At 62.7% G+C, this 49,005-nt stretch carries 44 protein-coding genes and 1 pseudogene (1 of these 45 running past the window's edge); 17 read left to right on the top strand and 28 right to left on the bottom strand.

Annotated elements, in window-relative coordinates; translation table 11 throughout:
- Positions 1 to 2: 2 nt before the first annotated feature.
- Complete coding sequence (locus tag EN990_RS35700) at positions 3 to 1,616, bottom strand: hypothetical protein (RefSeq protein ID WP_127385603.1); 1,614 nt, start codon at positions 1,614 to 1,616, stop codon at positions 3 to 5.
- A 413-nt stretch (positions 1,617 to 2,029) separates the two neighbouring features.
- Here EN990_RS35700 and EN990_RS00500 point away from each other — a divergent pair.
- A pseudogene (locus EN990_RS00500) lies at positions 2,030 to 2,152 on the top strand (IS1595 family transposase); the annotation flags it as partial.
- Positions 2,153 to 2,200: 48 nt separating this feature from the next.
- Here the strand turns inward: EN990_RS00500 and EN990_RS00495 are convergent.
- The 5 genes from EN990_RS00495 to EN990_RS00470 form a co-directional block, all read right to left on the bottom strand.
- Entirely contained in the window at positions 2,201 to 3,277 is a 1,077-nt protein-coding gene (locus EN990_RS00495) for a helix-turn-helix transcriptional regulator (protein ID WP_127388225.1), read from the bottom strand.
- A gap of 246 nt (positions 3,278 to 3,523) precedes the next feature.
- Positions 3,524 to 5,086, bottom strand: coding sequence for a glutamine-hydrolyzing GMP synthase (gene guaA, locus EN990_RS00490; RefSeq protein ID WP_024502342.1), 1,563 nt, complete (start codon positions 5,084 to 5,086; stop codon positions 3,524 to 3,526).
- 48 nt (positions 5,087 to 5,134) lie between these two features.
- A complete protein-coding gene (locus EN990_RS00485) occupies positions 5,135 to 5,803 on the bottom strand; it encodes a 5'-methylthioadenosine/S-adenosylhomocysteine nucleosidase (protein ID WP_064994667.1) in 669 nt (222 codons plus the stop codon).
- A 141-nt stretch (positions 5,804 to 5,944) separates the two neighbouring features.
- Positions 5,945 to 6,403, bottom strand: coding sequence for a PaaI family thioesterase (locus tag EN990_RS00480; protein ID WP_013530371.1), 459 nt, complete (start codon positions 6,401 to 6,403; stop codon positions 5,945 to 5,947).
- A gap of 140 nt (positions 6,404 to 6,543) precedes the next feature.
- Positions 6,544 to 7,833, bottom strand: coding sequence for an RsmB/NOP family class I SAM-dependent RNA methyltransferase (locus tag EN990_RS00470; RefSeq protein WP_063170136.1), 1,290 nt, complete (start codon positions 7,831 to 7,833; stop codon positions 6,544 to 6,546).
- Positions 7,834 to 8,014: 181 nt separating this feature from the next.
- Between EN990_RS00470 and EN990_RS00465 the strand changes: the two genes are divergently transcribed.
- The 3 genes from EN990_RS00465 to EN990_RS00460 all read left to right on the top strand — a co-directional run bounded on the left by EN990_RS00465 (position 8,015) and on the right by EN990_RS00460 (position 12,666).
- Complete coding sequence (locus EN990_RS00465) at positions 8,015 to 8,692, top strand: MIP family channel protein (RefSeq protein WP_127369362.1); 678 nt, start codon at positions 8,015 to 8,017, stop codon at positions 8,690 to 8,692.
- Positions 8,693 to 9,025: 333 nt separating this feature from the next.
- Entirely contained in the window at positions 9,026 to 9,382 is a 357-nt protein-coding gene (locus tag EN990_RS36765; RefSeq protein WP_348629873.1) for a hypothetical protein, read from the top strand.
- Positions 9,379 to 12,666, top strand: coding sequence for an ATP-binding protein (locus EN990_RS00460; protein WP_245461016.1), 3,288 nt, complete (start codon positions 9,379 to 9,381; stop codon positions 12,664 to 12,666). Before EN990_RS36765 ends, EN990_RS00460 begins: the two co-directional genes overlap by 4 nt.
- A 436-nt stretch (positions 12,667 to 13,102) precedes the next feature.
- Here EN990_RS00460 and EN990_RS00455 read toward each other — a convergent pair whose 3' ends face one another.
- From EN990_RS00455 to hisS, 5 genes are all read right to left on the bottom strand, one after another.
- Positions 13,103 to 14,206 carry a calcium:proton antiporter gene (locus EN990_RS00455; RefSeq protein WP_127366006.1) on the bottom strand — a complete coding sequence of 368 codons (1,104 nt, stop codon included), beginning with the start codon at positions 14,204 to 14,206 and terminating at the stop codon, positions 13,103 to 13,105.
- Positions 14,207 to 14,275: 69 nt separating this feature from the next.
- Complete coding sequence (locus EN990_RS00450) at positions 14,276 to 16,048, bottom strand: AMP-binding protein (protein WP_127369796.1); 1,773 nt, start codon at positions 16,046 to 16,048, stop codon at positions 14,276 to 14,278.
- A gap of 332 nt (positions 16,049 to 16,380) precedes the next feature.
- The gene (hisG, locus tag EN990_RS00445; RefSeq protein ID WP_127369795.1) at positions 16,381 to 17,079 is read right to left on the bottom strand and encodes an ATP phosphoribosyltransferase; all 699 of its coding nucleotides are present in this window, start codon (positions 17,077 to 17,079) and stop codon (positions 16,381 to 16,383) included.
- On the bottom strand, positions 17,076 to 18,197 hold the full coding sequence (locus tag EN990_RS00440) for an ATP phosphoribosyltransferase regulatory subunit (RefSeq protein WP_127385347.1): 1,122 nt from the start codon (positions 18,195 to 18,197) through the stop codon (positions 17,076 to 17,078). The genes hisG and EN990_RS00440 overlap by 4 nt, the downstream gene beginning before the upstream one ends.
- Before the next feature lie 60 nt (positions 18,198 to 18,257).
- The gene (gene hisS, locus EN990_RS00435) at positions 18,258 to 19,760 is read right to left on the bottom strand and encodes a histidine--tRNA ligase (protein ID WP_127370257.1); all 1,503 of its coding nucleotides are present in this window, start codon (positions 19,758 to 19,760) and stop codon (positions 18,258 to 18,260) included.
- Positions 19,761 to 20,007: 247 nt separating this feature from the next.
- On the opposite strand from hisS, the gene EN990_RS00430 reads away from it, so the two are divergent.
- Positions 20,008 to 20,259 (top strand): hypothetical protein, encoded by a 252-nt coding sequence (locus tag EN990_RS00430; RefSeq protein ID WP_024502332.1) that lies wholly within the window; start codon positions 20,008 to 20,010, stop codon positions 20,257 to 20,259.
- Positions 20,260 to 20,261: 2 nt separating this feature from the next.
- On the opposite strand, the gene EN990_RS00425 is transcribed toward EN990_RS00430, so the two are convergent.
- A complete protein-coding gene (locus tag EN990_RS00425; protein WP_127385346.1) occupies positions 20,262 to 20,900 on the bottom strand; it encodes a DNA-3-methyladenine glycosylase I in 639 nt (212 codons plus the stop codon).
- Positions 20,901 to 21,114: 214 nt separating this feature from the next.
- Here EN990_RS00425 and EN990_RS00420 point away from each other — a divergent pair, with 214 nt between their 5' ends.
- Positions 21,115 to 21,852 carry a L,D-transpeptidase gene (locus EN990_RS00420; protein ID WP_013530354.1) on the top strand — a complete coding sequence of 246 codons (738 nt, stop codon included), beginning with the start codon at positions 21,115 to 21,117 and terminating at the stop codon, positions 21,850 to 21,852.
- A gap of 260 nt (positions 21,853 to 22,112) precedes the next feature.
- A complete protein-coding gene (locus EN990_RS00415; RefSeq protein WP_027160988.1) occupies positions 22,113 to 23,033 on the top strand; it encodes a bifunctional 5,10-methylenetetrahydrofolate dehydrogenase/5,10-methenyltetrahydrofolate cyclohydrolase in 921 nt (306 codons plus the stop codon).
- Positions 23,034 to 23,051: 18 nt separating this feature from the next.
- On the opposite strand, the gene glcF is transcribed toward EN990_RS00415, so the two are convergent.
- From glcF to EN990_RS00390, 4 genes are all read right to left on the bottom strand, one after another.
- The gene (gene glcF / locus EN990_RS00410) at positions 23,052 to 24,377 is read right to left on the bottom strand and encodes a glycolate oxidase subunit GlcF (protein ID WP_127369271.1); all 1,326 of its coding nucleotides are present in this window, start codon (positions 24,375 to 24,377) and stop codon (positions 23,052 to 23,054) included.
- A gap of 10 nt (positions 24,378 to 24,387) precedes the next feature.
- A complete protein-coding gene (locus EN990_RS00405) occupies positions 24,388 to 25,593 on the bottom strand; it encodes an FAD-binding protein (protein ID WP_013530351.1) in 1,206 nt (401 codons plus the stop codon).
- A gap of 223 nt (positions 25,594 to 25,816) precedes the next feature.
- On the bottom strand, positions 25,817 to 27,313 hold the full coding sequence (locus EN990_RS00395; RefSeq protein ID WP_064994790.1) for an FAD-linked oxidase C-terminal domain-containing protein: 1,497 nt from the start codon (positions 27,311 to 27,313) through the stop codon (positions 25,817 to 25,819).
- A gap of 128 nt (positions 27,314 to 27,441) precedes the next feature.
- Positions 27,442 to 28,764, bottom strand: coding sequence for a DUF3422 family protein (locus EN990_RS00390; RefSeq protein ID WP_127388224.1), 1,323 nt, complete (start codon positions 28,762 to 28,764; stop codon positions 27,442 to 27,444).
- A gap of 206 nt (positions 28,765 to 28,970) precedes the next feature.
- Between EN990_RS00390 and EN990_RS00385 the strand changes: the two genes are divergently transcribed.
- Genes EN990_RS00385 through EN990_RS00375 form a run of 3 tightly spaced genes read left to right on the top strand, consistent with a single transcriptional unit; the run spans position 28,971 to position 31,740 of the window.
- Entirely contained in the window at positions 28,971 to 29,774 is an 804-nt protein-coding gene (locus EN990_RS00385) for an FCD domain-containing protein (protein WP_127369935.1), read from the top strand.
- A gap of 19 nt (positions 29,775 to 29,793) precedes the next feature.
- Positions 29,794 to 30,939: an alpha-hydroxy acid oxidase gene (locus tag EN990_RS00380; protein WP_013530347.1), complete on the top strand. Its 1,146-nt coding sequence runs from the start codon at positions 29,794 to 29,796 to the stop codon at positions 30,937 to 30,939.
- 27 nt (positions 30,940 to 30,966) lie between these two features.
- Entirely contained in the window at positions 30,967 to 31,740 is a 774-nt protein-coding gene (locus EN990_RS00375) for a metallophosphoesterase (protein ID WP_063172771.1), read from the top strand.
- Between the two features lie 38 nt (positions 31,741 to 31,778).
- Here EN990_RS00375 and EN990_RS36550 read toward each other — a convergent pair whose 3' ends face one another.
- The gene (locus EN990_RS36550) at positions 31,779 to 31,910 is read right to left on the bottom strand and encodes a hypothetical protein (RefSeq protein ID WP_013893872.1); all 132 of its coding nucleotides are present in this window, start codon (positions 31,908 to 31,910) and stop codon (positions 31,779 to 31,781) included.
- A 293-nt stretch (positions 31,911 to 32,203) separates the two neighbouring features.
- Positions 32,204 to 32,902 carry a type 1 glutamine amidotransferase gene (locus EN990_RS00365; RefSeq protein WP_027162214.1) on the bottom strand — a complete coding sequence of 233 codons (699 nt, stop codon included), beginning with the start codon at positions 32,900 to 32,902 and terminating at the stop codon, positions 32,204 to 32,206.
- Between the two features lie 88 nt (positions 32,903 to 32,990).
- Between EN990_RS00365 and EN990_RS00360 the strand changes: the two genes are divergently transcribed.
- From EN990_RS00360 to EN990_RS00345, 4 genes are all read left to right on the top strand, one after another.
- Positions 32,991 to 33,638: a hypothetical protein gene (locus EN990_RS00360; RefSeq protein WP_127370155.1), complete on the top strand. Its 648-nt coding sequence runs from the start codon at positions 32,991 to 32,993 to the stop codon at positions 33,636 to 33,638.
- Positions 33,639 to 33,669: 31 nt separating this feature from the next.
- Positions 33,670 to 34,404 (top strand): 16S rRNA (uracil(1498)-N(3))-methyltransferase, encoded by a 735-nt coding sequence (locus EN990_RS00355; protein WP_127370156.1) that lies wholly within the window; start codon positions 33,670 to 33,672, stop codon positions 34,402 to 34,404.
- A gap of 244 nt (positions 34,405 to 34,648) precedes the next feature.
- On the top strand, positions 34,649 to 36,022 hold the full coding sequence (locus EN990_RS00350) for a glutamate--cysteine ligase (RefSeq protein ID WP_013530341.1): 1,374 nt from the start codon (positions 34,649 to 34,651) through the stop codon (positions 36,020 to 36,022).
- A gap of 100 nt (positions 36,023 to 36,122) precedes the next feature.
- Positions 36,123 to 37,169 (top strand): DUF937 domain-containing protein, encoded by a 1,047-nt coding sequence (locus EN990_RS00345; protein WP_024502320.1) that lies wholly within the window; start codon positions 36,123 to 36,125, stop codon positions 37,167 to 37,169.
- A gap of 160 nt (positions 37,170 to 37,329) precedes the next feature.
- Here the strand turns inward: EN990_RS00345 and EN990_RS00340 are convergent, their stop codons facing one another.
- The gene (locus EN990_RS00340) at positions 37,330 to 37,620 is read right to left on the bottom strand and encodes a DUF1127 domain-containing protein (RefSeq protein ID WP_127369365.1); all 291 of its coding nucleotides are present in this window, start codon (positions 37,618 to 37,620) and stop codon (positions 37,330 to 37,332) included.
- A 178-nt stretch (positions 37,621 to 37,798) separates the two neighbouring features.
- On the opposite strand from EN990_RS00340, the gene EN990_RS00335 reads away from it, so the two are divergent.
- The 3 genes from EN990_RS00335 (at position 37,799) to EN990_RS00325 (ending at position 41,593) form a co-directional block, all read left to right on the top strand.
- The gene (locus EN990_RS00335; RefSeq protein WP_013530338.1) at positions 37,799 to 38,755 is read left to right on the top strand and encodes a LysR substrate-binding domain-containing protein; all 957 of its coding nucleotides are present in this window, start codon (positions 37,799 to 37,801) and stop codon (positions 38,753 to 38,755) included.
- Positions 38,756 to 38,838: 83 nt separating this feature from the next.
- Positions 38,839 to 40,470 carry an exodeoxyribonuclease VII large subunit gene (gene xseA, locus EN990_RS00330; RefSeq protein WP_127367109.1) on the top strand — a complete coding sequence of 544 codons (1,632 nt, stop codon included), beginning with the start codon at positions 38,839 to 38,841 and terminating at the stop codon, positions 40,468 to 40,470.
- A gap of 4 nt (positions 40,471 to 40,474) precedes the next feature.
- A complete protein-coding gene (locus tag EN990_RS00325) occupies positions 40,475 to 41,593 on the top strand; it encodes a P1 family peptidase (protein ID WP_127367110.1) in 1,119 nt (372 codons plus the stop codon).
- A 70-nt stretch (positions 41,594 to 41,663) separates the two neighbouring features.
- On the opposite strand, the gene EN990_RS00320 is transcribed toward EN990_RS00325, so the two are convergent.
- The 9 genes from EN990_RS00320 to ehuB all read right to left on the bottom strand — a co-directional run.
- Entirely contained in the window at positions 41,664 to 41,918 is a 255-nt protein-coding gene (locus EN990_RS00320; RefSeq protein ID WP_127369275.1) for a DUF768 domain-containing protein, read from the bottom strand.
- Between the two features lie 471 nt (positions 41,919 to 42,389).
- Complete coding sequence (doeB, locus tag EN990_RS00315) at positions 42,390 to 43,388, bottom strand: N(2)-acetyl-L-2,4-diaminobutanoate deacetylase DoeB (protein WP_024502317.1); 999 nt, start codon at positions 43,386 to 43,388, stop codon at positions 42,390 to 42,392.
- Between the two features lie 5 nt (positions 43,389 to 43,393).
- The gene (gene doeA / locus EN990_RS00310) at positions 43,394 to 44,572 is read right to left on the bottom strand and encodes an ectoine hydrolase DoeA (RefSeq protein WP_063172777.1); all 1,179 of its coding nucleotides are present in this window, start codon (positions 44,570 to 44,572) and stop codon (positions 43,394 to 43,396) included.
- Positions 44,573 to 44,701: 129 nt separating this feature from the next.
- On the bottom strand, positions 44,702 to 45,694 hold the full coding sequence (eutC, locus tag EN990_RS00305) for an ectoine utilization protein EutC (protein ID WP_127369274.1): 993 nt from the start codon (positions 45,692 to 45,694) through the stop codon (positions 44,702 to 44,704).
- On the bottom strand, positions 45,691 to 46,689 hold the full coding sequence (eutB, locus tag EN990_RS00300; RefSeq protein ID WP_127367171.1) for a hydroxyectoine utilization dehydratase EutB: 999 nt from the start codon (positions 46,687 to 46,689) through the stop codon (positions 45,691 to 45,693). The genes eutC and eutB overlap by 4 nt, the downstream gene beginning before the upstream one ends.
- Before the next feature lie 3 nt (positions 46,690 to 46,692).
- Positions 46,693 to 47,469: an ectoine utilization protein EutA gene (gene eutA, locus EN990_RS00295; RefSeq protein ID WP_127367172.1), complete on the bottom strand. Its 777-nt coding sequence runs from the start codon at positions 47,467 to 47,469 to the stop codon at positions 46,693 to 46,695.
- 3 nt (positions 47,470 to 47,472) lie between these two features.
- Positions 47,473 to 48,132 carry an ectoine/hydroxyectoine ABC transporter permease subunit EhuD gene (gene ehuD, locus EN990_RS00290; RefSeq protein ID WP_024502312.1) on the bottom strand — a complete coding sequence of 220 codons (660 nt, stop codon included), beginning with the start codon at positions 48,130 to 48,132 and terminating at the stop codon, positions 47,473 to 47,475.
- Positions 48,133 to 48,166: 34 nt separating this feature from the next.
- On the bottom strand, positions 48,167 to 48,826 hold the full coding sequence (gene ehuC, locus EN990_RS00285; protein WP_013530328.1) for an ectoine/hydroxyectoine ABC transporter permease subunit EhuC: 660 nt from the start codon (positions 48,824 to 48,826) through the stop codon (positions 48,167 to 48,169).
- Positions 48,827 to 48,983: 157 nt separating this feature from the next.
- Positions 48,984 to 49,005, bottom strand: the 3' portion of a protein-coding gene (gene ehuB, locus EN990_RS00280) for an ectoine/hydroxyectoine ABC transporter substrate-binding protein EhuB (RefSeq protein WP_013530327.1). It continues 830 nt past the right edge of the window; the window shows 22 of its 852 coding nt (coding positions 831-852); the start codon falls outside the window, past its right edge; its stop codon occupies positions 48,984 to 48,986.

Genomic DNA, 49,005 nt, shown 5'->3' with positions numbered 1-49,005 from the left:
GCTCATTGCTGGAATGGATGTGCCGATTTCAAAAGCGCAACAAGCTGGCTTTGTTGATTCGTTCCCGTCTTGCGAAAGATACGGTTCAAATAAGTGCGCACGGTCGAGAATTGCAGGCCGGCTTCAGCCGCCGCCGCCTGCAGATTAAGGCCCTTGGCCAGCGCGGTGGCAAGCCGCACTTCCGCCGCCGTCAGGTCGAACAGGCCGGTCAATATGGTCGGCGAGGGCACCAGAGTGCTGGCACTGATCGCGGTGGCGACAATGAGCAGATCGCAGCCGCCAAAGAGGTCATGCGCGTCCGCGTCCTGCTTGAGCGGCAGGACATGCACCACGACCGGCGGAGGCAAGGCGCTGCGCAGCGGAATGGAGCGCGAAACGGGTTCGCCGTCGCGAGCCTGCACGGCCATCTGGAACAAACGGTTGCTTTCCGGATTGGCAAGGGCGATACCGCCGAACGCCGTCGCCACGAAGAGCGTCTTTTCCTGATCGAACAGCGTGTTCGTTGCCCTGACGCGACCATTGCTGGCGAGGACGGCCGCCGGAAGTCCGATCGTGGCCAAGGCATTCACCGTGCCGCGGGCGCGCTCCAGGCCCAGGCGCGTGGCCGCGAGGCTGGCGCGCGCCATGTCGGGTCGCAGGCGGTCGAGCAACGCAAAATGCTCCGGTTCGTGGGCGCCGTCTTCCAGGCCGTGAACATGCATTTCGAAGCCGTCGGGAATGCGGCAGGCAACCTCTGTCATCATGATCATCGCGCAGCGCTCGGATGCCAGGCTGTAGGCGCGGGCATCGACGAAAGACGCCACCGACAGCACCAGCCGTGCCAAGTCGGATCGTTGGCGATCCGATGGCACTAGCAGCGTCCCGCCGGTTCCCCGCATGACACCGTCCACCAACGAGCAAGCATCCACGACCAGCCGCTGCAGCTCCTGCGTATCCTGCACACCAGTGGCGACAATCGTGCCGTCCTTGAGAGTCAACGGACTATCCTGCCGTGCCAGTATCGCTTCGGCGGCCTCGTTCATCTGCGCGATCTGGCAGTGACCGTTGACCAGAAGGACGCCGAAGGGCAGACGCGCGAACGCCGATGCCAGCGCCGAGGTGTTTTCAAGCCGCCGGCCGATCTGCCCGGCGCGCAGGACATGCGGCACGATCTTCTGCAACAGCTCGATGTCTTCCTTGCCAAACGCGTCCTGCCTCGGACCGCGATCGACACTCAAAATCCAGTGCGACCCGTTGGCGGCGATCAGGTTGCAGGCGAGCCCCTTATAGATGTCACGCGGCCTTAGCCAGTCCTGCCAGAGTTCGCTGCGGCGGAACGCCGGCTCATCAGGTGGCGGCGGCCAACGATAGACTTTGCCGACGGGCAAGGCCGCCGACGCCGCTGTCAGAGGATCGCGCATCAACGTGTCGATGGCCTTTTGCGAACTTAATTCCGGGTCGAGGTCGGATGCGACCGCATTGGCCGTCCGCGGGCTGACGTGCAGGATGCAGGCGCGCGAACCGCCGAACAGGTCACGCAGGCTGGTGACCGCGTCGAACCATCGTTCCTGGTCGTAGGCGGCTTCGTAGACCCTGCCAACAACGGCGGATACCGCTTCGGTGGTGACGTCAGCCATGGGGCCCTTCGATCCTTCGAATGCTCACGTTTTCGTGAAGAAGCCTAACACATGGAAGCTCTCGCGCAAGTTGCACTGGTGCTGAGCCTGGGATGCCGCCCTCGTTTCCGGCCCATCGTCAATTAGCAAAAATGAAGGTGCCCCCCGGCTCTGGCCTTAGGGGTTCCCATTGACGCTTGCCGGCTTTTGCCGACGTGGATGGAAGCTTGGGCGGAGGCGCTGGCGTGACGGGCTTTGCGGGCTTTTCTTCCTGACCGCTTGGCGCTGGCGGCACGCTCTGCTCACGTTCACCGAAAGCCCATAGATCTTCCATTCGCCGTCTTCCGGCGCAAACAGGGGTGGTGTGTGGATGTTCTCCGCATTGCAATCTGTGCTTTTTATGCGGTTCTTGGGGCGTGGAAAAGGAGAGCTTGATGTCTGAAATGCTGCTGGCAACGCTTTCCAACATTCGGACGGTTGAGGAAATGATCGTCGCCTTCCGGGATGAAGAGCATTGCCGGCGGCTCCTGGAAGGTGTGGTGTGCCCGCCTCCGGGCCGCGCCGTGCAAGTCGGACATCACGTGCAATCGCCTAGATCCGATAACTCATTGCTGGAATGGATGTGCCGATTTCAAAAGCGCAACAAGCTGGCTTTGTTGATTCGTTCCCGTCTTGCGAAAGATACGGTTCAAATAAGTGCGCACGGTCGAGAATTGCAGGCCGGCTTCAGCCGCCGCCACCTGCAGGTTAAGGCCCTTGGCCAGCGCGGTGGCGAGCCGAACTTCCGCCGCCGTCAGGTCGAACAGGCCGGTCAATATGGTCGGCGAAGGCACCAGCGCGCTGGCGCTGATCGCGGTGGCGACAATGAGCAGATCGCAGCCGCCAAAGAGATCATGCGCGTCCCGCTTGAGCGGCAGGACATGCACCACGACCGGCGGAGGCAAGGCGCTGCGCAGCGGAATGGAGCGCGAAACGGGTTCGCCGTCGCGAGCCTGCACGGCCATCTGGAACAAACGGTTGCTTTCCGGATTGGCAAGGGCGATACCGCCGAACGCCGTCGCCACGAAGAACGTCTTTTCCTGATCGAACAGGGTGTTCGTTGCCCTGACGCGACCATTGCCGGCGAGGACGGCCGCCGGAAGTCCGATCGTGGCCAAGGCATTCACCGTGCCGCGGGCGCGCTCCAGGCCAAGGCGCGTGGCGGCAAGGCTGGCGCGCGCCATGTCGGGCCGCAAGCGGTCGAGCAATCCAAGATGCTCCGGTGCATAGGCGCCATCTTCCAGACCGCGCTGGAATACGAACATAACGAGCTCGCCGCTAGGCATCGGGATCGCCGCGCAGGTATTTGCCCCGAGCCCCAGTGTGCGCAACCGGATACGCACTGGATCGTCCCGAATTTCCTGTGGGGTCATGAAGCTGTCGACATCGATGAAGCTTGCCGGCCGCAGTTCGCTCATGCGCGTGGCGGCGGTGGAAAGCCGCAACGTCTCGTCTGCCGTGACTTCCTTCATCAGGCCCTGCAGGGACGGAACCGCCTTGCCACGGACAGGCAATCCATCGGCGAAAACAAAGAGTGCCCCACCCTTCGACGCCGCAGCACCGGTGACCCCCTCGAGAACGGCGGGCCATTTTTCTGAAATGAACGCTGCTTCATAAAGCGAGTCGACAATTTCCGTGAGCATGTGCCATATCTTCAGGCAGCGTATGTCTTGTGCTACATTGCACTTACACTAACATGAATCCAGCCAAATTTGAAGTCTCCGGCAGCGAAACTTGCAGATTTGGAACACATCTGGCTCCATCCGGATCATAAGCTGCTGCCTTGAAGTAGTTTCGCATTCGGCTTGGGAGAATCCGCCTGATGATCGAACCGACGGCATCCTATAGGGCGAGGCCAGCCGAAACCACGTTGTTGCCGCCTAATCCCCCTACTCCCACTCGATTGTTCCAGGCGGCTTCGACGTCACGTCGTAGACGACGCGGTTGATGCCGCGGACTTCGTTGATGATGCGGGTGGCAGCAGCCCCCAGGAAGGCCATGTCGTAGTGGTAGAAATCCGCCGTCATGCCGTCGACCGAGGTGACGGCGCGCAGCGCGCAGACGAACTCGTAGGTGCGGCCGTCGCCCATCACGCCGACCGTCTGCACCGGCAGCAGCACGGCGAATGCCTGCCAGATGGCATCGTAGAGGCCGGCTTTGCGGATCTCGTCAAGATAGATGGCGTCGGCTTCGCGCAGGATCTCCAGCTTTTCGCGGGTGATGCCGCCGGGGCAGCGGATGGCGAGGCCCGGGCCGGGGAATGGATGGCGTCCGATGAAACTCTCGGGCAGGCCAAGCTCCTTGCCCAGCGCCCTGACCTCGTCCTTGAACAGCTCGCGCAGCGGCTCGACCAGCTGCATGTTCATGCGCGCCGGCAGGCCGCCGACATTGTGGTGCGACTTGATCGTCACCGACGGGCCGCCGGTGAAGGAGACACTTTCGATCACGTCGGGATAGAGCGTGCCTTGCGCCAGGAATTCGGCGCCGCCGAGTTTCTTGGCCTCTTCCTCGAACACCTCGATGAACAGCCGGCCTATGGTCTTGCGTTTTTTCTCCGGATCCGACTCGCCCTCGAGGGCGTCGATGAAACGGTCCGACGCGTTGACCAGAATGAGCGGCAAATTGTAGTGCTCACGGAACATCGCCACCACGCCCGCGGCCTCGTCCTTGCGCATCAGGCCGTGGTCGACAAGGATGCAGGTCAGTTGGTCGCCGACCGCTTCGTGGATCAACAGCGCGGCAACGGAGGAATCGACGCCGCCCGACAGCGCGCAGATGACCTTGCCCTTGCCGACCTGCTTGCGGATCGCCTCGACCGCGTGCTCGCGGTAGGCGCGCATGGTCCAGTCGCCCTCGATGCCGGCGATGTTGTGGACGAAGTTCCTGAGCAGCCGGGCACCGTCGGGCGTATGCACCACCTCGGGGTGGAACATGATGCCGTACATCTTGCGCTCGATGTTGCCGAAGATGGCGAAGGGCGAGCCCTCCGATTTGCCGAACACCTCGAAGCCGTTGGGCAAGGAGATGACGCGGTCGCCATGGCTCATCCACACCTGGTGGCGCTGGCCGGGCGCCCACAGGCCCTCAAACAGCGGGCTGTCCTTCTGGATCTCGACGAAGGCGCGGCCGAATTCGCGATGGTCGGAGCTTTCGGCGACGCCGCCCATCTGCACGCACATGGCCATCTGGCCGTAACAGATGCCGAGCACCGGCACGCCGGCGTCGAAGACGATCTGCGGCGCGCGCGGACTGCCTATATCGCCGGTCGAAGCCGGGCCGCCGGACAGGATCACGGCTTTCGGATTGATGCGCTTGAATGCCGCTTCGGCCGACTGGAACGGCACGATCTCGGAAAACACGCCGGCCTCGCGGATGCGGCGGGCGATGAGCTGGGTGAACTGGCTGCCGAAATCGACAATCAGGACGGTATCGGGATGATTGGCTGTTTTCATGGCGAGCGTTTAGAGAAAGAAATGAGTCGACGCAATGGGTTGCGAGTTTCAGAGCGGTCTGGCGTCTTCATGCGGCGAATCTTTCAGAAGCGTGCCCAAACCGATGGCCTGTTCGAGCCGCATGACGGCCTCCGCCAGCTTCTCATCGATGACTTCAAGATATTCGGTCCAGTCGCCGACATGCCTGAGATCCGCCGCCCCGTCGGAAATGCCGCGCAGCCCGATCAGCGGAATGTCGAACAACTGGCAGGCGCGCAGGCAGGCGAAGGTCTCCATGTCGACCATGTCGGCGTTAACAGCATCATAGGCCGCACCGGTGATGATCGCGCCGCCGGTCGATAGCGTCGCCTGCTTGATATCAGGTATCTTGAAGGGCAATGGCACGATCACCGGCAGTTCGAGGAAGGGTGTGGCACCCTTCTCGAAGCCGAGCGGCGAAGCGTCGATGTCACGGTAGCTGACCGAAACCGCCTGGTAGATTCCCGTCTGCTCCAGCGTCCGGCTGCCGGCTGAGCCGAGCGACACGACGAGGTCGGGCAGGGTTTTTTGCGACTTCAGCCAGGAGAGTTCAGCGCCTAGCCTGACGCCGGCCTCGACCGGACCGACACCTGTCATCAATGGCGTGAACAGCTGCTTGAGATGCGGACCGTATTCGGCCTGCGCCGCCATGACGAAGAGGACGTCCTTGCCCGACAGGCGGCGAATTTTATCGGTCATGATGATTTGCTCCTCTCCGCCCGATCACCTGCTTATCTGCGCCGCCGCTCGCCGGGACCCGCTGCCTCCGGCAGCTCCCGGCGTCCGTGGCCTTTCATCGTGCCACCGGCACGATGAATTCGCCTGCGGCGAACCGGCCACTCACCCTTCTATGCCATCACGCCCGACCACCGTCATCATCGTTCCGGTCATGGTGGCGATCAGCTTGGCCTCGCCGTCGGCGGCAAAGGCGTAGGCCTGGCCGTCGGCAACGATGATGGTGCGGCCTGGCTTGGTCACCGAGCCGCGGAACAGGAAGCGCTCGCCCCTGCCCGGCGCCAGCAGGTTGACCTTGAACTCGATGGTCAGCACGCCGGAATTTTCCGGCATCAGCGAAAAGGCGGCATAGCCGCAGGCCGAGTCCAGCGCCGTCGAAATGACGCCGGCATGGAGGAAGCCGTGCTGTTGGGTGAGTGCCGCCGAATAAGGCATCTCGATCTCGATGATGCCGGGCGTCACCAGCGTCAGTTCGGCGCCGATCGTGGCCATCGCCTTCTGGCGCGCGAAGGAGGTCCTGACGCGATCCTCATAGTCGGGGGCGGGTACGATCTTTGCTGCCATGGCCGCTGCCTTCCTTTATGCGGATAAGCTTATTGCAGAGGCATGGACGGCAGGCAAATGCTTTTGCTGCACTGCACAATCGGCCTGGCCTGCCGGCTGGCGCCACGCATCCGCGAGGAATTGGCGACATCCGATCGGATTCAGGCCGACCTGCGCAATGCACAGAAGTAAAACCCGTCGGTGCCGCTCAGCGCCGGCGACAGCGAGATGTCGCCTTTGGCGCCGATGCGCGCGGCTGCCGGATGGCCGGGAAAACGGCTGTCCCAGAGCTGGCGGTGGTCGACGGGAACAAAGCCGCTGTTACGGTCCCGAAAGGCCGCGATCTGCTCGCCATTCTCCTCATCAAACACCGAGCAGGTGATGTAGACCAGCAGGCCGCCCGGTTTGACATAGGCTTTGGCCGCATCGAGGATCGCCGACTGTTCGCCCTTGCGGGTATCGAGCTGCCTCTGCGTCAGCCGCCATTTGGCGTCGGGGCGGCGCCGCCACGTGCCGCTGCCGGTGCAGGGCGCGTCGACCAGCACGATGTCCATGTGGTTGCCGAGCGGCGCGAGTTCCGTGGGCTTGGTGACCACCTGCACATTGCGGTTTTCCGAACGACGGATGCGGTCGAAGATCGGCGCCAGCCGTGCTTTCTCCGCATCATGGGCAAAGATCTGGCCACGATTTTCCATCGAAGCCGACAGTGCCAGCGTCTTGCCACCGGCGCCGGCGCAGAAATCCAGCACCTGCATGCCGGCTTCGGCCCCGGCAAGGGCGGCCGCGATCTGCGAGCCTTCGTCCTGGACCTCGAACCAGCCCTTCTGGAAGGCCGGTTCGGCCTGCACATTCGGGTGCCGGCCATCGCCGTCGATCGGTGGAATGCGGATGCCGTGCGGGGCGATTGCCGCGGGTTTGGCGCCGGTTCCCGTCAGTTCGGCCAGCACCTTGTCGCGGTTGGCCTGCAAGGTGTTGACCCTGAGGTCGAGCGGCGGGCGCGTCGCCAGTGCAGCGCCCTCGTCGGCCCAACTCGGGCCGAAGGCTCGCTCGAAAAGCGGCGCGCACCAGTCGGGAACGTCCGCCCGCACCGCGTCCGGCGCATCGGCGAGCCGACCGTCGGCGATGGCCTGAAGCTCGGCGGCGGTCAGCAGCGGCGGTGCGAACTTGTCACCATCCAGCGCCTCGTTGAGCGACTGGGCCGTCTGCCCCCATTCGAGCAGCAGGGCGCCGAAGCCAATGGCGCGCGGCGTGTCCTGCCCCAGCAGCCAGCCCGCGGAACGCTTGTGGCGCAAGGCGTCATAGACGATGTTGCCGATGGCCGCACGGTCGCCGCCGCCGGCGAAGCGATGCGACAGGCCCCAATCCTTCAGCGCGTCCGCCACCGGCCGGTGGCGCCGGCCGATGTCTTCCAGCACTTCGATGGCCGCAGCCAGCCTTCCGCCCAGTCGCATTGTCTTGTTCCGTCACGCAGAAAATTATTCCGGCCCTGCTCTAGAGCGCGCAACCGGCGCGCACAAGCAGGTCGGCCGGCACAACCGCTCTGCTTTCCAACTTTTCTGGTTGCGAATACTCTTCCGATTGTGATTCGCGGCGCGAAAAGGTGAACCGGCGGATCGACACGAGGAGAGGGCAATGAAGACTTATCTGGCGGAAGTTCTAGGCACATTTCTATTGGTGTTCATCGGTACGGCTTCTGTGGTGACGGGCGGCTTCGGCGGCGCGCTGCCGCTTGGCCAGGAAGGCATCGGTCTGGCGTTCGGCATCGGCCTCATCGCCGCGGCCTATGCGATCGGCCCCATTTCGGGCGCGCATCTCAACCCGGCGGTGACGCTCGGCGTCTTCCTTGCCGGCCGGCTGCCGGCCAAGGACGTCATCCCCTACTGGATCGCGCAGGTCATCGGCGGCGTCCTTGCTTCACTGGCGTTGTGGATCATCGTCTCCGGCCAGGTTGGCGGACACACCACCGGCTTCGGCGCCAATGGCTGGGATATGACGAAATGGGGTGTCAGTTCGGCCTTCCTGTGGGAAGTGATCGGCACCTTCACCTTCGTCACCGTGATCCTTGGCGTCACGGCCGAAAAGCACTCGACGGCGTTCGCCGGACTGGTCATCGGCCTGACGCTGGCAGGGCTGCACTTCGCCATCATCCCGGTGACCGGCACGTCGCTCAACCCGGCCCGCTCGATCGGTCCGGCGCTGTTTTCGGGAACTGCGGCGATCGGCCAGCTCTGGCTGTTCATCGTGGCACCGCTGATCGGCGGCGCCATTGCCGGTGTCGTCGCCAAGGCGCGCATCTTCGAGAAGGACTGAGCTCTTTGGAAGGCTGAATATGCGAAGGCGCGGGCCATGGCCCGCGCCTGAGCGACTGGCACGAGCCGTCAAGTCTTGTCCCCAATGACGACTTAATAGCTCGGCCTTAGATGCCAGCTTTGCGCCCAATCTCGGTCGTTGCGGCTGATACCGTGAGCGCCCGAAAGCTGCCAATCATCGAGGCTATTGTCTATGGCTACTTCCCGCTATGATTGCGGGCGGCGGGACTTTACTGATCGATTCCCAAATGCGGAGTTCTTGGAGATGAAAAGTAGGTGTTTTCCGGCTCCTCAGTGATATTTGTCGCTTGGACCAGTGATATTTAGGTTACTTATGGCTAAACGAATTCCAACATTAACAAATTCGCTGGGTAGCTGGTTCACTAGTTTCGGGGCCCTCTTGGAAGGTATTGGTCGACCCGCCGTCACAAAAGCAAAATTTGTAAATCTCGCACCGACCGACCAAGCTGACAAGGCCGGTGTATATTCCGAAGCTTTGCTCTTCGCGACGACAGACCCGAAGGTGAACAATATAGCGCTGACGGGGCCTTATGGTTCAGGAAAAAGCAGCATCATCCAATCGTTCCTGAAAAGATACCGAAGACCTTCACTTCACATATCTCTCGCGGCGTTCGTGAAAGAGGCCAGCCACCAGGCGACAAAGAAGCTAGCACCCCAAGTCTCAAAGTGAGCCGGCAGGAGATTGAAAGAAGCATACTGCAGCAAATGCTGTATGGTGCAGATGCCAACAAACTTCCACTGTCGCGCTTTAAGCGAATTCAATCCCCTGGCGTCCTGTCGATCTTCAGATCGCTGTACATTATGTTCGGCTTACTTTCGATTTGGTACGTATTCACAAAGCGGGAAGCGATAGTCAGCGGCACCTTTTTCGATCCACTCGAATTCAGCAATTGGCCTAATTTCACAATATTCGGGTTCTCGTTGCTTTTTTTGTGGGTTGCGCTGCACAAATTTTATGTCGCCAGCTTTGGGCTGTCACTCAAAAGCATCTCTCTAAAAGACATAGAAATAAGGCCCGCATCAGACAATCTCGATTCAATACTTAACCGTCATTTGGATGAAATTATCTACTTCTTTCAGGCAACGGAATATGATCTCGTAATCATTGAGGATCTGGACCGATTCGAAGATGCAGAAATATTCGTGACGTTGCGTGAAATCAACGGCTTGGTGAATGCGAACGCGGGAGTCAGGCGAACTATTAGATTTCTTTACGCTCTGCGCGACGACGTATTTGTTAATACAGACCGGACCAAATTCTTCGAATTCGTCATTCCTGTTATTCCCATCATAAACGCTTCGAACTCGATTGATATGGTCCTGGAGCAGGGAAAGAGGCTTGAACTCGACGGTCGTCTTGATCGACAGTTCCTTCGAGAGGTCTCACGGTATCTAGACGACTTGAGACTTATTCAGAATATATTCAATGAATACGCCATCTACGTCGCCAATTTGGAGACCGACGACGAAAATACTCTCAACGCCAACAAGCTTCTTGCGGTCCTGATTTATAAGAACGTCTACCCCAGGGATTTCGAACAACTGCACCGAGGCGAAGGCAATCTCGCTGACATTCTGGGCCGCCACGATGAACTCGTTGCGCACGAGGAGGTGGCCTGTAAGGCAGAGATAGCGGAAATCGAACGAAAGATTGACATTGCCGTAAGGCAGACACCCTCTGACCTGAAAGAATTGCGCCAAATCTACGCAATGACGCTCGTTCAGATGCTTCCTGCGAACGTCAATAGCATCAGCCTTGACGGGCAGTCTTGGATCGCACTTCACTCGCTCGTTGGGCACGACGCGTTTGAACAGTTAATCGCACTTCCTCAGATTACCTTCCGCGATGTCTATAATAGGGGACAGCGGATTGATATCTCGGCCTTGCAGAACGAAGTGGATAGCGAGAAAACCTACTTTCAGCGGAAGGCGGAAATTGAAAGCAAATCTGAGGCCAACAAGAGCGAGAGCTTGCAACGGATTCGCGAGCTTAGAGCGAAGATCGCGACGCTTCGAACAGCCAAGTTCAATGAACTCGTGCGTTCAAGCGCCGACCCTGTGACTGACCTTTTCGACGGCTTCGGCGAGAAGGGCGAGTTGGCTCGCTTCTTGATTCTAGAAGGCCATCTCGACGATACGTACTATCAATATACGTCACTGTTCCATTCTGGCCGGCTGTCGCCTAATGACAACAAGTTTCTGATCCAGATACGGGCGTTCTTTACCCCCGACCCCGACTTTCAGATTGACAACCCAAATGAGGTCATCGCAGCTATGCGCGAAGCGGACTTCGGGCAAAGCTATGTTCTTAACGTCAAATTGGTTGACTGCCTTCTAAACGAGGCGAGCCGGTACAGCGATCAGACTTGTAAGTTTTTCGAGTTCATCGCGTCCCAGTTCGAAGGCTGCGAAGATTTCTTAGAGGCCTACTACGCCACGGGACGCGCCGTCCCCAAGTTGCTTTCCCGCCTGGCTGACGAATGGAGGCAGTTCGTTCCGACGGCAATCGCCAGCAAGCGCAGTCTTTCCCATATCACACAGTTGGTAACCAATCTGCCGGAAAGGGCGCTAGAAACACTAGCACGCGATGGCGACGAGTTCCCTGATTTCGTCGCGGCGAAGCTCCCTGAAATTCTGGCACTTGCACCTGACTTGGCACCCGAACGCCTCGAGCGCATTGGCTTCGAGGTTCGAGACCTTCCGGCAATAGGAAAGTTCACCGGCATCGTGCGCTTCATGGTAAGACGTGGCCTTTTTAAACTCTCGATTGCCAATGTGGAACACATCTATCGCGAGGTCATGGGCGAGACCAATCTCATGGCGTTTCGCGAGCGCAATTACACTACGCTGCGTTCGCTCACAGATCCTGCCTTGATCACCAGGGTCGAACGCGATCTTGATATCTATCTTAGCGACGTGCTCCTTGAGCTTCACGACAATTCTGAAGAAGATGCGGCAGCCATAACCGATCTCCTAGGTCGTGAGGAACTTGACGAAGACAATCTTCGTGAATTTCTCGGTCGACAGACGGCTCTCCTGCCAGCGCTGGAGGGTGTTCCGGAGAAATTGCACGCCTCGGTATTTGAGCTGCGACGTATCGCGCCGACATGGGACAATTGTATCTCGTTCATGGGAGGCAGTGGCTTCGCAGCGGAAACTCTGGTGGCCTATCTTGATCGGAAAGATGTGCGCGCGGTAATTCTGAAGCACAGTCTGCGTAACGGTCCCGAGACACTGCCGCTACGCCAATTCCTTGTTATCGCGAATGCACTGAGCGATGACAGTTACCGGGAATATGTCCGAGCGTTGCCCAATACGTTTAAGAATTTTCCCAAAAGCCTCGATTCTTCGAAGCTTACTATTCTCATAGAGGAGCGCAAGATCACCTTTTCAAAGGAGACCCTTGAAAGCCTAGATGTCAATACAGACTTGCCGGTCCTTTTCATGGCAGAAAACATCGAAGCTTATCTCACCGATCCCGAAATGTTCGGTCTCGACGACGTCTTCCGAGAAGGGCTTCTTCAAGCCGACATAACAGATGACGATAAGCGCGCGATAATCGACCTGATGGATTTGAATACGCTAACGGAACTGCCCAAACGAGCGGCGCTCATAGGCCCGATTCTTGACCGCACCAACGTTCGTATATCCGGCATTGATGCGGCTAAAGCGCGGTCACTGATCCTGAATTCAAGGCCCGTTGAGACGCAGATTTCCCTGTTCAACAAGTTTCACTCGACTATCGCGGTCGACGAAGCGCGCGAGGTGCTTGCGGCGCTTCCAGATCCGTTCTCTGAGATCACGACAGGATATCACACTCCAAGATTGCCAAGATCAGATGAAAATCGTGCATTGGTCCAATGGCTTGAGACTCGCGGAATCATCTCTTCGTGGAGCGAGGGAGGTGGTTGGTTCCTGGGTGATGAGATACGCGTAAATCTCAAGAGGCGATGAAAAACTGGTAGTGATACAGTCTTCTAATAGACGGCAGGTTTCAATGAGATGCCATTAGATTGGTGGTTTGGAATTCCTACCGGCGGCTAACCAGGTTGTTGGTTCTCCCAAAAATCAGTTCACCAGACGCCAATTCGCTAAACCTGACAGTCTGCTTGCGGCCCCATTTGAGGCGCGCCGCGCGTCAGCAGTTGGCACAAGGCAGCCAGCCCGCAAGCCGTTCCTTCCGCCACCGGCCCCAGTTCCTCCACCATCGCCTCGTCAAACTTCTCCGGCGGTCACCGTCACCGGCAATTCGGCGCGGAAGCGGAAACGTCATCTCAAGCAAAGGTCGGTCGTCTGCAGCTCGCTGTCGGCTTCCAGACTGATGAACCCAAGCAGTCCGTTGACGGGCGGTCTCATCGCCTCACCCAAGCGCCTGCCCGAGCCAAATCTTTCATGGCACAAATATAAGAAATATATATGTAAGAAATACCACGATATGGACAGCGCCCGTCAAGAATGTTGTTCTTTCAGTACTAAAGCTCACATTGCATATGAAGAGCGCTAAAATCAAAAGCACTGTGTCAGTCGCTGGAAGCCCCAGGGTTAACCCTCTGCCCGTCAGCAGGCTGGCGGCTGCGACCGCCGGTATTGTCAAACCGATTGTGGCGCAAGCGGAACCCATCGCGACATTCAAACCGCGTTGCAGCTCATTGTTGAGTGAAGCGCGAACCGCCGAAATGGCCTCCGGCATCAACACCAGCCCGGCGATCATTGCCCCCACAATGCTGTCAGCCTGGGTCACTTGGTAGGCAACGAGCGTATCTTCGACGCTTGCCGCGACCTGCTCGGCGAGCATGACAATGCCGATCAGGCCGATCAAAAGCAGCAATGCGCCGGCAAAGACGCTTTCGTGAGGGGCAGTCCGCAGCGAAACGCCGTGGGCCTGCCCTTCGACAAAGTCTTCCCGGTGGCGGACGGTCTGCGCGAACACAAAACTTGCATAAAGCAGCACCGAAAGCACGCTCACAAAGCCAAGTTGAGCTGCCGAAAATGTGCCCGGCCCCGTAGCTTGTGTGTAGGTTGGCAGAATAAGCGTCATGATGGTCAGCGCGATCAGAACCGCCAAATATGCGCTGGTCCCTTGTCGAACAATTGCCTGCTTGCGATGGCGCCAGCCGCCAAGCGCAAGACACGTGCCGACGACGCCGGTGGATGCAATCATCACCGTTGAAAAGACGGACTCACGTGCAAGCGTAGGGTTGTTCTCTCCATGCAGCATCATGGAAACGATGATCGACACCTCGATTGCCGTCACGGCAAAAGTCAGCACCAATGTGCCGTAGGGCTCTCCTACACGCCGAGCCACAGCCTCGGCGTGGTCGAGCACCACGAAAATGGTGGTGAACATGATCGCACTCGAAAGCGCTCCGACGAGTATCCTGACGCCCAGCGAACCTTCGTCCGCCGACAGCCCGCCTGCCCTGACGGCGACAGCCATGACCAAGGCGGCCAGCGGCATCGCATATGAAGTCACCGAACGTCCGAAACCGCTCATGCAAGCCCCTGCGCGCTGCTGCGAACCGTGGCTGCATTCGCGCACCGACAGATCGAAGCGTTCACCCGTTCACGCCGTCTTCTGCGCCACCAAGCCCAGCTCCTCCACCATCGCCTCGCGCATCAGGAACTTCTGCGGCTTGCCGGTCACCGTCATCGGCAATTCGGTGCGGAAGCGGATGTGGCGGGGGATCTTGTAATGGGCGATCTGGCCGGCGCAGAAGTTTCTGACCTCCTGCTCGGTGGCGATCTGGCCGGGCTTGAGCACGATCCAGGCGCACAGCTCCTCGCCATATTTGGCGTCGGGAATGCCGAACACCTGCACCTCCTTGACCTTTGGATGGCGGTAGAGGAATTCCTCGACCTCCCTGGGATAGACGTTCTCGCCGCCGCGGATGACCATGTCCTTGACCCGGCCGACGATGTTGCAATAGCCCTCGGCGTCGATGGTGGCGAGGTCGCCGGTGTGCATCCAGCCGTCGGCGTCGATCGCCTCGCGGGTCTTGTCGTCGTCGTCCCAGTAACCCTTCATCACCGAATAGCCGCGCGTGCAAAGCTCGCCCGGTACGCCGACCGCAACTGTAGCGCCATCGGCATCGACCGCCTTGACCTCGACATGGGGGTGGATCCGCCCGACGGTCGAGACGCGCTTTTCCAAGGGGTCGTCGACGCCGCTCTGGAACGACACCGGGCTGGTCTCGGTCATGCCGTAGGCGATGGTCACCTGTTCCATATGCATCAGCGACACCACCTTTTTCATCACCTCGATCGGGCATGGCGAACCGGCCATGATGCCGGTGCGCAGGCTGGAGAGATCGAAGGCGGAAAAATCCGGATGATCCAGCAGAGCAACGAACATGGTCGGTACGCCATAGAGCCCGGTGCAGCGTTCCTGAGCCATCGCCTTCAGCGTGGCGCCGGCGTCGAACCCTTCTCCCGGGAAAACCATGGTGGCGCCTTTCGAGACGCAACCCATCGTGCCCATCGACATGCCGAAGCAGTGGTAGAGCGGCACTGGTATGCAGAGCCGGTCGTCGGCGGTCAGCTTGATCGCCGAAGTGACGAAGTTGCCGTTGTTAACGATGTTGCCGTGGGTCAGCGTCGCGCCCTTGGGGGCTCCCGTGGTGCCTGAGGTGAACTGGATGTTGATGGCTTCGCCCGGCTTCAGCTTCTCAGAGATGCGGTCGAGGCTGTCATGCTCGTCACGCCCGGCCATGGCCAGCACATCACCGAAATTGAACATGCCGGGCGAGTTCTCGTCACCCATGCGGATGACGATCTTCAACGCCGGCAGTTTTTGTGCCTTGAGCTTGCCCGGCGTGGCCTTGGCGATCTCGGGTGCCAGCGTCTCGATCATGCCGAGATAATCTGACGTCTTGAACCTGGCAGCGGTGACCAGCGCCTTGCAGCCGACCTTGTTCAGCGCATAGTCGAGCTCGGTCAACCGGTAGGCCGGGTTGATGTTGACCAGGATCAGGCCGATGCGGGCGGTGGCGAACTGCGTCACCAGCCATTCCCAGCGGTTGGGCGACCAGATGCCGACGCGATCGCCTTTTGCCAGGCCCAGTGCCAGGAAGCCGGCGGCCAGCGCATCCACCGTGTCCGAAAGTTCACTCCAGGTGAAGCGCTTGTCCTGGTCGACGAAGACGGCGGCGTCGAGCGTGCCGTATTTGCTGACCGTGTCGGAAAACAGCGCGGGGATGGTCTTGTCGAGCAGCGGCACGCTGCGTTCGCCAGAGACATGCGCCCTACCATCGACGGGTGCGACGAAGACACCGCCCGCTCGCGCTCCGCGTCCGCGCAGATTGCTGGCATTCTTCAGCTCGTCGAGATTGACCGGCATCGCTCTCTCCTCCCGGGATTGGCCGAGCCTATCAGCCTGAGGGGGTGGTGAAAATCCCGCCGATAGTCGTGGCAGGGCAACGATCCGGCCCACGACGCTTCGGGGCCTCCGTTGGTTGATGAACATCAAACGCAAAAACCCGCCTGGGCGGCGGTCACTGGCGCAAATCAGCACCATGGGCAAAAATGTAGCGTAGCTGCCCTCACCAGTCAAGGAAATAATTCCTATACAGGAAAACCCCGGCGCAAGGCTACCGACACCGCGGGACGGCCGCCGTCAGGGTTTTCAAGCAGGGTTCGAAGCCCTGAGGGGCAGCGGGCGAAGGCCCGCCGCTATCCGACCGCAGCCGCCATCTTCGCCGCGATGTCGCGCAGGACCGCTTCATCGGCCGCCGCGCGTGTCTTCTTCGACGCCACCAGGCAGGCCTGCGAGCGCAGGACGAGGCCATCGCCCAGCACCTTGAGATGATTGGCGCGCAGCGTCGAGCCGGTGGTTGTGATGTCGACGATGACATCGGCCAGACCCGCCGCCGGCGCACCTTCGGTGGCCCCCAGGCTCTCGACGATGCGGTAGACCTGGATGCCGTGCTTCTGCGAGAAGAATTGCTGGGTCAGCCGCCAGTATTTGGTGGCGATGCGCAGCCGCCGGCCATGGCGCTGGCGAAAATCGGCAGCGACGTCGTCGAGGTCGGCCATGGTGTCGACGTCGAGCCAGATGTCCGGCACGGCCACCACGACATCGGCATGGCCAAAACCGAGACGGGCGACGATTTCGGCGCGGCTCTCCCAGTCGGCAAGGTTTTCACGCACCAGGTCCTCGCCGGTGATGCCGAGATCGACGGCACCCTGGCCGATCTCGCCTGATATTTCGGAAGCCGACAGGAACACCACTTCGACATCGTCCAGGCCCTCGACGCGGGCGTGGTATTTGCGCTCGTCGCCGGGCAGGCTGACGGCTAACCCGGCTTTGGCCAGCACGTCCAGCGCCTGCTCTTTCAGGCGGCCTTTGGATGGGATCGCCAGCGTGATCATGGCGCCGTGTCCCGCAACGCCTCGATGCGGTCGAGCCAGACGGAAAAGCCGACGCCGGGGATCGGCGTCTTGGCGCCAAGCAAGGTCAGCAGCCGGTCATAGCGGCCGCCGCCGACCAGCGGCCGGTCGCCATTGTCCGCCGCGATTTCGAAAACCAGGCCGGTGTAGTAGTCGAGCGGGCGGCCGAACGCGGCGTCGTAGCGGATTTTATCGGCCGGCAAGCCATGCGCTTCGATCGCCTTGGCGCGGGCAGCGAACTTTTCCAGCGCGACATCGAGCGACAGCCCTGCGCCGGTGGCGAAGGTCTCCAGTGCCTGGGCCGCACCATCAAGCGGAACGTCGATCGCCAGAAAATCCTTCAGCGCGGAAAACGCCTCGCTCGACAGCCGAACGCTGCGCAATTCGGCTTTCTCGATCAGCCGCCGGGCAATGTCGGATGGCGAGCGTCCGGCGGACGCCGACAGGCCGGCCTCTTCCATGCCGCTGGCGATATGGGCGGAAAGACCGTCCAGATCACCGTCGAGGACCAGAGCGGCGACCGGACCTGAGAGCTGGCTGTTGCGCGGCGGGTTGGCGAGATCGGCGAGTGCCGCCTCAAGCATCGGCGCCGAGCCGAATGCGCGGGCAAGACGCATGCGCCAGCCGCGCGGCAGGCCAAGGGCGGCCAGCACCGCCTCGAAAATGGTCTGGTCGCCAAGCGTGATCGCCAATGCCTGGCCGGGCAGCACCAGCGATAGCAGCGCATGCGCGTCGGCCACCGAGCGGGCATCGGCTCCAGCGGTATCGCGGTCACCGAGATCCTCGATGCCGGCCTGGAAGAACTCGTTGCCGCCTTCGCGGCGCTGGCGAAACACCTCGCCCAGATAGGAATAACGGCGCGGCGTGCCGGCCTGCGAGCTGATGTGGTCGAGACAGACCGGGATGGTGAATTCCGGCCGCAGGCACAATGTCTGGCCGGTCTCGCTTTCGGTCAGGAAAATCCGGCGGCGCAGATCCTCGCCGGCCATGTCGAGGAAGGGGTCCGCCGGCTGCAATATGGCGACCTCGACGGCGTGCGTGTTGCGCGTGGCGAAGAGGTTGGTGATGTCGGTGGAGATGGCGGGGGTGCGGGAGGTCAACTTGCTGACCTCAGTGCTGCACGACCCTCTGGTCCCAAACCAGAGGCGCCAACGCGACCTCTACTTGCCACGTGCCCTCTCCTCGGCCTGCGCCGCCAAAATCTTCCTCACCTCGGCGACCAGCTCGCCCTCCGCCACGGTCACCTGCGCCGGGCGCGCCGCGCGCCATTCGGCGTTGTCTGATATTTCGGCCGACATGCGCGCGCCTTCGATCAAATCCTTGATCTGCAGCTCGCCCTTGGCGCGCTCGTCGCCGCCCTGGATGATGGCGACCGGACAGCCGCGGCGGTCGGCATATTTGAGCTGCGCCTTCATGCCGGCGCCGCCGAGATACATTTCGGACCGAATGCCGGCGGCGCGCAGCTCCGCCACCATCTTCTGGTAGCGGCCGAGGCTGTCGGTGTCCTTGTCCATCACCAGCACGACGACCGGCGCAATCACGTCCGAGGCATCGAGCTTGCCGAGGTTCTTCAGCGCGGTCATCAGCCTGGAGACGCCGATGGAAAAACCGGTCGCCGGCACCGGCTCGCCGCGAAAGCGCGAGACGAGGCCATCGTAGCGCCCGCCGCCACCGACCGAACCGAAGCGCACGATCTGGCCGTCTTCGTTGGGGATTTCGGCCAGAAGCTCGGCCTCGAAGACAGGGCCGGTGTAGTATTCGAGGCCGCGCACGACCGAGCGGTCCATGGCAATCCGGTCTTCGCCATATCCGGCCGCCCTGACCAGCGCTTCAATCGTGGCGAGTTCGCCGACGCCTTCCTGGTAGATCGCGTTCGAACTGACCATGGAATCCTGGCCGGCCTGTATAGTCCTCGCAGTCGCGAGAAGAACCGCCTCGGCTTGCCCATTGTTCAACCCGGCGCCCTTGGCGAAGTCGCCTTCGCCCTCCTTGCCGCCGTCCCAGCGGCCCGGGCCAAGCAAAAGCTTCACGCCTTCCGGCCCGAGCTTGTCGAGCTTGTCGATCGCACGCAACACCGTCAGCCGGCGGCCGGCATTCTCCTCGCCGCCAAGGCCGATCGCCTCCAGCACGCCATCCAGCACCTTGCGGTTGTTGACGCGGATGACGTAGTCGCCGCGCTTGATGCCCAGCGCTTCCATGACGTCGGCCATCATCATGGCCATTTCGGCGTCGGCGGCCACACCCGGCGTGCCGATCGTGTCGGCATCGAACTGCATGAACTGGCGGAAGCGGCCGGGGCCGGGCTTCTCGTTGCGGAACACCCAGCCTGAGCGATAGCTGCGGTAAGGTTTTGGCAGCCGCTCGTAATTCTCGGCGACATAACGCGCCGTCGGCGCGGTCAGGTCGTAGCGCAGCGACAGCCACTGGTCGTCGTCATCCTGGAAGGAGAACACGCCTTCGTTCGGCCGGTCCTGGTCGGGGAGGAATTTTCCCAGCGCATCGGTGTATTCGATCAGCGGCTGGTCGGCCGGTTCGAAACCGTAAAGCTCATAGACCGAGCGGATCGTCGCCATCATCTTCTCGACGGCGCGGATGTCCTCGGCGCTGCGGTCGGCAAAGCCGCGCGGCAGTCGCGCTTTCGTCTTTTCCGATTTATCGGCCATGGGGTGTTTGCTCGGCGTTTTATGATGCTTGCAGGTCGGCAATGTTGCGATTTTCGCAACGCGGGTGTCCTAACCGAAGAGGTCGGATGCGGCAAGGGTCAGACCTCTGGCGCTGCCGATGAGAGAAGGCGATGCCGCACCTCCTTGAAACCAATCCGGACCGCAAATGAAACAATCCCGCCATGCGTGCGGCATCGTGCCGACACAATCGCCGCCGATAAAGCGCGGGAAATGAGGGTTCGCGGCCATGACCAGCACAGCAAGATTCCATGCCATCGACAGCGACGCCGGATTGTCCGCACGCCTGCGCCCGGCCGACATCAACGTCCCGAAAATGGTCAGCCAGGCTGCCGGACCGTTCGAAGTACCCGCCGACACCGGCAAGGGACCATCCATGCGCGACGCGTTGATGACCGGCCTGCTGGTGATCTATCCGACCCTGGCCACGGTGGTGGCGATCGTCGCCGGCCTGGTGCTGGCCAGCGCCAACGGCACCTGAGCCTATTTCGGCCGCCTGAAAGCCTTCCGCTGCTTCTCGACCTCTTGGCGGCAGGCGCAGCCCTCGAGGTGGTCGTTGACCAGGCCCATGGCCTGCATGAAAGCGTAGACCGTGGTCGGGCCGACAAAGCTCCAGCCGCGCTTCTTCAGCTCCTTCGAGATCCGCACCGAGACGGCCGTTGTCGGGTTCGCGCGCAGATGGGCGAGGTCGACGATTTGCGGCCGCTCGTCCTTGCCGGGTTCGAACTTCCAGAACCAGGCGGCCAGTGAGCCGAATTCGTCCACCATTTCGCGGGCGCGCCTGGCGTTGTTGATGGTCGAGACGATCTTGCCGCGATGGCGGATGATGCCGGCATTGCCGAGCAGGCGCTCGACATCCTTGTCGGTGAAGCTTGCTACCTTGTCGAATTCGAAATTGGCGAAGGCTTCGCGAAAATTCTCCCGCTTGCGCAGTATGGTCAGCCACGACAGGCCCGACTGAAAGCCTTCCAGGCAGATCTTTTCGAACAGCCTGCGGTCGTCGGCCACAGGCCGGCCCCATTCATGATCGTGGTAGTGCAGATAGTCGGGCAGATTGCCGTGCCAGAAGCAGCGCGCGACACCGTCGGGGCCAGCGAGCAGGCCGGTGTTTTCCTTGTCCATAGGCCAAAATCCGTTCGTTAACGCGCTTTTGCGCGGCATTTACTGCGGCTTTACCAGATTCCTGAACCCGGCGGTAACCACACCAAAAGGTTTACTGACAAAGCCGCATTTTACGCATTCCGATTCATGTTTCGGTTGCTGCTTGCGCGCCAATGATCGCCGAACCGGGAGGACGTTTCCACCCGTTTGTATCAGACGATCAAGGTGCGTTACGATGAAGACAGTGTTGTTTCCCGTGCTCGGCGCCGTGGCTGTGTTTGCCGCCGGCGTCACACCCTCAATCGCCGGCGACCGCTATGCCGACAGGCCGCCGGTGATGGTGAGCCCCGACCTTTCCGCACCCTGGGTGCTGCAGCTTGGCCATGCGCCCGGCATCGTGCGCCAGAACCGGCAGGTGGTGCAGCAGCAGCGACGCCTGCGCCCGGCGCAGCCCGACCGGGTGCAGACGGCGGCGGTGCAGCCGCCGGCCAAGCGCATGGTCGCGCGTCCTCAGATCAACCCGATCTACCTGCCGCAGGAAGTCGACTATGACGGAGGCCAGAAGCCGGGCACGATCGTCATCGACACCACGCAGAATTTCCTCTTCCTGGTCGAGAAGAACGGCAAGGCAAGGCGCTATGGCGTCGGCACCGGCAAGCCGGGCTTCGAATGGTCGGGTACGCACAAGATCACCAACAAGCGCGAGTGGCCGGACTGGCGCCCGCCGGCGCAGATGATCAAGCGCGAAGCCGCCAAGGGCCGCTATTTGCCGACCTATCTTGCCGGCGGCATGGAGAACCCGCTTGGTGCCCGTGCGCTCTACCTCGGCACCACCGAATACCGCATCCATGGCACCAACCAGCCGTGGACGATCGGCGGCGCGGTGTCATCGGGCTGCATCCGCATGCGCAACGAGGACGTCGTCGATCTCTATGAGCGGGTCAATGTCGGAACCACGGTCGAGGTGATATAATAGTCCTTGCGAATCACCTGGCCGGCAAAGCAGTCCGCTTTTCGAGGCCAGTTTAGGGATACGGGGGACGGGCCGTATGGGGATGCGGCCGGTCAGGAAGGGCAGCACGGGAAACCGCGCTGCCCTTTCCGTTTTGAGCAGAAATCGAGGGCAAAAGGTCACCCACGCGTCGCGCAACGGGCATAGCGGTTCGCTTTCATGCTGCCCTTTGCCGCATTCTTTTGCTATCTGGGTGGCAAGTTCCACAAAAGAGTTCACCCATGCCTCTGTCCGAAGACAGCCGTTATCTCAAGGGCGGCCCGGTCGCCCAGCGCATCATCGCCGCCGTTGCCGAGGACGCAGCGATCGCCAAAGCCGAGGGTTTTCCGCCCAAGCTGATCTCGATCACCGTCGGCGACACCGATGCGGTGGACGTCTATGTGCGCAACCAGCGCGCCAAGGCTGAGCTCGCCGGCATCGATTTCGAGGAACGGCGCTTTCCCGCCACCATCACAGCAGGCGAGTTGGAAGCTGCGATCCACGGCCTGAATGCCGATCCGCGCGTTACCGGCATCATCATCCAGCGGCCCGTGCCAGCGCATATCCCCATCAAGACGCTGCAAGCGGCGGTGCATCCGCTGAAGGATGTCGAAGGCATGCATCCGGCCTCAATCGGCAACATCGTCTACAACCAGCTCGATCTCGCGCCTTGCACGGCGGCCGCCTCGGTCGAGCTGCTGAAGGAAACCGGCCTCGACCTCAAGGGACTGGAAGTCGTCATCGTCGGCCATTCGGAAATCGTCGGCAAGCCGATCGCCTTCCTGTTGATGAGCGAGGGCGCGACGGTGACGGTCTGCCATCACATGACGCGATCGGTCGCCGCCCATGCGCGGCGTGCCGATGCGCTGTTCGTCGCCGTCGGCAAGCCGCGGCTGATCAAGGCCGACATGGTCAAGCCGGGCGCTGCCGTCATCGACATCGGCATCAATTCCGAAATCGCCCCCGACGGCTCCAGCCGCATCGTCGGCGACGTCGACACTGAAAGCGTGCGCGAGGTCGCCTCCTGGATCACCCCGGTGCCGGGCGGCGTCGGTCCGATCACGGTCGCCATCCTGCTGCGCAACACCATGGTCGCGCTCAGCCGCCAGCGCGCGCTCTACGAGGCGACTTACGGCACGGCGGACAGGCTCGCGGCGGAGTAAGCGCCCGCCAAGGTCGTCCTATTCCGCCGCGATCAGGGTCTCTTCCAGAACACCTTCCGGCCTCGGCCCGCCATAAGCCCAGTCGAGCAGCTTGATCGTGTGCACCACCGGCATCTTCGCGGCGGAAGCAATTTGCGTGATGCAGCCGATGTTGCCGGTGGCGACGATCGAGGCCCCCGTCGCCTCGATGTTTTTCACCTTGCGGTCGCGCAGTTTGGCCGAGATCTCGGGCTGCAGGATGTTGTAGGTGCCGGCAGAGCCGCAGCAGAGATGCCCTTCGCGCGGCTCGCGCACGATGAAGCCGGCCTTGGCCAGCAGTTCTTTCGGCTGGCGGGTGATCTTCTGGCCGTGCTGCATCGAGCAGGCCGAGTGATAGGCAACGACAGTGCCCGACTTGCGAACCGGTTCGGGCAGGTGGAGGGTCGAGAGATATTCGGTAACGTCCTTGGCCAGTGCCGAGACGCGCGCGGCCTTGTCGGCATAGGCCGGGTCGAGCCGCAGCATGAAACCGTAGTCCTTGATCGTCGTGCCGCAGCCCGAGGCGGTGATGACGATGGCATCGAGCCCGCCCTGGTCGAGGGCGCGTGTCCAGGCGTCGACATTTTGCCTCGCCGAGGCAAGCGCGGCCTGTTCGCGCCCCATATGATGGACCAGCGCACCGCAACAGCCTTCGCCCGGCGGCACCAAGACCTCGACGCCGAGCCGTGTCAGCAGCGAAATCGTCGCCTCGTTGATGGCGGGATCGAGCACCGATTGCGCGCAGCCGGTGAGGATGGTGACGCGGCCCCTTTTGGTCCCCTGCCCGGCATGGATGCCCGGCGAGCCCATCGGCGACGCTGCCGGGATCGACGCCGGCGCGAGCTTGAGCATCGCACTGAGCGGCTTCAGCGCCGGAACCTTGTCGAACAGGCCGATGAACGGTTTGCCCAGCTTCGCTAGCTTGAGCGCGGCGCGAAAGCGCTGGGGATAGGGCAGCACGAAGGCCAGCATGGCGCGGGTCAGGCGGTCGAGCAGTGGCCGCTTGTAGGTCTCCTGGATATGGGCGCGGGCATGGTCGACCAGATGCATGTAGTTGACGCCCGACGGGCAGGTGGTCATGCAGGCAAGGCACGACAGGCAGCGATCGATATGGGTGACGATCTGCTTGTCGGCCGGACGGCCGTTTTCCAGCATGTCCTTGATCAGATAGATGCGCCCGCGCGGTGAATCGAGCTCGTTGCCGAGTGTCACATAGGTCGGGCACGTCGCGGTGCAGAAGCCGCAATGCACGCATTTGCGCAGGATCTTTTCCGATTCCGCGACATGCGGATCGGCAAGCTGGGCAAGCGAAAAATTGGTCTGCATCGCTGATGTCCTAGGCCATGCGGCCGGGATTGAAGATATTCTTGGGGTCAAATTCCTGTTTCAGGCGGACCGATAGTGCAGCAAGAGCGGGCGGCTGCGGCTCGAACACCGGTAGAGCGGCGCGATGCGAGGGTGCGGCGCGCACCAGCGTCGCATGGCCGCCGCCATGTTTCCTCAACAGCCCGCGCAGCAGAGCGGCTTCCGGATCGCCCTGTTCCATGCGCAGCCAAACCAGTCCGCCCTGCCAGTCATAAAAGGCGCTGACGGCGGCCTGCATGCGCAGCGTCAGGACCATCTGGTGGCTTTGAGAAGGCGTCATCGAGATGCGCCAGACCGGCTTCTCGCTGCCGTCGGCGAAAGGCCTGCAATCGCGAACGTCGCGCCAGATCAGCCGTGAAACCTCGCCGCCAATCTCCTCCAGCGGGCCGGCATTGCCGAGCAGCGTTTTCAGCGCGGCGATGCGGTAGGCGACCGACGGGCCGAAACCCTCGACGCGCAGCAGCGTGGCGGCCTCGCTGCCGAGACTGCCGCTGGCGACGCGCGCGGCGATCCGCTCCGGCAGGTGGGCGGCACTCGACACTTCAGCACTCGAGCCAAGCGCCAGGGCCATGGCGGCGGCCGCGGCATCGTCGAGCAGGCTACGGATGGCGAGCGTGACTTCGGTCTCGGCTGCCGGCAGCACCTTGAAGGTGACGTCGGTGAAGACGGCCAGCGTGCCCCAGCTGTTGGCCATCAGCTTCGACATGTCATAGCCGGTGACGTTCTTGACCACGCGACCGCCCGACTTGAAGGCCTCGCCACGACCGGACACCACATTGATGCCCAGGACATGGTCGCGCGCGGCCCCCGCCTTGAGCCGGCGCGGACCGGAGAGGTTAGCGCCGAGCACACCGCCGATCGTGCCTTTGCCCGGTTCGCCACCAAGCAGCGGGCCGTAATCCATCGGCTCGAAAGCGAGCTGCTGGCCGTTTTCCGCCAGCAGTTTCTCGATCCCGGCCAACGGTGTGCCTGCCTTGGCCGACAGCACCAGTTCAGCCGGTTCATAGAGCGTGACGTCAGATAATTTCGACAGGTCGAGCGTGTGTTCGGTTTGCAGCGGCCGGCCGATGCCACGCTTGGAGCCATGGCCAAGGATTTCCAGCGGCGAGCCTTCCGCTACAGCCCAGGCGACGGTGGACAGGACTTCGGATGGGGTGGTCGGGGTGAAGGTGGTCATGAAGAGACCGCGCCAGATGCGAGTTCGGATATGCCGAGTTCCCTGGCGCCCCCCTCTGTCCTGCCGGACATCTCCCCCTCAAGGGGGGAGATCAGATGTCGCATATGGCTTCGCCAATCTTCAATGATGACGGAAGGGCAAGGCGTCGAAACTGCCAATCTTCCCCCTTGAGGGGGAGATGTCCGGCAGGACAGAGGGGGGTGTTCACGCGCCGTCATCACCCTCAAAACCTCGGAATGTCCGGAAACGCCACCTGCCCGCGGTGCACATGCATCCGCCCAAGCTCGGCGCATCGCCGCAGCTGCGGAAATACTTTTCCCGGGTTGAGCAGATGGTTGGGATCGAAGGCGCATTTGACGCGCATCTGCTGGTCGAGATCGATCTGGGTGAACATCTCCGGCATTAGATCGCGTTTTTCCACGCCCACACCGTGTTCGCCGGTCAAGACGCCGCCGACCTTGACGCAGAGCCGCAATATATCGGCGCCGAAGCTTTCGGCCTTGTCGAGTTCGCCCGGTACGTTGGCATCGTAGAGGATCAGCGGATGCAGATTGCCGTCACCGGCATGAAAGACATTGGCGACGCCGAGACCGTATTTTTCCGACAGCTCGCGCATGCCGGCGAGCACGCGCGGCAGCTCCTTGCGCGGGATGGTGCCGTCCATGCAGTAGTAGTCGGGCGAGATGCGGCCGACGGCCGGAAACGCCGCCTTGCGGCCGGCCCAGAAGCTCAGCCGTTCCTGTTCGGACTGCGAAATGCGGCAGGTGGTCGAGCCGTTCTTGTAGGCGATCGCCTCGACAAGGCCGATCAGATGATCGACCTCGACGCCCGGCCCGTCGAGCTCGACGATCAGCAGCGCCTCGACATCAAGGGGATAGCCGGCATGAACGAAATCTTCCGCCGCATGGATCGCCGGCCGGTCCATCATCTCCATGCCGCCCGGGATGATGCCGGCGCCGATGATGTCGGCAACGCACTGGCCGCCCTGCTCGCTGGTCGGGAAGCCGATCAGCAGTGCACGTGCCGTCTCCGGCTTCTTCAGGATGCGCACGGTGACCTCGGTGACGACGCCGAGCAGCCCTTCGGACCCGGTCATGACGCCGAGCAGGTCGTAGCCTTCCGCATCGAGGTGACTGCCGCCCAGCCGCACCACCTCGCCATTCATCAGCACCATCTCGATGCCGAGCACATTGTTGGCTGTGAGGCCGTATTTCAGGCAGTGCACGCCGCCGGAATTCTCCGCGACATTGCCGCCGATCGAGCAGGCGATCTGGGAGGATGGATCGGGGGCGTAGTAAAAGCCCTCCTGCTCGACGGCGGTGGTGATGCCGAGATTGGTGACGCCCGGCTGGGCAACGACGACGCGATTGGGAAAATCGATCCCGAGGATACGGTTGAAACGGCTCATGACCAGCAGCACCGCGTCCTCGAGCGGCAGCGCCCCGCCCGACAGCGAGGTGCCGGAGCCGCGCGGCACGACGCGGATGTTGCGGTCGTTGCAGTATCTCAGCACGCGCGAAACCTGCGCCACCGTTTGCGGCAGCACGACAACCAGCGGCAGCTGCCGATAGGCGGTCAGGCCGTCGCTCTCGAAAGCGCGCATGGAATTGGCGGCGTCGACAACGCCCTCACCCGGCACGATGATGCGCATGTCGGCGACGATCTCGTCGCGCCGGCGCATCGTGGCATCGTCTGGTTTCGGCATGGCCAGGCCGGACATCAGCAGCCTCATTTCGCTTGACTGGTCAAAATCTTTTACCAGTGAAGCGCGTTGGGTGCAAATCCTGTAATGGCGGCGAATCCAACTTCAAGGCGGAGACAGGCTTACGCAGCGGCAATCTGCCGCTGCTATTCGCCGGGCGGCTTGCCGGGTTCGGAGTGCATCCGGCGCACGCGGCGCACGCCCCACCAGACCAGCAGGATGGCGACAGGCACCGAAGCAGCGGTAATGATCTCCGGCGCGAAGGCATGGCCGAAGATCGAGGCGCCCTTGGCGACATAGCCGACAAGGCCGACCACATAATAGGAGACGGCGGCGACCGAGAGCCCCTCGACGGTCTGCTGCAGGCGCAATTGCAGGCGGGCCCGGTTGTTCATCGAGGCAAGCAGGTCGCGGTTCTGCTTCTCGACCTCGACATCGACCCAGGTGCGCAGCAGCGTCGTGGCGCGGGTCAGTTTTCGCGATAGATTTTCCTGCCGCTCCTCGACCGAGCGGCAGGTGCGCATTGCGGGCGCCACACGGCGCTGCAGGAACCCGCGCCATGTGTCATAGCCGGGCACAGCCTCTTCCTCGAGTGCGTCCAGCCGTTCGCCGACGATGCCGTCATAGGCGCGGCTGGCGCCGAAACGGTAAAGGCTCGACGCCGCGTCCGCCTCCAGCTCCGCCGCAAGTTCGGTCAGATCGGCCAGCAAGGTCTGGCTGTCCCGTGTCCCGGCGACCTTCATCTCCAGCGTGGTCTGCGCCAGCCGGTCTTCGATGCGGCGGGCGCGGCCGGACAAGGTCAACGCCAGCGGCAGGCCGAGCATGGCCAGCGTCCGATAGGTCTCGATGTCGATAAGCCGCTGCGACAACGCGCCGGTGCGCGCCGGGGTCAAGCCGCGATCGAGCAGCAGCATGCGCGTCAGGCCATCGCCATCCTGGCGAAAATCGGTGACGATGGCGGCGTTTCCGCGCTCGACCAGCGAGTAGCACAGGCTGGTCGGATCGAAACCGGCTATCAGTTGCTCGGTTGCTTGCGTCCATTTGCGGATTTCGAGCCTGATGCCGGAGATGCAGGTTCCCGGCGGGGAAAACCCGTTGCCGAAGGGTGAGTCCTCCTGCGTCCTGCCGCTTTCGGAAAGCGGCCCTTCCCACAAATAGGTCGAGAATTCGGTGTGCCGCTCCCAACGCAGCGAGCCCTTGCCCCATTTCATGGCATGGTGGCGGGCCTGGCGGTCGGGCGCGGCGATGCCGAGGCGCCGCGACAGTTCGGAAAGCACCGCGTGGTCGACGCCGGAGCCGCCCTCCGTCATGAAGGCGAGTTGCATCAGGACGCGTGGCTTTTCGATCAGCGGATGCGGCCGGGCATGAACCTCGCCGAGTGCGCCGGGCCGGCCCTCATGCGCGGGAAAGCCCATGACGCTGCCCTTGGCGCGCGGCTGGAATTCGAGATCGGACGGGTCGTCTGACACGGCTTGTTCCCCGGGGGTTTCCTTGAACCCGCTTGCACTCGCGTCCCTCTAGTGCCAATGGCCTGACGACGCAAACGGCAAAGTTAGCCGAAGATCACGGGATCGGGCGGGAAATCGGCCAGCTTTTTGTCAATTGGATAAATAATTTGACCAGTTGGCGAGGCAGGCTCTATTCTGCGGCACCGGTTCACCTTCCAGGCATTCTGTTGAGCGACATTTTTTCCAGGATCGAGCATTCGCGCACCGCCGACGAGGTGGTGCAGCAGATCGAGAGCCTCATCCTCGAAGGCGTGCTGCGCACCGGCGACCGGCTGCCGGGCGAGCGCGAGCTTGCACGCCAGTTCGACGTATCGCGGCCGATCCTGCGTGACGCCCTGAAGGCACTGGAAGGACGCGGCCTTTTGACGACAAGGCCCGGCGGCGGCACGCATGTCGCCGATGTCATCGGCCAGCTCTTCACCAAACCGGTGACGGACCTGATCTCGATGCACCGCAAGGCAGTGACCGACTATCTGGAATACCGCCGCGAGATCGAAGGGGTTGCGGCTGAATATGCGGCACGGCGCGCCACCCCAGACGACATGGCGCTGCTCGACAAGATCATGGCACGCATGGACGATGCGCACCGGACCGGCGACTTCGACGACGAGGCCGAGATCGACGTCGAGTTCCACCACGCGATCTGCGAATGCGCACACAACATCATCCTTTTGCACACGCTGCGCTCCTGTTATCGGCTGCTGTCGGAGGGCGTGTTCCAGAACCGGCTGCTGGTGTTCACCGTACCCGGCGCGCGCGACGCCCTGCTCGCGCAGCACCGGGCGATCCATGCGGCGGTGAAGGCCGGCGACCCGGCCGCCGCCCGCCAGGCGGCGATGGACCACATCACCTATGTCGAACGGTCGATGGCGGAGGCCGAGCGCAGCGGCGACTGGCAGCGCGTCTCGCGGCTGAGGTTGAAACAGCGCGTTGACGCCACCGATACAGAACCAGCACGCAAACGCTCCTAGCTATCGAAACGGGAAGCCCATGAGCCAGATCCTGACCATCGCCGACCTCAAGGACCTCGCACGCCGGCGTGTGCCGAAGATGTTCTTCGACTATGCCGATTCCGGTTCGTGGACCGAAAGCACGTATCGGGCCAACGAGGAGGATTTCCAGAAGATCAAGTTCCGCCAGCGCGTCCTCGTCGACATGGACAACCGTTCGCTGGCATCGACGATGATCGGCGAAAAAGTGTCTATGCCGGTGGCATTGGCGCCAACCGGCATGACCGGCATGCAGCACGCCAATGGCGAGATGCTGGCGGCGCAGGCGGCGGAGGAATTCGGCGTGCCGTTTACCTTGTCGACGATGAGCATCTGCTCGATCGAGGATGTCGCCTCGGTTACCACGAAGCCGTTCTGGTTTCAGCTCTATGTGCTGCGTGACAAGGATTTCGTGCTCAACCTGATCGACAGGGCAAAGGCGGCGAAATGCTCGGCGCTCGTGCTGACGCTCGACCTGCAGATTCTCGGTCAGCGCCACAAGGACATCCGCAACGGGCTTTCGGCGCCACCCAAGCTGACGCTGACGAACATCGTCGACATGGCCATCCGCCCGCGCTGGTGCGCCGCCATGGCCGGCACCAAGCGGCGGACCTTCCGCAACATTGTCGGCCACGCCAAGGGCGTCGGCAACATGGCCTCGCTGGCATCGTGGACGACGGAGCAGTTCGACCTGCATCTGTCGTGGAAGGACGTCGCCTGGATCAAGGAGCGCTGGGGCGGCAAGCTGATCCTCAAGGGCATTCTCGACAAGGAGGACGCGCTGATGGCGGCCAAGACCGGCGCCGACGCGATCATCGTTTCCAACCATGGCGGGCGCCAGCTCGATGGTGCGTCGTCGTCGATCGGCGTGCTGGAAGAGATTGCCGACGCGGTCGGTGACACGATCGAAGTGCATATGGATGGCGGCATCCGCTCCGGCCAGGATGTCCTGAAGGCGCTTTGCCTCGGTGCCAAGGGAACCTATATCGGCCGGCCGTTTCTTTACGGCCTGGGGGCGCTTGGCAAGGAAGGGGTTACCAAGGCGTTGGAAATCATCCGCAAGGAGATGGACATCACGCTGGCGCTGTGCGGAAAGCGTCTTGTCACCGACATGGGCAAGGACCAGCTCCGGCGCCAGGTCCCGTGACCGCCTGACCACGGAGACACCGAAAAGTTGGCAGAATCCGGCATCCATTTTCTCGACGCGCATGGGCCGGACGGCATCCGTCTCTATGCGATCGGCGACGTCCACGGCCGGCTCGACCTGCTGGCGGCCATGCATCTGCGCATCAGGGCCGAGATCGAGCAGGAGGCGCCTGCCGACTGGCGCGTCATCCATCTTGGCGACTATGTCGACCGCGGGCCGGACTCGAAGGGCGTCATCGATTTCCTGATCGAAGCGCAAGAGCGAGACCCTCGTCACCTGATGCTGGCCGGCAACCACGACATCGGCTTTCTCGATTTTCTCAAGACCCCTGACCCGGAAGGGCTTTTCATCCGGTTCGGCGGCATCCAGACGGCACAGTCTTACGGCGTAACGATCAGTGAAGGCACAAGCGTGTGGTTCGGCAAGGCCGAATCGGCCGTGCGCAGAGGACATCAGGCACTGGTCGAGGCCGTGCCGCAAAGCCACATCGACTTCCTGCGATCGCTGCCGTTTTCCGTGACTTTCGGGGACTTCTTCTTCTGCCATGCCGGCATCAGGCCGGGCATTCCTCTGGAGAAGCAAAACCCGCAGGATCTGATCTGGATCCGCGACGTCTTCCACAACCACCCCGACCTCTATCCGAAGATCGTGGTGCACGGCCACACGCCGGTGCCGGAGGCGGAAGTGATGGCAAATCGCGTCAATGTCGACACGCTTGCCTGGCAATCAGGCATGCTGAGCGCGCTCGTCGTCGACGGCGCGGACAAACGCATCCTGACAATGACGATCAAGGAAGCTTGAGCGCCGCGCGTCGGAGGATGCGAAAGACGCTTCCCGCTTTAGCGCAGCGAGGCGGTGACGCCGTAACCGTCGACGGCGTTGTGGTTGTTGGCTGCGTCGGCGGCATAGATGCCGAGACCGCACAGCACGATGGCGGACAACATGGCAAAGGACAGAAGCGCTGCTTTCACGGAGGTCATCTCTTGTTGAGCTTTCTGCATCTGTGCACCAGGCGGTTACCAATGCGTTGAAACGGAGAATTCGCTTCAAAGTTTCGACGATTTTGCGCTTCTAGGCATGTTCTGTATCAACGGTGTGTCGCGCGGGTCACACAAAAGGTTCATAGCCGTTGCACAGAAGATGCAGAGCGCGCGCCTTCTAGGATGGCGGGCGGACACAAGCCAAGAATGAAACCGTTTTCCCCAGGCGGTTTCACCGCCGCGTGCCAATTATGTCACGCTGGAGGGTACGGAGAGACCAACGCTCAGATGGTCGCTACCCAGGCCCGGGCAATGGCGAGGCCAGCGGCATCCGCATCGGGCCCGTTGCGGGCCATTTCGCCATCGAGCTTGCCGGCCCAGTCGGGATGGCGCGCAGCGATGGTCGGGGCAAAGGACGCGCTCCAGTCCTTGACCATCGGCCGGTCGGCCTCGAAGTGAAACTGGAAACCGTACACGGCGCGGCCGACGCGAAATGCCTGGTTCTCGGCGACATCGTTGCCGGCAAGCCGCACGGCGTTTTCGGGCAACACGAAGGTGTCGTCGTGCCATTGGAAGATCGGGAACTTTGCCGGCAGAGCGCCCAGCACCGGATCGGCCTTGGCGTCAGGCGTCAGCGACACGCCGTGCCAACCGAACTCATTGGCGCCGCCGATACGGTTCTCGCCACCAAAGGCACGAGCGACGAGCTGGCTGCCTAGGCAGATGCCGAGCACGGCGCGATCCTTGTCGGCAAAGTCGCGGGTCAGTTCGAGCAGTGCCGGGAAATAGGGGTACTCATCGTCGGCCAGCGCATTCTGGCCCCCGCCGAGCACCACCATGGCATCATGCCCGGCCGCGTCATCCGGCAGGGGATCGCCCCTGTAAGGGAGACGCAGGTCGAGATCGGCGCCCGCTTCCGCAAGTGCTGCGCCGACCTGGCCGAGGCCGGTATTGTCGTAGTTCTGGACCACCAGCACCCGCATCGCAAAACCCTGCTGACATGAAAAAGCTGCGACGAGCGATATCATGCCGCTCGCATTGCAGCCAAGATGCGTGTCCGGAGAGAAAACTATGCCACTGCAGAACCGGGTCGATCCGTTCGGTATCATCCACGCGGTGCCCGATCGCGGCATGTTCACCGGCAATCGCGGCATCATCCACGACCCCGAGACGAAGACGCTCAAGAAAAAGCGCTGGGCGCTTCAAGCCTGGATCATCTGCGTCTGCCAATTCCGAAATGTGCGGCGCGAACCGATGGGCCGCAACCGGAAGGGCGGTAAAGCGGGCTGGACCGAGCTGTTCTTCCTCGACGAGGTGACCGCACTGGCGGCCGGGCATCGCCCCTGCTTCTTTTGCCAGCGCGAACGGGCCAGGGATTTCGTCGGCCGCTTCGGCGAAGCCTTCGGCATCGCCGAACCGCGCGCGCCGATGGTCGACAAGCGGCTGCACAAGGAGCGGCTGGCGTCAGGCGGCAAGCCGCCGGTGATTGCGGTTGAAGACCTTGCCGGCCTGCCGGACGGCGTCGTGGTTGCGGATGGCGGCACTGTTTATGCCCTGCGTAGCGGCAAGGCACTGCGCTGGTCCTTTGCGGGATATCAGCACCCCAACGATTTCGACATGCTCAAAAGCAAGACACTCTCGCTACTGACGCCGGCCACGACGCTCTGCGTGCTGCGGCACGGCTTTCGGCCGGTGTGGCATCCGACCGCCGAGGCTTGACGCCGGCGGCCGGCTCGCTCATTCCTCGGCGATGCGCGCCAATTACAAAATGCAACGTCTGTTCGTGATCGACGATCTCGCGCCGGACATCGAATTCGAGGCCGGCCAACAGCAGAGCCACTATCTCCTGCATGTGCTGCGGCTTGGCGAAGGCGCCGAAATCCTGGTGTTCAATGGCCGCGACGGCGAGTGGTCGGCGGCCATATCGGCGAAGACGAAAAGGGCGGTGCGGCTGAAGGTGTCGGCGCTGCAGCGGCCGCAGCCGCCTCTGCCCGATCTCGTCTACTGCTTTGCGCCGCTGAAGCAGGGGCGGCTCGATTATCTCGTGCAGAAGGCGGTCGAGATGGGCGCCGGCATCCTGCAGCCGGTCATTACCCAGCACACGCAAGTGGCCAAGCCGTCGATCGATCGCCTGCGCGCCAATGTCGTCGAAGCCGCCGAGCAATGCGGCATCCTGGCGGTGCCTCAGGTGCGCGAAGCCGAAAAATTCGACCGCCTGTTGACCGGCTGGGACACAGAGCGACGGCTGATCTTCTGCGACGAGGATGCTTCGACCAACAATCCGCTGGCCGCGCTGCAGGCGGTCAAGGAAAAGAAGCTTGGGCTGCTGGTCGGGCCGGAGGGTGGCTTTTCCGACGATGAGCGCAAGATGCTGCGCGCCCTGCCCTTCGTCACCGCCATTCCGCTCGGCCCGCGTATCCTGCGCGCCGACACCGCGGCGGTGGCCGCGCTCGCGGTCATGCAGGCGACAGTCGGAGACTGGTGAGACGTCATCCCTTGCAAGGGACGGAGAGCGGAGTAACGTTCAATTCCTGTTGACCTGTGGCTCAGGATTTTTCGCTTGATCGTCTGCTGACATTTCGTCCATTTAGCGCCGGCGATCGTCCGATCGTCCTACAGCGCCCGCCTCCTTTCGGACGTGCAAAGGACACTGTAGCATTCCATTGGGGCACATGATCCCGGCGAAAGTCGAAAGCCGATTTTCGGGGTCATGTGCAGAGGGTTCATAAATGGCGCGCGATACGACCGATTTCCGCCCGATCGAAGGTGTCGACGAACTTGTCGAGCACCTGGCCGAAGGCAACAAGCCGCGCGACAAATGGCGCATCGGCACCGAGCACGAGAAATTCCCCTTCTATGTCGACGGCAATGCACCGGTCCCCTATGGCGGCGAGCGTGGCATCCGCGCCATCCTCGAAGGCATGCAGGAAAAGCTCGGCTGGGATCCGATCGTCGATGACGGCCGCATCATCGGCCTGGTCGAACCGACCGGCCAGGGTGCGATTTCGCTGGAACCCGGCGGCCAGTTCGAGCTTTCCGGCGCACCGCTGGAGACGATCCACCAGACCTGCCGCGAGGGCAATGCCCATCTGGCGCAGGTGCGCGAGATCGCCGAACCGATGGGCATCCGCTTCCTCGGCCTCGGCGGCAGCCCGAAATGGTCGCTTGCCGAGACGCCGAAAATGCCGAAATCGCGCTACGAGATCATGACGCGCTACATGCCCAAGGTCGGCACCAAGGGCCTCGACATGATGTACCGCACCTGCACGATCCAGGTGAATCTCGACTTCGAGAGCGAGGCCGACATGCGCCGCAAGATGCAGGTGTCGTTGAAGCTGCAGCCGCTGTCGACGGCCTTGTTCGCCAATTCGCCTTTCACCGAAAGCCACCCGAACGGCTTGCAGAGCTGGCGCGGCGACATATGGCGTGACACCGACAACCAGCGCTCGGGCCTGCTCGAATTCTGCTTCTCGCCCGATTTCGGTTTCGCCGACTATGTCGAATGGGCGCTCGACGTACCGATGTATTTCGTCATCCGCGACGACCGCTATCACGACATGACCCACATCACCTTCCGCCAGTTCATGGCCGGGGCCGCGCGCAATGAAGTGCCGGACGGGCTGCCGACAATGGGCGACTGGGCGAACCATCTGTCAACGCTGTTCCCGGATGTGCGGCTGAAGCGCTTCCTCGAGATGCGCGGCGCCGATGGCGGGCCGTGGCGGCGCATCTGCGCGCTGCCGGCCTTCTGGGTCGGATTGCTTTATGATGAGGCCGCACTCGATGCCGCCGAGGCGCTGACCTCGAGCTGGACGTATGAAGAAACGCTGGCGATGCGCAATGCCGTGCCGGAACAAGGCATCTCCGCACCGTTCCGCAACACCACGCTGCGCGAGATCGCGCGTGACGTGATGGTCATTTCCCGCATGGGACTGAAGAACCGTGGCAAGAAGAACCGCGACGGCTACGACGAGACCTCCTTCCTCAACACGTTGGACGAAGTGGTGGCGCGGGGCACCACCAGCGCCGAGGAGATGCTGTCGGCCTATCACACGCGCTGGGGCGGCTCGATCGAGCCGGTTTTCATGGAATACGCCTATTAACCCTCGGATTTGGCAAAGCTGACCGGCCGGCAAAAGTCGCTTCAATCGGAAGTGGAAACAAACTAGGCTTCTTCGGCGAGGATTTCCGGAGGAGACGCCGATGCCCACCTTGTTCGACATGCTGACGCAGGCCCAGAACGGCAATGGCATGCAGGCCCTTGCCCAGCAATACGGGCTTTCGATGCAGCAGACGCAAGCCGCGGTCGCTGCATTGCTGCCGGCCTTTTCGCAGGGGCTGCAACGCAACACCGCCGACCCCTATGGGCTCGGCGCCTTCATGACGGCGATGGCCAGCGGCCAGCACGCCAAGTATTTCGAGGACGCAACCCGGGCCTTCTCGCCGCAAGGCGTCGATGAGGGCAACGGCATTCTCGGGCACCTGTTCGGTTCGAAGGATCTGTCTCGCGCCGTGGCCAGCCAGGCGGCGCAAGCCAGCGGCGTCAATCAGCAGATCCTGCAGCAGATGCTGCCGGCGATCGCCTCGATGGTCATGGGCGGGCTGTTCAAGCAGACGGCAAACCAGATGCAGGCCGCCGGTGGTTTTGGCGGCGGCGGCAACAATCCGCTCGGCGAGATCATCGAGCAGATGATGCGGCAAGGCGGCGGCATGCAGGCCCCGGCGCCGCAGCCGCGCCAGGCGCCGCCGCCCCAGAACCCGATGGACAACCCGCTCGGCAAGGTGTTGCAGGACATGTTCGGCGGCGGCGCGGCTCAGCCACAGCCGCAAAGCCAGACGCAGCCGGCACCCAATCCCTACGGCGACAATCCGCTCGGCAAGGTGCTGCAGGACATGTTCGGCGGTGGCGCGCCTCAGCCGCAGCCGCAGGGGCGGGCGCAGCCGCAGCCCCAGCAGACGCAAAGCCCCTACGGAGACAATCCGCTGGGGAAAATCTTCGAGGAGATGCTGCGGCAAGGTGGCGGTGGCTTAGGCGGCATCCCCGGCGGACAGCCGGCGCCGCAACAGCCTCAAGCGCCCCCGCAACGTCAGGCACCGCAGCCACAGGCCAATCCGAGCGGCCGTCCGAAAAACCCGTTCGACGACCTGTTCGGCAAGATGTTCGAAACCGGCGCCCAGCAGCGTGATGACTACCAGAAGGGCGTGGAGACAATCTTCGACCAGTTTAAGCGGGACATGGACCGGCGGTAGGCGGTCTTCGCTGAGGTAGAAAGAGAAAAGCCCGGTCCTGGGAGGACCGGGCAGAGTGCAGGCGGGCCGGGGGGATCCGGCAGGGAGTGGGAGCCTGCATACTCGTCAGTCGCGTCGAACCCTGAAAAGGTTCACGGCAACCTAAACAACAAGCATCCGATCAGGCCACCTTGCGAACGAAATCCTCGATCGTTTCGATGCGATCGCTGGCGATCTCGCGCAGCATCGCCGTCGGGTCGCGGCCAAACGGCACGTCGATAGCGACATGCAGGTCGGCGCGCGTCAGGCCGATATCGGCGAGTTCGGCGTCCGACATCTCGCCAAGGCGATAGAAGGCGCGGCGGTTTTTCCAGGCGCGGTAGATGTTGGAGACGGTGTTGGCCACGCGCGTCGCAACGGCCGGACGCGAGGTGATGCGCGAGGTCTCGGTGGCGAAATCGAACGTGGTCATTGTCGGTCTCCTTCAGACTCGAACGGGCAAAGCCTTGCGATCGGCGCTGGCGACAGCGGCCGTTCCGGCTTCGATTCACATGCCTTCATGTGGACAATGCCAATTTGCCATCGGCCGATTGATTAATCCAACGAATGTTTCTAATCTTTACCATCAACACCAGTGATGGATCATATCGATGAAATCGCCGCTCGATCTCGATCAATTGCAGACCTTCATCTCGATCGCCGATACCGGCAGCTTCACGCGAGCAGCCGAAGAGGTGCACCGGACCCAGTCAGCGGTGTCGATGCAGATGCGCCGGCTGGAGGAGCGGATCGGCAAGCCGCTGTTCGAAAAGGACGGACGCACCAACAGGCTGACCGAGGAAGGCGACAAGCTGCTCTCCTATGCGCGGCGGCTGCTCTATCTCAACCGCGAGACCCTGGCGGCCTTCGACGACCGGCGGCTCGAAGGCACGATCCGCATCGGCACGCCCGACGACTACGCCGATCGTTTCCTGCCCGAGATCATGGCACGGTTCACCCGCTCCAATCCGCGCGTCGAACTCACCGTCATCTGCGAGCCGACGCCGGGGCTGGTCGAGCATATCAAGCGCGGCAATCTCGATCTCGCGCTGGTGACGCACAACGACGTACGCGGCCAGTCGGAGGTGGTGCGGCGCGAACCGCTGCTGTGGGTCACCTCGGCCAACCATGCCACGCATGAGCAGGAAACGCTGCCGATGGCCTTCGGCCGGCCGAACTGCATCTGGCGGCGCGCCGCGGTCGATGTGCTCGACCAGCAGAACCGCGACTATCGCATCCTGTTCACCAGTTTCTCGGCCACCGTCATCACCGCCGCGGTTCTTTCCGGGCTGGCAATCTCGGTGCTGCCGGAATGCGCGCTCAGACCCGGTATGCGGGTGCTGGGCGAAGCCGACGGCTTCGGCGCCCTGCCCGATTGCCGCATCGGCATCATGCGCGGCCAGACGTCGCGGCCGGAGATCGTCGATGCGCTCGCCCGCCATATTTCGGAAAGCCTGGACAACATCTCGGTGCCGGTCGGCGAAGACCCCGGAACGTTCGATTTCGCAGCGCTTGCCTTCACCAAGCTGCGGCGAACCAAGCCGAACCAGATCCTGCCCGGCTGGTAGGCAGGGCCAGGTGTGCGGGTTATGAACGGCTGGCCCGACGCAACCGCCTTGACGCGGGCGCCCAACCGTTCCCCAATCGACGGATGAGCGAAGCAGCATCCGAATCACGCACCAACGCCGCCGAATATACGGTGAGCGAGATTTCCGGCGCGCTGAAGCGCACGGTCGAGGACGTTTTCGGCAATGTGCGGGTGCGTGGCGAGATATCAGGCTATCGCGGGCCGCATTCCTCAGGTCATGCCTATTTCGCGCTGAAGGACGACCGCGCGCGGCTCGACGCCGTGGTGTGGAAAGGCACGATGAGCCGGCTGAAGTTCCGTCCCGAAGAGGGCATGGAGGTGATCGCCACCGGCAAGCTCACCACCTATCCCGGCAAATCCAACTACCAGATCGTCATCGACAATCTGGAGCCTGCCGGCGCCGGCGCCCTGATGGCGCTGCTGGAAGAGCGCAAGCGGCGGCTGCAGGCCGAGGGGCTGTTCGACACCGGTCGCAAGCGGCTGCTGCCGTTTATGCCGCGCGTCATCGGCGTCGTCACCTCGCCGACAGGGTCCGTCATCCGCGACATCATCCACCGCATCAAGGACCGCTTTCCGCTGCATGTCCTGGTCTGGCCGGTGCGTGTTCAGGGCGAGACGTCAGGCGCGGAAGTGACAGCCGCGGTCAACGGCTTCAACGCGCTGGCATGGGATGGCGCCATCCAGCGGCCCGATCTGTTGATCGTGGCGCGTGGCGGCGGCAGCCTCGAAGACCTCTGGGGGTTCAACGACGAGGCGCTCGCCCGCGCGGTTGCCGCTTCCGGCATTCCGGTGATCTCGGCTGTCGGCCACGAGACCGACTGGACGCTGATCGACCTCGTCGCCGACGTGCGGGCGCCGACACCGACAGGCGCGGCCGAAATCGCCGTGCCGGTGAAGGCCGACCTCGAAGCAACGCTTGCCAGCCTCGGTGCGCGGCTGAAAGCGGCGGTGCTGCGCAATTTCGAGCGCAAGCGGCAGGCCGCCCGTGCCGCCGCCCGGGCTCTGCCCTCGCCCGATCAATTGCTGGCGCTGCCGCGCCGGCGCCTCGATGAGGCGACATCCAGGCTCGGCCGGGGCCTGTTGGTCTCCACCGAACGCAAGCGTGCAAGGTTTTTTGCCGTGAAACTGACACCGGCAATGCTGTCGCAGCGCATTGCAGAGGCCCGGCGCACCAACGAACGCAATCTTTTGCGAGCACAAGGGGCACTGCGTGCGATGGCAAGAGCCCGGCGTGCGGAGCTTAACCGGGCGGCGGATCAATTGCCAAAATGTGCCAGGGCTTCGCTGCAGCGGCACAAGCAGCAACTGGCCATGCTGCAAGGCCGCATCACGATCGAGCCGACGGCACGGCGGCAACGCGTGCAGAGGGATTTGCTGACAGCTTTGACAAGACGCGGCACGCAAGCAGTGGTGCTCAGGCTGGAGCGCCTGCGCGGCCGCGTCGTCCAGGCCGACAGGTTGATGGCGTCGCTGTCGCACAAGGCCGTCCTGGCCCGCGGCTTTGCGCTGGTGAGGGATGCGGACGGCGCCGTCGTCAAGCAGGCTGCCGACGTGGTGTCGGGAATGGCGCTTTCGCTCGAGTTCGCCGACGGGACCGCCGATGCGGTGGCAATCAGCGGCACGGCAAAACCGAAAGCCGTGGCCAAGCCGGCGGCCAAGGCCAAAGAGCCTGGCAATCAGGGATCCCTATTCTGACACCATGACCGACAATCCGCATCATCTGGCAACGCCCTCAGGCAAACCGCGCGCGCGAAATTTCGGCATCGGCTTCGACGGACGGCCTGGACCGTTCAACGCGATCACCGATGTGCCCGGCGTCGCGGTCGGCTATGCGACGCTGATCTCGGGCGATGGCACGCTTGTCGTCGGCGAGGGACCGGTTCGCACCGGCGTGACCGCGATCCTGCCCAGGCCGCTTGCCGACCTCGCCAACCCGGTCTTCGCCGGGATCTTCAGCCAGAACGGAAACGGCGAACTGACCGGCTCGCACATCGTCGAGGAAACCGGCGCTTTCAACTTCCCGATCACCATCACCAACACGCATTCCTGCGGCGTTTCCCGCGACGGCACGCTGCGCTGGATGCAAAGCGTGCTGCCGGCGGCGCTTGACAGCGGCTGGGGACTGCCGGTGGCGGCGGAGACCTATGACGGCTTCCTCAACGACATCAACGGCCACCATTTGACGTCGGAGCATGTTGCGCAGGCCCTCGACGGTGCCGCCGGCGGACCGATCGAGGAAGGCAGCGTCGGCGGCGGCACCGGCATGATCACCTTCGGCTTCAAGGCCGGCTCCGGCACGGCATCGCGCATCGTCGAATGGCACGGCCGTGCCTATACGGTCGGCGCCTTCGTGCAGTCCAATTTTGGCAAACGGCGCAATATTGCCATTCGCGGCCTGCGCGCCGGGCCGCAACTCGTCGAACCGGCTGTCCGCGAAGGCACACCGCGCGCCGAAAAGGGTTCGATCATCGCCGTCATCGCCACCGACGCACCGTTCCTGCCGCATCAGATGAAGCGGCTGGCCCGACGGGTGCCGCTTGGCGTCGCCATGACCGGAGGCTTCGGGTATCACAGTTCAGGCGACATTTTCATCGCCTTCTCGACCGCCAATGCGAGCGCCGCGCGGGCGCCATCCGGCCGCATCGCCAGTGCCGATTTTATTCCCGATACCGACATCGATCCGTTTTTCGATGCGGTGATCCAGACCGTGGAGGAAGCAATCCTCAACGCGCTGGTTGCCAATGACGATATGACCGGACGCGACGGGAATTTCGTGCCGGCGCTGCCGAAGACGTGGCTGAAGGAGACCTTTGGCTGAAGACAAAAACGCGGGCCAGAAGCCCGCGCTGCAACAATGTCGCCGCTATGCGATCATTCGGCGGCTTTGATCATTCGGCGGCTTTTCTGGGGGCCTGCTGGCTTTCTTCGGCCTCGGCCGCTTCCTCAAGCCGGGATGCGATAAGTTCCTGGATATCGCCGACTTCTTCCTGGATATCCTCCAGCGGAATGCCGACCTCGGCCGCCTCGGCGGCGCACTCCTTGGCCAAGGTTTCGGCCTGCTTGTCGATCCTTGCCTGAGGGGACTGGCAATGGACCTTTTCGCCGATCCATCCCCGCAAGAATTCGATGGCGTGTTCGCTCATACTGCTGTTCCCTGGCGGCAAAGCCGGTTGGTAATCATAAACGTCGACATCCCCCAAAGGATGCATGTCCCCATTCCAGCCGAGTCGCGGTCAGCCGGCAAGCCAATGCCGTCCAAGGTCCACAGAGCCATAGGAAATCGAGGGGTCAAGGGCATTTTCTGATTCTGGAGGGGTCGGTACCGTTGGCTGGGTCACACCCAGCGCTGCGCCACTGTTTCTATTTGCTTTTTTCCGGTTTCCGAGCCGATTTCCGTCACAATAGATGGCGCAAAACACTACACATTCACAGTTGCTTCGAGGTGCTGCCCTCGGGCGCGCGGGTCGAAGCCGCCGCTATATAGTGACATCCTCCTGCAATGTCGACTCCGCCCGCTATCCTGCTTCTTTCCGCCGCGCCGAAGGGCTCCGCGACGGACGCAGAACAAGTGACGATGGACCCGAACCGGGTGGAGCAGGCCCCGGCGGAGCCGCTCAGACGTGCACAGCCACCACCGCCGCGCAGTCGCCGGCCTTAACCAGCCCGGGGAAATGCCGCGCCGCAAGCATGCCCGACATTTTTGCCCGGATCTCCTGCGGAGCGACGCCGGTGCGGCCGGTGGAATGAATGCGCGCCAGCACCGAGCCTTCTTTGACGGGCTCACCGAGATCGACCATGGTTTCGATCATGCCGTCGTCTTCGGCGAACGAGAAACAATCGCCCGACGGCATGTCGAGCCACTGGGTTCGAGTCTTCTCGACCGCACCATCTACAATGCCGGCATGACGCAGCACGTTGAGAATGCCGCGCCTCGCGATCCGCACGGTTTGCGCGCGCGACGTGCCGCCGCCGCCAAGTTCGGTGCTGACGAAGACCTTGCCCATCTCCTCGGCTGCCGTGTCGTACATGCCAACGGCGTCGATCTCGATCATGCGCATCGAGAACGGAGCGGCAAAGGCCGCGACCGCGTCAAAGGCTTTCTGTTCCAGCGCCTTGTCGGGCAAAGTGTGCGCCGCGCAGAACGGCACGAAGTCCAGCGTCTTGCCGCCGGAGTGGAAGTCGAACACGATGTCGGCGCGAGGCAGCAGCTCACGTTGAAAGTAATCGGCGATCTTTTCGGTCACCGTTCCGTCCGGCCGGCCGGGAAAGCTGCGGTTCATGTTGCCCTTGTCGATCGGCGAGGTGCGCGTGCCGGCGCGGAACGCCGGATAGTTCATTGCCGGCACGATGATCACCGTGCCGCTGACTTGCCTGGGATCGAGGGTCCTGGCGAGATCGTAGAGGGCCAGCGGCCCCTCATATTCGTCGCCATGGTTGGCGCCGGACAGCAGAGCTGCCGGTCCGTTGCCGTTGCGGATGACGCAGATCGGTATCATCACCGAGCCCCACGCGGAATCGTCGCGGCTGTAGGGCAAGCGCAGGAAGCCGTGCTGGACGCCGTCGCGGTCGAAATCGACGGTCGGCGCGACCGGTGATGAGCGTAGATTCGACATCGGGCTCAATCCTTCACCACCAGCTTACGCGGCACATTGGCCAGGCACTCCACACCGGTTTCGGTGATCAGGATGGACTCGGTGATCTCCAGTCCCATCGTTTCCAGCCACAGGCCGGTCATGAAATGGAAGGTCATGCCGGGCTTGAGTTCGGTGCGGTCGCCGGGACGCAAGCTCATCGTGCGCTCGCCCCAGTCCGGCGGATAGGACAGTCCGATCGAATAGCCGGTGCGGTTGTCCTTGACGATGCCATACTTCTTCAGCACGGCGAAGAAGGCGTTGGCGATGTCCTCACAGGCGTTGCCGGGTTTGGCCGCGGCCAGCCCCGCTTCCATACCTTCCAGCGTCGCCTTCTCGGCATCGAGGAATTCCTGCGTCGGCTTGCCTAGGAAGACGGTGCGCGACAGCGGGCAGTGATAGCGGTTGTAGCAGCCGGCGATCTCGAAGAAGGTGCCCTCGTCCCGCTTCATCGGTCTGTCGTCCCAGGTCAGATGCGGCGCCGAGGCATCGGCACCCGACGGCAGCAGCGGCACGATCGCCGGATAGTCGCCGCCGATGCCATCGACGCCGCGCGTGCCGGCATCATAGATTTCGGCAACGAGATCGCATTTGCGCATGCCGACCTCGATCTTGTCGAAGATGCGCTGGTGCATCGCCTCGACGATGCGAGCCGCCTTGCGCATATAGTCGATCTCGGTCGGGCTCTTGATCGCGCGCTGCCAGTTGACCAGCGCGGTGGCATCGACAAAGCGGGCATTGGGCAAATGCTTCTGCAGCGATGCGAAGGCGGCGGCCGAGAACCAGTAATTGTCCATCTCAACGCCGACTGTCAGCTTGCCCCAGCCGCGATCCGCAAGCACGCTGGCCAAAAAATCCATCGGGTGGCGCTCGGTCGACTGCACATAGTGATCGGCATAGCCGACGATGTTATCATGCGCGAGATAGGCAGTGCGCTTGGCACCGTTGGCGTCCTGGCCACGGCCGTACCAGACCGGCTCGCCCGATGGCGGCACGATAACCGCCTGATGCACGTAGAACGACCAGCCGTCATAGCCGGTCAGCCAGGCCATATTGGACGGGTCGCTGATAACAAGAAGATCGACGCCCTTCACCTCCATGGCTTTGCGTGTCTTGGCGAGGCGATCCGCATATTCGCCGCGCGAGAATCTCAGGTTCGGTTGCATTGTTCTTGGTCCTCGTTTGTTGGGCCTTGAGCCTGTTTCAACTTCGTTGAAACCGGCCCGTCGTTCTTGTTTGGGCGTGATCTTTCGGAAAACCGGTTCCCACTTTTCCGGATCACGCCTTGGCCAGCATCAGCTTTCGAAAATGGCCCCGGAACCGGCCACCCGCGCCCGATCGCGGGCGAACGTAGCTATCGCCGTATCCTGAACGCCGGTGCCGGTCAGATCGGCGATGGTGATGTCGCTGGCCGAGCGCCGACCGTGCCGTTTACCGGCGATAATCTGGCCAAGTTCGGTCACCTCTTCCTCAGCGGCCATCACGCCCGCCGCGATGGCGTGATGCAGCTCACCCAGCCGCCGCGTCTGACGGGCGCTGTCCGCGACATAGAGATCGGCCATGCGCAGGATTGCCGGCGCGATCTCGTTCTTGTGCTCGGCGTCGGAGCCCATCGCCGTGATGTGCTGGCCGGCGGAAACGAAACCCGCCTTGATCAGCGGCTCGGTCGAAGGCGTGGTGGTGACGATGATGTCGGCGCCGACAACTGCGTTTGCCGCGTCGGGCTCGGCATGCACGAGAATGCCGAGCTTTTCGCGCAGGGCTCCGGCGGTTGCCTCGGCCTTTGCCGCATCGCGCGCCCAGATGCGCGCCTCGGTAATCGGCCGCACCAGCATCAGGGCTTCCAATTGCAACCCGGCCTGGACGCCGGCGCCGAAGATCGCGGCAACTGACGAGTCCTGCCGCGACAGATGTTTGGCGGCGACGGCGCCGGCAGCAGCGGTTCGGATATCCGTGAGATAGCCGTTGTCGAGCAGCAGTGCTTCGACCAGCCCGGTTTTGGACGACAGCAGCACCATCATGCCGTTGACGCTGGGCAGGCCGAGCTTCGGATTGTCGAAAAAGCCGGGGCTGATCTTGATGGCGAAACCGTCGATATCAGGCACGTAAGCGGTCTTCACGTCGACCTCGCCGCGATGCTCGGGAATATCGAGCCGCAGGATCGGCGGCATCGCCACCGGCAGGGTGGCAAGCGCACGGAAGGCGTTTTCGACGCAGGCGACTGCATCGAGATCGAGTGTCACGATCGCGCGCAATTCTTGCTCGGTGAGGATCGTCATCCGGCTCATGCGGCGTGCTCCTTGAGCGATGGCGCCTCGCCGCAGACGATCCTGCGGTGCGCGTCCATATCGATGTTGCGGCCGGAGAGAAGCACGACCACCGGCCCGTCCGACCTGACCTTGCCGGCGAGTAGCGCGGCGATGCCGACCGCGCCGGCGCCCTCGACGATTTCGCGTTCGCGCGCATAGGCGTGACGGATGCCGGCGGCGATCTCGTCCTCGCTAAGCAGGATGATACCATCGAGCAGGTCGCGGCACATGGCGAAGGTCAGCCGGTTGTCGAGGCCGATGCCGCCGCCGAGCGAATCCGCCAGCGTCGGCAATTCTTCCACCAGCACCGGGCGGCCGGCATCGAGGCTGGCCTTCATCGCCGCGCCACGAGCCATCGAGACACCGATGATCTTTGTGCCGGGGCTGACGCCTTTGATGGCCGCGGCAACGCCTGAGGCGAGCCCGCCACCCGACAACTGCACCAGGACGAGGGCAGCATCCGGGACCTGTTCGATCATCTCAAGCCCGAGCGTGCCTTGCCCGGCGACAATGTCGGGATGGTCGAAGGGCGGCAGCATAACCAGCCCCTCTTGCGCCACCAGCCGATCGACCTCCTGCTGGGCATCGTCCTGACTGTTGCCGATAATGCGAACCTCCGCGCCCAGCCGGCGGATCTCGTCGAGCTTGTTTTCAGGCACCAGCCGCGACATGCAGATCACCGCGCGCATGCCCTCAAGCTTCGCCGCATGCGCCAGCGCGCGGCCGTGGTTGCCGGTCGAGGCCGCGACCACGCCACGCGTCTTCTCCGCGGTGCTGAGCGAAGCGACGGCATTCGAGGCGCCGCGCAGCTTGAAGCTGCCGGTGGTCTGCCGGTGTTCGAGCTTGAGGTGGACGGGGACGCCCAGCCCTTCGGAAAGACTTTGGGACAGCACTGTCGGCGTGCGCTCGACCTTGCCGGCAATGCGCTCACGCGCGGCGCGAATGTGCTCAAGAGTGACCTGTGTCATGATCATCAATCAGGCGGCAAATGGCTGCGTCATCAGACGGCCGAATTCGGGACGCGGCGTGTCATCTCCGCACAGCCGCAGACAATTCCAGGCGGTCGCCTGGTTGCTGGTCACCACGGGACGTCCAATAGTTTTTTCCATTCCGGTGACCGCGAGGGCGCTACGCAGCGCCGTGCAGGAGACGAACAGCGCATCGGCGCTGGCGTCGATCGCCTCACGCGCCAGTTCGACGAGGGCCGCCGGTGCGATGCGCGCCATCTCGCGGTCGTCCTCGAAACCGAGGCAGGTGAAGCTGGCGATCTCGAAGCCGTGCGCCGCGAAATAGGCGGCCATCGGCCTGGATGTCTCGACCGTGTAGGGAGTGAGGATGCTGATCTTGCTTGCGCCCAGCGCACGCAGCCCGCGCACGCCCGCCATCGGCGGGGTGATTACCGGCACGGCGGGCTTTGCGACCTGGATCGCCGCCTCGATCTCGGCATCGCCGATCACCACCGAGGCCGAAGTGCAGGAATAGCAGACGGCATCGAGTGGCTCATCCGGCAGGATCAGGGCCGCGCCCGCCGTCAGCGCCGGCTGCATCTTGCGCAGGTTTTCGGGCGTCGTCGGGTTGGCATAGGGAATGCGCGCGACATAGACGCCGACGCGTTCGCTCGCCACCATGCGGCGGAAATCCGGTTCGCTGGTGTGGTCGGTGGCCAGGATGATCAGGCCGATGCGCCGCTCCAGCGGACGCGCATCCAGTGCCGGCCGTTTTGGATATACCTTGATCTCGGGCAAGGGTTTCATCGGTTACCTCTCGATCTTGCCGTAGCGGCGTTCCAGCCAGCGCAGCAACACGACCGAAAACAGACTGATGACCAGGAAGAAAGCACCGACCAGGGTGATCGGCTCGATATAGCGATAGTAGGTGTTGGCGACGCTTTTGGCCTGGTTCATCAGTTCCAGCACGGTGATCGCCGACAGCAGCGGCGTTTCCTTGAACATGGCGATAAAGTAATTGGCGAGCGCCGGAATCATCGGTGGGATAGCCTGCGGAACGATGATGTGGGTCCAGGTCTGACTGGCGCTCAAATTGCACGCCTTGGCGGCCTCCCATTGGCCGCGCGGCACATTGTCGATGCCGGCACGATACACCTCGGCCGTATAGGTGCCGTAATGCAGCCCGAGCCCGATGACACCGGCGACCAGCGGCGGCAGCAGGATGCCGATGTCGGGCAGCACGTAGAAGATGAAATAGAGCTGCACCAGCAGCGGCGTGCCGCGGATGAATTCAGCCGCCCAGCCGACCGTGCGCGACAACGCCTTGTTGGGCGAGCGGCGCGCCAGCGCAATGCCAAGCCCGACGATCGCCGCCAGCACCGAGCCGAGCAGCGTCGCCAGGATGGTGATCTTCACGCCCTGGATCAGCGTTGGCATGATTTCCCAGACGAAATTCCAATCCCATTCCATCAGTAGGCCCAATTTATCAGAAGGGAGTTGGCCATCAGGCACGCACCCCGTCGAGGCCGCGCGCCATGCGTCGTTCCAGCGAGCGCACGCCCCACGAGATGAGCAGGGCGAGGATGAAATAGATGATCAGGATGGTGGTGAACGGCACCAGGGTGTTGCCGGTCTGGGCGCGCACCACCTGCGCCTGGAAGGTCAGGTCGGTGAGCGAGATCAGCGACACCACGGCGGTCGCCTTGAGCAATTCGATGGCATTGTTGCCAAAGGTCGGCAGCATCACCAGCAGCGCCTGTGGCAGGATGATGTGGCGCATGCCTTGCCAGCGGCCGAGATTGAGCGCTGTGCAGGCCTCATACTGTTCGCGGCCGATCGACTGGATGGCACCGCGCACCACTTCGGCGGCGTAGGCGCCGACATTGAGGCCGAGCGCCAGCACGCCGGCCTGCAACGGGGTCAGCGAAATGCCGATGAAGGGCAGCACGAAATAGGCCCAGAACAACTGCACGAAGATCGAGGTGCCGCGGAAGAACTCGATGTAGGCGGTGGCCAACCAACGCAGCGCAAAGAAGCGCGACACGCGCCCCATGCCGGCGAGGAAGGCCATGATCAGCGCCAGCACCGACCCCATCAGCGTCAGCTCGATGGTGACAAGCGCTCCCTGCAATATCAGGCCGAAATAGCCGGACCACTGGGTCATTCGGTTTCCAACGTTGGGTTTAGCATCTTCTCCCCGTTTACGGGGAGAAGATGCCGGCAGGCAGATGAGGGGCGGCGCGAACTTGCGAAGGTTTGGCGCCGCCCCTCATCCGTCACTTCGTGACACCTTCTCCGCGTTGAACGGGGAGAAGGAAGAATCACTTCGCCGCGCAGAGCTTG

It is taken from the genome of Mesorhizobium sp. M7A.F.Ca.US.005.03.1.1 (assembly GCF_003997975.1).
Classification (GTDB): domain Bacteria; phylum Pseudomonadota; class Alphaproteobacteria; order Rhizobiales; family Rhizobiaceae; genus Mesorhizobium; species Mesorhizobium ciceri.
This window is presented reverse-complemented; position numbering and strand designations above follow the sequence as displayed.

Coding starts and splice junctions, on each gene's coding strand:
- EN990_RS35700 (WP_127385603.1), bottom strand. CDS start 1,616: ATGGCTGACGTCACCACCGAAGCGGTATCCGCCGTTGTTGGCAGGGTC.
- EN990_RS00450 (WP_127369796.1), bottom strand. CDS start 16,048: ATGCCGGTCAATCTCGACGAGCTGAAGAATGCCAGCAATCTGCGCGGA.
- EN990_RS00335 (WP_013530338.1), top strand. CDS start 37,799: ATGAAATCGCCGCTCGATCTCGATCAATTGCAGACCTTCATCTCGATC.
- EN990_RS00470 (WP_063170136.1), bottom strand. CDS start 7,833: ATGCGACTGGGCGGAAGGCTGGCTGCGGCCATCGAAGTGCTGGAAGAC.
- ehuD (WP_024502312.1), bottom strand. CDS start 48,132: ATGGAATGGGATTGGAATTTCGTCTGGGAAATCATGCCAACGCTGATC.
- EN990_RS00420 (WP_013530354.1), top strand. CDS start 21,115: ATGAAGACAGTGTTGTTTCCCGTGCTCGGCGCCGTGGCTGTGTTTGCC.
- EN990_RS00415 (WP_027160988.1), top strand. CDS start 22,113: ATGCCTCTGTCCGAAGACAGCCGTTATCTCAAGGGCGGCCCGGTCGCC.
- EN990_RS00465 (WP_127369362.1), top strand. CDS start 8,015: ATGAAGACTTATCTGGCGGAAGTTCTAGGCACATTTCTATTGGTGTTC.
- EN990_RS00325 (WP_127367110.1), top strand. CDS start 40,475: ATGACCGACAATCCGCATCATCTGGCAACGCCCTCAGGCAAACCGCGC.
- EN990_RS00345 (WP_024502320.1), top strand. CDS start 36,123: ATGCCCACCTTGTTCGACATGCTGACGCAGGCCCAGAACGGCAATGGC.
- eutA (WP_127367172.1), bottom strand. CDS start 47,469: ATGAAACCCTTGCCCGAGATCAAGGTATATCCAAAACGGCCGGCACTG.
- EN990_RS00350 (WP_013530341.1), top strand. CDS start 34,649: ATGGCGCGCGATACGACCGATTTCCGCCCGATCGAAGGTGTCGACGAA.
- EN990_RS00320 (WP_127369275.1), bottom strand. CDS start 41,918: ATGAGCGAACACGCCATCGAATTCTTGCGGGGATGGATCGGCGAAAAG.
- EN990_RS00485 (WP_064994667.1), bottom strand. CDS start 5,803: ATGACCGATAAAATTCGCCGCCTGTCGGGCAAGGACGTCCTCTTCGTC.
- doeB (WP_024502317.1), bottom strand. CDS start 43,388: ATGTCGAATCTACGCTCATCACCGGTCGCGCCGACCGTCGATTTCGAC.
- EN990_RS00430 (WP_024502332.1), top strand. CDS start 20,008: ATGACCAGCACAGCAAGATTCCATGCCATCGACAGCGACGCCGGATTG.
- EN990_RS00355 (WP_127370156.1), top strand. CDS start 33,670: ATGCGCGCCAATTACAAAATGCAACGTCTGTTCGTGATCGACGATCTC.
- EN990_RS00495 (WP_127388225.1), bottom strand. CDS start 3,277: ATGCTCACGGAAATTGTCGACTCGCTTTATGAAGCAGCGTTCATTTCA.
- guaA (WP_024502342.1), bottom strand. CDS start 5,086: ATGAAAACAGCCAATCATCCCGATACCGTCCTGATTGTCGATTTCGGC.
- EN990_RS00405 (WP_013530351.1), bottom strand. CDS start 25,593: ATGACCACCTTCACCCCGACCACCCCATCCGAAGTCCTGTCCACCGTC.
- EN990_RS00395 (WP_064994790.1), bottom strand. CDS start 27,313: ATGTCCGGCCTGGCCATGCCGAAACCAGACGATGCCACGATGCGCCGG.
- xseA (WP_127367109.1), top strand. CDS start 38,839: ATGAGCGAAGCAGCATCCGAATCACGCACCAACGCCGCCGAATATACG.
- EN990_RS00480 (WP_013530371.1), bottom strand. CDS start 6,403: ATGGCAGCAAAGATCGTACCCGCCCCCGACTATGAGGATCGCGTCAGG.
- ehuC (WP_013530328.1), bottom strand. CDS start 48,826: ATGACCCAGTGGTCCGGCTATTTCGGCCTGATATTGCAGGGAGCGCTT.
- EN990_RS00425 (WP_127385346.1), bottom strand. CDS start 20,900: ATGGACAAGGAAAACACCGGCCTGCTCGCTGGCCCCGACGGTGTCGCG.
- EN990_RS00365 (WP_027162214.1), bottom strand. CDS start 32,902: ATGCGGGTGCTGGTGGTCCAGAACTACGACAATACCGGCCTCGGCCAG.
- hisS (WP_127370257.1), bottom strand. CDS start 19,760: ATGGCCGATAAATCGGAAAAGACGAAAGCGCGACTGCCGCGCGGCTTT.
- glcF (WP_127369271.1), bottom strand. CDS start 24,377: ATGCAGACCAATTTTTCGCTTGCCCAGCTTGCCGATCCGCATGTCGCG.
- eutC (WP_127369274.1), bottom strand. CDS start 45,694: ATGAGCCGGATGACGATCCTCACCGAGCAAGAATTGCGCGCGATCGTG.
- hisG (WP_127369795.1), bottom strand. CDS start 17,079: ATGATCACGCTGGCGATCCCATCCAAAGGCCGCCTGAAAGAGCAGGCG.
- EN990_RS00340 (WP_127369365.1), bottom strand. CDS start 37,620: ATGACCACGTTCGATTTCGCCACCGAGACCTCGCGCATCACCTCGCGT.
- EN990_RS00360 (WP_127370155.1), top strand. CDS start 32,991: ATGCCACTGCAGAACCGGGTCGATCCGTTCGGTATCATCCACGCGGTG.
- EN990_RS00455 (WP_127366006.1), bottom strand. CDS start 14,206: ATGAGCGGTTTCGGACGTTCGGTGACTTCATATGCGATGCCGCTGGCC.
- eutB (WP_127367171.1), bottom strand. CDS start 46,689: ATGATCATGACACAGGTCACTCTTGAGCACATTCGCGCCGCGCGTGAG.
- EN990_RS36765 (WP_348629873.1), top strand. CDS start 9,026: ATGGCTAAACGAATTCCAACATTAACAAATTCGCTGGGTAGCTGGTTC.
- doeA (WP_063172777.1), bottom strand. CDS start 44,572: ATGCAACCGAACCTGAGATTCTCGCGCGGCGAATATGCGGATCGCCTC.
- EN990_RS00380 (WP_013530347.1), top strand. CDS start 29,794: ATGAGCCAGATCCTGACCATCGCCGACCTCAAGGACCTCGCACGCCGG.